Raw genomic sequence first — 57281 nt, 5'->3', positions numbered from 1 at the left:
AGAGGATAAGTGGATACTGAGTAGGGTTAATAGCTTGATAAGGGAAGTAGAGAACGGAATAGAGACGTTCTACCTAACGAAAGCCACTAGGGCATTGTATAACTTTGTGGTTGAGGACTTGAGCAGGTGGTACGTGAGGTTGATAAGGAAGAGACTTTGGGTCGAGGGTGATGATCCAGATAAGTTGGCTGCATATTACACCCTCTGGAAGGTCTTCGATGTTCTGCTAAGACTCATGGCCCCCTTCACTCCCTATATAACCGAGGAGATCTACCAGAATCTAATGAGACCATTCATCGGCATTGAGAGCGTCCACATGCTCGACTGGCCAAAGGTAGATGAGAGTGCAGTAGATGAAGACCTCGAAAAAGAGATGGAATTCATAAGGAGAATCGTTGAGGCAGGTTCAGCTGCAAGGCAGAAGGCTAGGATAAAGCTTAGATATCCCGTTAGGAAGATAATAATTGAAACCCAGGATGAAACAGTAAAGAAAGCCGTGGAGAGGTTGAACTACATACTTAGGGATCAGCTCAACGCTAAGGAAGTTGTCATTGGAAAGGTTGAGAGAGAACTTACCGTTAAGCCGAACTTTGCCAAGGTTGGTCCAGAATTCAAGGGAGATTCAAGGCTAGTGGCCAAGTGGATCAACGAACACGGGCTCGAGCTCTACGAGAAGGGAGAGGTTGATGTTGAGATCGAGGGTAAGAAGTTCCACTTAACGAGGGAGCATATAATAGTGGAAGAGAAGTTACCAGACTTCCTCGTTGCAGAGGACTTCGAGGGAGGAAGGGTCTACGTCGACAAGACCCTTACAAGGGAACTGCTAGCTGAAGGGTTAGCTAGAGAGTTCGTCAGGAGAATTCAAGAGATGAGAAAGAGGCTTGACCTCGACGTCAATGATAGAATTGTTGTCACAATAGAGACAACCGATGACAACCGCGAGCTCTTGCAAGAGAACCTAGATTATATAATGCGCGAGACTAGAGCTATCGAGGTTCGCTTTGAAGAAGCCAAGGGCTACGTTGTGGAGTGGCCAGAGGTTCAGGCAAAGATAGGAATTGAGAAGGTTGAGTGATACCTCTTCTCTTTTTCTCTTCCTAAAAGGATTTAACATTTAAACAAGTATACATTTTGGGAAATAATATGAATGCTACCGCAGAGTTTAATAGGAAACTTAAACAACGTTTTGGATTTACCCTTTATAAGTACCAAGAGAAGGTCGCAAGGGATATAATAGAGCTCTTAGAATCAAGGGATAGATTTATTACGGTTTCCATGCCAACCGGAAGCGGAAAGACGATTCTTGAGATGCTAATAGCGGAATATTTGCTTAGCAAGGGATATGAGAGGATACTAGTTTTAGAACCAACTCGATTCTTGTGCGATCAGATGCACCCCAATTGGCGAGAGCTGATGAACGTTGGAAAAGAATATGAAGGGAACTGTTGGAGCTTTTTAGCTGGATATCCAGTTATCATCTCAACTCCACAAACGGCCTTAAAGTGTATTTCTAATCTAAAAAATAAGTTTGATGGTGTAATCATCGATGAAGTTCACCACGCAATCACGGGGACTTATTACAATGAGTTGATTTCTAAACTTAAACCAAAGATTGTAATTGGTTTTACTGCTTTACTACCAAGCGAAAAGGTATACGACGCAAGTTTAAGTAAAATAAGCGAAACCGTCGGAGAGCTAAAACTACTCCATTACGATTTCCGTAAATTGAGTGACCTCGATCCTAAGTTCAATCCACCTAAAGCGTTGGTTGATATCTTCGATTCTGAGCTAAATGAGAAGGAAATCGAAATATACAATCTTCTGTACCTTGGAGCTCTAGAAGCAGATCCTAGTATTATTCACTTCCTTGAAAGGACTTTCTCAAGATATGGGAAGAAAGCACTCTGCGAAAGCTTCTTTAGGGTAGTAGAAAAAGGAGGAATAGGAGAATCTCCCCAAACTTACGAAATCATTGAATTCTGCAGGGATAAAGACTACTCCCATAAAGCCCGCACGTTAGTTGACGTTCTAACAATATATAATCCTGAGCTTAATCCAAAATTAAAGCCGATCATTGTCTTTACTTCTCGAAAGATAGCGGCGTACGAATTCAAAGATGCAGTAGTTAGGAAACTCGGAATTCCCTCATATAAGGTTGAAGTTTTGACTAGTGACCTTTCAAAAGAGGAAAGGAAAAACCTGATCTTAAGGGCTAAAAGAGGAGATATTGATATAATAATCTCAACGCTTGTCGGTGAGGAAGGAGTTGATATTCCCGAGGCAGGTGTTCTTATAATGACCGATGTTCCAAAGAGTGCGCTAAGGTTTTACCAGAGGCTTGGAAGATTAATCCGGATATCGAGTCCTATGGACACAAAGGTATTCGTCATCACGATGACTCCCAAGACCAAGGAGTATGAGGACTTAAGCGAAGCCGTTCGGAACCTTTATTGGGAGGGTGTTGATGTAAGTTACATTCTGATAAATCTAGAGGAGAAGCTAACTACTCAAAGGTTAATTGATCACATAAAAACACTCATGAAGAGGTTGAACTCAAAATGGGTGTCATATATGCTGTTAACTCAAAGAAATGAACTAAAGGATCCAATCGAATATTATATGCAAGTTCTCAAGTCAAATGAGGAATTTAGGAGTGCTTTAACAGAGAGGTTTGGAGAGCTATCAGAGGAAGAATTTGACAAATGGACGTTTATGGTTGTTACAACGTTTTTCTTGAGAGCTTGGGATGACAAAATAAAGAAAGCTATGAGAGAGGTGGAGAAAAAATTAAACAGGGGAAAGGTTGTCAATGATATCGACAGGCTAATACGGGAGGATAAGGTGTTCTACTTCTATGAGCCCGGAGCACTTTCTGGGATGGTACTTAAAGAACTCGAGAGGCTTAGAGAATATTGCATTGAAAATCAGGAGCATTTTTGTGAAAATGTGTTTTTCAGATTTGACAGGAAGGGCTTCTTAAGGCTGTTCATGAATATCCTTCCAATAGAAAACCTCGAGGATATAATTGAACATTTAAAGGAACGTATTAAAGAGAAAGAGGAAATTTTTGGTGATATTTATGTGAGGACCAGATATAACCCAAGGAGTAAAGTAATAATAGCTAAGACCTCCGTTTCTGTCTCTCATGAAGGTCTTTACATAAGGGTTAAACCACAGTTCCACTACTATAATTTCAGCGATAATAGCAGATTTAAAGAGAAAAAGCTTGAATTAATTGAGTTGAACGTCAAGGATATTTGTTACAGAGCAATAGAGGAATTCTATGTGAGACAAGAGTAGTAAGAGAGCACTAAAGAAGGAGATTACTTCTCTGGGATTCCTGAATAAAGTAATAATTCTTCATGTTACTGTCCAAGGATAAGCCCTATGGTCGAGATTATAATTCCGATTATTGATATCTTAATTAGTAACATTGCTTTCTTCTGTTGATCCTTTTTGAGCTTTAACACTAGTTCTTGCTCCAAAGAGTTAGTAACACGCCTAAGACCTTCTGGAAGGTTAGGAGGAATCTTTTTAGCGTCTACTTTATCAGGGTTTAAAATAACAACTCCTACAGTTTTGTGAATCTTTGGCTTTGAGTAATACCTGTACACTCCAGTAGTAAGTAGAGAAAGAAACAAGCCCAGCAAGGAGGCAAATATTGTTGAGAGATCCATCCTCACTACCTCCAATTTTATCTTTCTAAACATAATCTTTAAACCGCTCGAAGTCTTTGTCACATGTGAGCAGATGCATATTATAGGCTATAGCAGTTGCAGCAATTAGTAAGTCTCTAGTCGGAGGCCTTTGGCCTTTTGATGCCAAATCTTTAAATATTTCACTCGCAACTTCCGCACTTACTCTATCAAAATCTACAATAGGTAGTTTTTCCAGGGCAAGCCTTTGTCGAGGCTTAAGATTTCCGCAAAGGAGTTCAAAAAGCACTATTGAAGGAAGAGAATATTCTTCTGTAGGAGAAAGTTGATCTAGAATTTTTCTGTTTCCTTTAAATATTTCAATAACTATACTGGTGTCCAGGAGTTAAGCCATTTCCCTACCTCCTTTATTTTCTCTTCAAGTTCTTTTGCTTCCTCTTCATCCATAGTTCCAAAAGCTATCATTAGTACGTCGAGATTCCCTCTTTTTTCTTCCCAATAAGTTCTCTAAGAACTTCTGAAAAACTTCTCTTTCCCTTCATTTTCACAAGCTCGTAGTATACATCATCCGCTATTGTTATCGTCTTACTCATAGAGGTTACCTCATAAGTGCATGTATGCACGAAATATATTTTAAATGTTGTTTACAAACCTTAAAAGCTTGGAAATTATAAACCCAAGCTCTGAATTGCAGAGTTTAACCTGGGTATAAATACTTCGAGTTCCACATATCTTTTGGTGACCTTTCATGGAAGAGGTTAGGGAACTTAAGGAAGTACTTGACAAGGTTGAGAAGAAGCTTGTAGCAGCCTTTTACATTTACACGGCCTTGATCTATTCGGCCTGGCTAGCAACCATGGGAGGTTATCTCTTGATGATGCTCTTGGCCCCCAAATACATCGGCTTTTACTGGATCATCGGTATAACCTTAATAATTCTGGTAACCGTCAAGGTTTACAAAACCTACTTAAAAGGAGAAGCGGGAGAGGGTAAAGTTGGCTATGCCTGGCTCATTGGCTGGATAATCGGGGGTATCCTATTTGGAATCCTCGGGGATGCAAGGGGATTAGCCTCCATGATAGTTGTCGGACACATAGGGATGTACGTATCCTTCAGGGAGATTAGCATGCTAATTCCGGTACTAGCAATAGTAACGTTCGCTAACCCTTCCTGGGAGTTTGCCACGGCCTTGATAATCTTAACGTACTCGCTCGTAGCATTGATAAACCTCTACAAAGCATTTAGGGTGATCTAATGGAGGAACTCAAAGAGATAATGAAATCTCACATCCTGGGAAATCCAGTTAGATTGGGGATTATGATATTTCTTCTACCCAGGAGGAAAGCTCCTTTTTCTCAAATTCAAAAAGTCCTCGATCTTACCCCAGGAAACTTGGACTCGCACATTAGAGTTCTCGAGAGGAACGGCCTCGTTAAGACTTACAAGGTTATAGCCGACAGGCCAAGGACGGTTGTTGAGATAACTGATTTTGGAATGGAGGAAGCAAAAAGATTCCTTAGCTCTTTGAAAGCAGTAATTGACGGTTTGGATCTTTAGGCAATACATTTTTAACAGTTCTCGGGAATGTAGGATAAGGTGAGAGAGATGGCCGAGGACATTGAGGAGATTAGGAGAAGGAAGCTCATGGAGTTACAAAGAAAGTATCTAGAGCAACAGAAAGCCCAGGAGGAAGCGGAGAGGCAACAAGCTTTGATTGAGGCCCAGATCCAGGCAATATTGAGGAAAATCTTAACTCCTGAAGCCAGGGAGAGGTTAGCAAGGGTTAAGCTTGTGAGGCCCGAGTTAGCTAGACAGGTCGAGCTAATACTAGTTCAGCTCTACCAGGCGGGGCAGATAACAGAGAGGATAGATGATGCAAAGCTAAAGAGGATACTCGCCCAAATAGAGGCAAAAACCAGGAGAGAGTTCAGGATAAAGTGGTAATCTTTCCTCTCTTCTGGTGGTTTTATATATTACCCAAACTTTACTTCAAAATATGAAACGGTATTACCTTCCATTGACTAATTGGCTTTCCCAGGAAGGCTCATTTTCCAAAAGTTGAAATTAAGCCAACATCGGCGTATTCACTCGATGAGATAGGGGGTATAAGTTTAGCTTCATTTACGTTTCTTCCTCCTGGAGAGTACTACTTTGTAATGGCTCAATTCTTAAGTCGTTGCCAAGGGTTCAAGAGATTATCTACTTACACTTGAAACTATGCATAACTTACGTTGAATCTGCTCCATAGAGTAGCAATGTTCATCTACAGAGAGAGGGTAATCTGCCTTTAAAGAAAGTGGTTGGAAGAGGGTACAACTCCTTTAAATCAAATCCTGATGGTAGAGTCGTTTCTTTAACTTTACTTACAAACGGGAGGGAGAAGGTCTACCTAGAATTAGCCCGTTTTCCTGGGGATATAGAAATATCCATAGTTTGGTGAAGGGACAATAAAGATGCTCTGGTAACAAAGTTTTAATTGTTCCCCTATAGTGTAGTAATGATGATCAAGGAAGTTATAAGGTGTAAAGGGCATAGAAACGTTAAAGCCACTCATCGCTCTACTTTTGAGATAACTAAAGAGGATTACCTAACGGAGAGAGGGGACTGTATAATCTGCGTTTCGGCGGATAAAGCTCTCCAAGACCTTTCCCAGGAAGTTAAGAGGGCTATAAGAGCTGGAAAGAGGATTAGGATTTTAATCAGAGTTGGTGATCTTGTTGACGAGGTTATAGCATATGGAGATCCTAGGTTAAGCCTGGAAAGTGAAACTTCGATGGTTATTAGGAAAAGCGATTGGGTTGATGGGAGAACCTTAGCAATCAAAGCTAACAAGGCCGCTAAGGACATAGACAGGAAAATCGTTGAAAGGCTTAGGGATCCAAATACTACTGCAATTATAGAGATTATTGTGGATGATGAGTAGTCGGAAGGCTGAGCTGATGATGAAGGACGCCCATGTCTGATCCTTATCTTTATTTTTGAAGATTAAGACCCAAAATAAGTTCTTTCCTTATCTTCTAGCGATAAGGATCATGTTTGCAATCAAAATCTGGTTGTAGAATGTCTCTTCTGAACTTTATTTGAACTCACTTTGTTAGACGCCTTCCTAGGGATACAAAAAGGCTTGAGATTGTTGTATAGTTTATGCTATTATAACCAAGGCACGACTTCTAGACTCAACCGCAGAAGTAGAAATAACTACTATGGACGGTTTTTCTACTCTCTTATAACTGTCTGACTATATGAGCCGTTAAGTACGTGAGATAAGGGAAGGAAGCAGAGAGTCAAAAATTCTGAAAGTTGGAATGTTACCCCCGATAGAATACCTAACATTATGAAGGAAAGTTAAGTTTAATGAAGCATGGAGAGAAGCACCCCAAGCCAAAAACCAGCCAATGCTCCTTCAATTGCTCTAAATCTGGGATCTTGGAGTATATATTCATCAGACACCTTTATTCGAAGAATTGCAAAGACAACGGAAAAAGCAAGGGTTACAATACTCAAGGTCTCCGAGATCGCACTCTTAACTATGTAAATTGTCAATCCAATGGAAATCGCTAAGCAGAGCCAGAGGAGAATATTTATGTCTCTTACATCCACGGTACTGAATCCATGATAGTGGATCTTTATATTTTTCCAAATAATCCAAGCAACGCCAAGGGCCATGCTTAACCCAAGAAGCGCTAAAAGCGCAAGCTTTGCTTCAGATAGATGATATTCCTTCGAAACCCAGCGAAGACCCATTGCGTATCCAAAGAATAGAAGTAAACCGGTTATCCCCGCCACTATTCCTGATAGTAGTTGCTTTGCCTCTAAGTAGCTTATATAGATGAAGGCGATTAAAAATAGTACAGCCGCTAGACTTGGATGGGTATTGATCGAGTGGAAGGTAAATGGCGATATTCCATGTTCTAGCATGATCATGTACAAGGGTATCCCAGTCACAAATAAGCTTGGTGCAACTGGAAAGCCCCCTACCGCCTCTGAGTAGTAGAGTACCTCTCCCACCGCGTACAAAACTGAATATGGAATCAGGGCAAAGGGACCTAATACCATAAAGTATATGGGGATTATGTATATGTCTCCAATAGCCATATCCTCTATTATCACGTGGTGATTATAGGCTAACATTAGCCCAATGAAGGCCCAGGTAACGGGGGAGGCATCGGGAATAAGGTAACTATAAACAATGGCTATAGGTATTGAAACCATTGAAAGGTAAAATGCTTTTCTTTCCTTATCAATTGAAAGGAGATAGGCGTAAACTAAGAAGATCATGAAGAAGGGGATTGCATAGAATAAGCTCTCGAAAACGTACCCGAAGAATGCAAGAAAAGTTGCGACACCGAAGCTCGTACGTATTATAAATTTAGAATAGTCTGTCCATGCAAATCCCAAGAGAATTAGAAAGACCAGAATACCTACTGTCTCACTATTGACCTCTTCAAGTTTTAGAAAGTAAACAAGAGTTGCAATAGAGAGAATTATAAAACCAAAGAAGCGATTTACAATAAACCAAGCTCTGTATCCTCCTCTCATTTAATCACCTCCTTCCTTGGGCTTAGCAAGTTTGAGCCAAGATTTGACTATCTCTATACCGTTTTTGACATTTTTCAGATGTTATGTTTGTTTTGGAGATGTTAAATCACTTATAACCCCGGGTAGCCTTGCCCCTAACGGTATGTCATTGGAGAGCTGTTAAGTAGATAGATTATTATTAGACTAAATCATAAATCTTTAATCTCGATAAGTCTAAAAACTATATACTTAGCTGATAACTATATACTTAGCTGATAAGACCCTCGAGTTAATCGATGCATGCCACATTCAAAAGTTCTACGAGCTCTGGTACATTGGAAAGCTTAAGGAGTCTAAAGATGAAGAATGTTGATAAGACCTTTAAAGGGTTGTGGGAGAGTGGAGCAAGTTATATTGAAATATAGGACTTATTACCACTCTTCCAGAGGAAAATCCTCCTAGCGGGGAGAATATTCTGTCAAATTCTTAAATAAAACTATGGCTTGCTCAAGGAGAAGGATCAATAAAAATTAAAATTAGTAACCCCTGCTCCTTTGTCATTGCCTTCTCCTGTTGATGAGATAAAAAGACGAGCTATTTAAATTTGAGAGTCTAGACAAAGCCGAGTTAGCAAGCTTTCAAGCTATGCCTCTGAAAATGGAATGCTACTCTTGTGGTACGAGTATATAACCAGGTACCTGGAGAGATACAAGCAAAGTCTAACGATCAGCTTATGAATGACATAAACATAACTTTATGGGGTGTTAAAAATGAAGGTTGTCGATGCCTTAGCTTTAGCACTTGAAGTGGAAAAGACGGAGCTTAAGTTTTACCTAGAGATGGCCAGGATCGCTAAGGAAGAGAAAGCCAGGAAGATGTTCCTTTTCCTGGCAAGTGAGGAAGCAGAACACTGGAGGATTTTTGAAGAGAAGCTCATAAATGAGCTCCTCAAATCCTGCGAACGCCCCAGGATAGATGAGGAGATCGTCAAGAAACTTACCCCCAAGGTTGAAGGAGAGCTGAGTGAAATAAAGGCCGTGGAGATTGGAATGGAGCAAGAAAAAGCAACTTGGGAGTTCTACGAGAAGCTTGCAGAAGAGATTAGAGATGAGGACGTTAGAAAAACCTTAAGAGAACTTGCAAAGGTTGAAGAATCCCATTACGAGCTTTTAAAGGCTCAATATGATTCTGTTGCAAAAACTGGAATATGGATGGACTATCAAGATTTCAGTCTGGAAGTCGACTGATAATTCTCCTTTGGGCAGTCATAGCGCTCAGGAAATATCTTTATGTCGGAAACTGGCGTTCCATCCTCAGCATCTATCCAGTCTATGTATATCCTGTTACCTTCAATTTTATGCACCTTCACAGTATAAGGATTTGGCCTAAAGGGAGATCTGGTAGCAAAGACTCCAGTTAAGGGGTTCTCTGGATTCCCATGGGGATGAACCTTAAGGATTCTCCTAAGCTCTGGAGTGTCACTTTTGTGGAACCATAATATGAGCTTTATCCAGTCTCCCTCTCTTAGTCCCTCCATACCCTCTCTGAACTCTGGAAGGATCTCGATGAAAACATTTTTCTCCTTTCTTATATAACCGACCGGAACGATCTTGAAGGCTTCGAACTTCATGGATAAGGAGTAAGTTTCAGGCTTTAATTAACTAATCCTCAAGTGCATCCCAAAATGGTACCTCAAGCCCTTTTAGGCTCTTTGCGCCCAGGAGGACTTTATACTCTTGAACGCACTTTTGCCCTATTATCAGCTCTTGAATGTTCCTTTTTAGTTCAGATACATCTTCACCAAATACACCTATAAGAACGTTATAATCCCCAAGAACTTCATAAATCTCGAAGGTGTGCTCGTTTTCCATGAGCGCTTTCTTAAACTTTAAAATTTCATTCCTAGGAGTGTCGGGCTTTATCTTCACGAGAACGAACGCATAGGTATAACCAAGCTTATCGAACCTTAAGTATGCTGAAATTAGAAGATATCCTCTTTTTTGCAGATTTATCCTCCTCCATCTAACGGCAGATTTGGAAAGACCTATTCTTCTCCCTATCTCTGCATCGCTCATTCTTGCGTCTTTTTTGAGTAGTTTTATAATTTCCCAATCCTTTTTTGATAGTTTCCTTTTCTTCATTTTCAACACCTAAATTTGTCATGATCGTGAGATTACCCACTTAATTTTTAGTTCATTGAGCAATTATACTTTTAAATTATTAGTCTAATTCGCACTTATTAAGCTATCGATACAGTTCAATAATGGATATATACTGGACTTTACTCCCAAATTTTTAGGTGTATCGTATGGATAAATACACTATTGGACTAATAAGAGTAATAACATTGGAGGATAAAGAGATCCTTAACTTACATGGTAGAATAATTGAAAGTGCATTTCCCGAGTTAAAGGTTGTTAGCAGGTGCATTGAAGATCAACCTAAGGGGATATACAATGAAGAAACCGAGAGAGAGGCCGAGCCCAAAATAATAAGGCTCGCTAAGGAGTTTGAAAGGGAGGGTGTCGATGCTATTATAATAAGTTGTGCTGCAGATCCAGCCGTTGAAAAAGTTAGAAAATTACTCTCGATTCCCGTAATTGGCGCTGGATCTTCTGTTTCAGCGTTAGCACTAGCTTACGGAAGAAGAGTAGGAGTCTTAAACTTAACAGAGGAGACTCCTAAAGTTATCAGGAGTATTCTAGGGAATAATTTAATAGCCGAAGATCATCCGAGTGGAGTTTCAAATACCCTAGATTTGTTAACGGATTGGGGGAGAAGAGAAGTTATAAACGCTGCAAAAAGGCTTAAAGAAAAGGGAGTAGAGGTTATAGCTCTAGGTTGTACCGGGATGTCTACAATAGGAATTGCTCCAGTTCTTGAAGAGGAAGTTGGAATTCCTGTTATCGATCCAGTTATCGCTTCTGGGGCCGTTGCCCTTCATGCGCTCAAGAGAAGAGAGGTGAAAAGATTTGAGGGTAGATGAAAAGATCGCTGAAGCTGCGGTCCTTGGAGGAGCATTCCTAGGTGGTGGAGGAGGAGGTGATATAAAGCTTGGACTGAAGCATGCAAAGCTTGCGGTAGAGATCGGTGAAGTTGAGATAGTGGGTGTGGATAAAATTAGGGAAGGGTTCATAGCAACTGTTTCCATGGTTGGAGCTCCAGCGGCTAAAGAAAAGTACCTCCTCCCATCCCATGCAATAAAGTCTATGGAACTCTTCATGGATGTTGCAAAAGTCCCCCTAAGTGGCATCATATCTTCAGAAAATGGAGGCTACTCAACGGTAAATGGTTGGATTCAATCTGCAATCCTTGGAATTCCCGTTGTAGATGCACCTGCTGATGGAAGGGCCCACCCTACCGGAGTCATGGGAGCTCTAGGGCTTCACAAGCTCCCCAAGTATGTCTCGATCCAGACAGCCGTTGGTGGTAGCAGGGAAAGGTATGTTGAAGTGATAGTCAAGGGATCCCTGGAAAGAGCGGCTAAGCTTGTGAGAGAAGCTGCAGTTCAAGCTGGAGGATTAGTGGCCGTTACTAGAAACCCCGTAACTCCAGATTATGTAAAGGAGAATGCAGCAGTCGGTGCTATCTCCCAAGCAATCGAGATTGGAAAGGTAATCTTAGATCACAAGAACGAAGTTGATGCTATGCTAGAGAAGATATTTAAGGTAATTGGGGGAGGAAGAGTCGTTGATAATGGAGTTATAGAAAAGGTCAAGCTTGAAACCAAGGGAGGATTTGACATAGGAAGGGTAATAATTAAGGGAAAGGAAACTTATGAAATCACGTTTTGGAATGAGTTCATGACGCTGGAAGATTCAAGTGGAAAGAGATATGCAACGTTTCCTGACCTTATAGTTCTAATCAATCAGAATACGGGCTTACCAATGACTTCCGCGGAAGTAAAAGAGGGTGATAAGGTAGTAATAGCGACGGTTCCCAAAGATCTTTTACTTCTCGGTTCAGGGGTTAAAGATCCTGAAGTTTTGAAACAGGTTGAGGAGGTAGTTGGAAAGAAGATTTTATGAGGTGGTAAAAATGTTAAAACAGGTTATTGAAGCTTATGAACTCCTAGACAGTGCTTACGTTACTGGAGAAAAGGTAGCTAAATTCCTCAGGGATAGGGGAATTGAAAATGTTGAAGTAAAAACTATAACTGGAGAAAAGGGCTCTACGGACTTCATAAAGATAATTATCCCAGGAAAGAACGGTAAGCTCTCAGGAGGAGATGCTCCAACTTTAGGAATAATAGGAAGGCTTGGAGGTATTGGGGCAAGGCCAGAAATGATTGGGCTAGTATCAGATGCAGATGGAGCGATAACGGCAATAGCTGTGGCCTTAAAGCTTGCAGACATGAGGAGAAATGGAGATATCTTGGATGGAGATGTGATAATAGCAACCCACATCTGTCCAAATGCTCCAACCCAGCCCCATGATCCCGTGCCCTTCATGGGTTCTCCAGTAGACATGGCCACTATGAATAGGTATGAAGTTGATCCCAGCATGGATGCTATCCTCTCAGTAGATACTACCAAGGGGAACAGGATAATAAACATCAGAGGCTTCGCTATAACTCCCACGGTGAAGGAAGGATGGATCCTCAGAGTTAGCGAGGATCTTCTCGACATAATGCAGTACGTAACTGGCAGGATGCCTGCAGTTGTTCCGATAACGATGCAGGACATAACCCCGTATGGAAATGGCATTTATCACCTCAACAGCATCATGCAACCTGCTACAACTACAAATGCACCAGTTGTAGGAGTTGCCATAACGGCCGAGGTCCCTGTTCCTGGATGTGCAACTGGGGCAAGCCATATCGTGGATATTGAAGAGGCCGCGAGGTTCTGCATTGAGGTAGCAAAGGGATTTGGTAGAGGAAAAGTGAAGTTCTACGATGAAGAGGAGTTTAAACGCTTAATTGAGCTTTATGGCCCAATGAACCACCTTCAAACGCTTGGGAGGCAGAGAAAATGAAAGTTGGCCTTATAACGATAGGTCAATCCCCAAGGATGGATGTCGTTCCGGAGATGAAACCTTATATGGAGAGGGTTGGAATTGTTGAGTGCGGAGCTTTGGATGAATTAACCAGAGATGAAATTGAGGAACTAGCTCCAAAAGAGGATGAGGAAGTTCTAGTCAGCAGGCTTAGGGATGGAAGTCAAGTTAAGTTAAGTAGGGATAAAATAGTGAAGAAGCTCCAGGAGTGCATTGATAAACTCGAGAAGGAAGTTGATGCAATAGGACTTCTATGCACGGGAGAATTCCCAGAACTAAAGGCAAAGAAACTACTCATTGAACCTTCAATCCTTCTTTTAAAAACCGTTGAAGCCCTGAACGTGTCTAAGCTAGGAGTTCTAGTACCGGATCCAAAACAGAAAGAAATGGCCAAGAGAAAGTGGAAGAAGGTTGTAAAGGAAGTCCAAGTGAGGAGCGTTTCTCCATACGTTGGAACCGAAGAAGAGCTAAGGAAACAAGCTCAAGATCTAGCGAGTTCTGAGCTTATAGTTCTTGACTGCATAGGTTATTCAACTAGGTCAAAAGAGATAGTTAAAGAGGTTACAGGAAAACCCGTTCTTCTTCCTAGAACTTTGATGGCTAGGGTAATTGGGGAATTGGGGGAATGAATTATGGGGATAGATAAAGAACTATATAAAGCGTGTGAAACTGCCTTAAAACAGTGTATGGGCGTGAAACCTGGAGAAACGGTTTTAGTAATAGCCGATGAGCCCGAACGAGAGATAGGATATCATCTATGGATGAAGGCTAAGGAGCTTGGAGCTGAGGCGATATACGTTGAGATACTGCCAAGAAAGATGCATGGGGAAGAGCCTCCAAAGCCTGTAGCTGAGGCTATGAAAGTAGCTGATGTTGTTATAGCCCCAACTTCGAAATCTATAACTCATACGCTAGCAAAGAAGGAAGCCTGCGAGAGAGGAGCTAGGGTTGCGACCCTTCCTGGAATCACCAGAGAAATCTTCGTGCGGACAATGAGTGCTGACTACGAGGGAATGCTAGAGCTTACCAATAAAATAGCTGACGTTCTTGACAAAGGAAAGGAGGTGCATATTTTAACGCCTTTAGGAACCGATTTAAAGTTCTCAATCGAGGGAAGAAAAGCTAGGAGGAGTACTGGAATATACAGGAATCCAGGAGAATGCGGAAATCTTCCTGGGGCCGAAGCTTACATAGCTCCCCTAGAAGGGACGGCAAATGGAAGGGTTGTTATAGATGGCTCGATGGCCGGTATTGGAGTTCTTAAAGAACCTATCGAGATCATAGTCAAGGATGGATTCGCTGAAGATATTAGAGGAGGTGAAGAAGCGGAAAAGCTAAGAGAAATATTGTCTAGATATGGGAAAGAAGCTAGGAACATTGCCGAATTTGGAGTGGGGACGAATCCAAAGGCTAGGATAAGTGGTAACATACTAGAAGATGAAAAGGTCTTTGGAACGGTTCATATAGCCCTGGGAAGTAACTACGATTTTGGAGGAAAAGTTAAGGCTCCCGTACACTTAGATGGGATAATTAAGGAGCCAACTGTTCTTATTGATGGAAAATATCTGTTTAAAGATGGGAATCTCGTCATTTGAGGTGGGTTAGATGGAAAAAGTAAGAAAACATCCTTCAGCTTTTGAGCCTGGTGTATTTGTTTTGAACGTGATAATGGCAATATTAGGTTCCATTATCGGTCTGGAGCTAATTACAAGGTTGGGAATTACAACGAACACCTCGATAATAGGTGCATTAATTGCTATCTTACTTGCCAGATTACCTGCGAAAGCATTAAAGTCATTCCTAGATCTCAATAGGCAGAATTTAGTTCAGACGGCTATTTCAGGAGCTACATTTGGTGCGGCAAATGCAATCTTTCTTCCTGTTGGTGTTACCTGGCTCTTAGGTAGACAAGATCTTTTAATTCCCATGTGGATCGGTGCTACTTTAGCAGCGATAATCGATATGACAATGATATACTGGCTTTTCGATACAAGAATATTCCCAGCAAAGAATCCCTGGCCTCCAGGAATTGCTACCGCAGAAACCTTAATAGCTGCCGCTAAAAAAGGAAAAAGAGCACTTCTCTTACTTTATGGAATGATAGCTGGAGGTATAGTTAGATATTTAGGAATACCAGCAGATATAGCAGGTGTTGCATGGATCGGAAATATGTGGGCCCTAGCAATGTTCGGTATTGGTTTGATAGTTAGAGGGTACTCCAAGCAACTCTTCGGAACGGATGTCAACAAGTACTATGTTCCCCATGGAATAATGATTGGAGCGGGTTTGGTGGCTTTGATTCAGATAATCCTAATAATATCAAAGAAGAGGAGAGCGTTAAAAGAGGAGGAAGCTACTTATGAATTTACGAGAAGCGAAGAAGATATAAAGTCAGCGTTAACAAAGGGATTTACATTTTATACTGTCGTGGCATTGATTTTAGCATTGTTAGGTGGCCTTTATTCCGGAATGTCCATTGGCATGTTTATTTGGTGGTTCCTCTTCGCTGCGATAGCAGCCTTGGTTTCTGAACTAATCGTTGGACTCTCCGCAATGCACGCTGGGTGGTTCCCGGCATTTGCAACGGCCTTAATATTCCTCATCCTTGGGATCCTAATGAGATTTCCAGCTCCAGCCCTGGGTCTTTTAGTGGGATTCACAGCGGCCACAGGGCCGGCATTTGCTGATATGGGTTACGACCTTAAGACTGGGTGGATAATTAGGGGAGAAGGAAAAGATATAAAATTTGAAATGGAGGGGAGGAGACAGCAGTACTTTGCTGAGATTACAGGTTTAATAGTTGCAACAACCATGGTAGCTCTTTTCGCCAAGACTTACCTTGCTCAAGATCTAGTGCCACCTGTAGATAGAGTCTACGTCGCGACGATAAAAGCTGGGGCAAATCCTGAAATAGCTAAGTACCTCCTATTATGGGCGATCCCAGGAGCTATAGTGCAGGCTATAGGAGGCCCTGACAGGCAACTTGGAATATTGTTCGCTACAGGGTTGCTCATAAACTACCCGATAGCGGGAATCACTGTACTGGTAGCCCTTGCTATAAGGTGGGCCGTAGTGCAGAAGTATAAGGAGGAAGGTCAGAATATTCTCTATGTCCTCGGTGCAGGTTTGATAGCAGGTTCAACGTTGGTTAGCTTCTTCACTTCAACCCTCAAGTTGGGTAAGAAGTGATCCCTTCCTCTTACTCTTTTTTTGGAGGTGAAGAATTATGAGGAGCTATGAGTTTGAACTCGGTTATGCGGCCAAGAGGTTGGTGAGTGAAATCCTAAACGTTCAGTCTAATGAGGTTGTCGCCATAACGGCTGATACTCTTTCTAGCGAGGAAGTCGTTAATGCCACAGCGAGGGCTGTGTTTGAGGTAGGAGCAAAACCCCTCGTCATGTGGATAGCAACCCCTGAAGGAGTTGGAAAAGCCGCAGACCCTATGTTACCTCAAAGAGCACTAATAGGAGCATTAAAAAATGTTGATGTTTGGATAGAGTTCAATTATCAATGGTTGCTTTATTCTACGGTCTTTGATACCGTTATCAAGGAAAACAAAAATATTCGGTACATTTGCTTAGTGGGAATGAATCCCGATATGATGGTAAGAACGATAGGTAAGGTTGACATGAAAAAGCTCTCCAAGTTTTTAGAGATGATCGCTGAGATAACTCAAAGGGGAAAACACGTAAGGATTACAACACCAGCAGGGACTGATGTTGAATTTGAAAATCATCCAGAGAGACCATTGATAGTTCATTCCGGTTACGTTCCTAAAGGAACCTATGAAATGCTCCCAGGACAGATAAGCTGGACTCCTAAGTTAGAGAGCATCAATGGTGTTATAGTATTTGACGGTTCAGTTTATCCCCCGATAGGGCTCTTAAGGGAACCGATAAAACTTGAGGTTGAAAGGGGAAAAATAGTTAACATTGAAGGAGGGAGGGAAGCAAGGGAGTTCTCCAGTTGGCTTGAAGGCTTTAACGATCCCAATATGTATCAGTTAGCTCACATCTCATATGGTTTCAATCCTGGAGCAAAGCTTACTGGGAATATAGTTGAGGATGAAAGGGTATGGGGAGCTACAGAGTGGGGAATTGGAAACATAGGACCAAGGTTAGTTCCAGACATTCCTGGAGGAATTCCAGCGGCTTCTCATACTGATGGGATATGCCTCAATTCTTCGGTATGGATAGATGGTGTGCAAATAATGGATGAGGGGAATATCGTATATCCTCCTGAGCTCGCAAAACTTGCTAAAGAGCTTAAGAAAGGGTGAGAGTATGAATGATGATCCAGAGACCGCGGTTCTTAAGAAGGTGTTTAAGGGAAAATTAGACGATCTGGACATAATGATATATAAAATGCTTAGGGAAGACGGCAGGATAAGCGATAGCAGGATTGCCGAAAGGCTGGGAGTTTCGGTAACAACCGTCAGGCGTCATCGCTTAAAGCTTCAAAGGGAAGGTATCTTACAGGTGATAGGATTGCTCCTTCTAAGAGCTGCTGACGTGGCTTATGCAGATGTTCTAGTCAAATTTTCGAAGGATGCCACACCCGAGGAGATCAGAAAGTTCGTGAATGAAGCAGTTGAGAATCCCAGGATATACGAGGTTACTGAATATATAGGAAATGGATATGATTTGATGCTAAGATTCTTTGAATCCAACTTAGAAAGCTTGAAATATCACATAGATAGGTTTCTAAGGAGTAAGACCATTGTGGAGAAATACGAGGTCTTTACCGCTATAGGGAGTCCAAAGGCTTGGTACAAGTCCTTGAAACTTAAATTTTAATTCGTTATAGTAATACTAACTTCTACTCCTTCACCTTTATTTCCCATGATGTACTTGCTAAACTTTAACCATAATGTAAGAAAAATTTCTAAACAAAAGGAATAAAATCGTTAAATACCAACTTTCTTTTTGAAAATTTTCAAGGGAGGTGTCGAACTTTATGGAGAAAAGTAAAGTATATTCAATGGCTATGCTACTAGGAATTATACCCTGGATAGCCTACGTTATAGTATCACCATTTCTAAACAAGCCAGGCCCACTAATCCTCGGAATGCCTCCTTTAATGTTCTGGAATACTATCTGGCTAATCTTCACTTCCCTTTGCCTCTATGGAGCATATAAGCTGGAACTTGGAGGTGGGCTCCTTGAGTAGTGCCTTAATAATCGTTCTGGGTTGGGTTTTCCTCAGCTTGATCGTAGGTGTTATGGCTGGGATAAAGAGGAAATTCACGCTCGAAGGATACTTGGTATCGGGGAGAACCCTTGGTCTAATATTCCTTTACGTCCTAATGGCAGGAGAAATTTACAGCGCATACGCCTTCCTCGGGACTGGAGGATGGGCATATTCCTATGGAATGCCTATAATGTATGCCATCGGATATGGGGCCCTAGCATACTCATTCGGTTACTTCTACGCTAGGTACGTTTGGAAAGCGGGAAAGGCCTTTGGATGCGTTACTCAGGCAGACTATTTCCAGGTCAGGTACAATAGCAAGGCCTTAGCAGTTTTAGTGGCGCTGATAGGGATAATCTTTAACATCCCATATCTGCAACTTCAACTTCAGGGACTTGGTTACATAGTTCACGTTGGTTCCCTTGGGAGTATTACCCCCAAGGCCGGGATAGTCATTGGAATGATTATAATGATGATATACGTTTACACCAGTGGATTAAGAGGAATTTCCTGGACTAATTTACTTCAGGCCACGTTGATGTTCATAGTGGCTTGGGTAGTCCTCTTTACAATTCCCTTTAAGCAGTTCGGTGGAATTGGAGAATTATTTAAAACCCTTGCCCAGACAAAGCCAGATCACCTAATCTTGCATCCGCCACTCGGGATAAGCTGGTACGTTTCAACCCTAATCCTCAGCGGTTTGGGCTTCTTCATGTATCCGCAACTTTATCCATCGATATACGGTGCAAGGGATCTAAAGACCCTAAAGAGGAATTATGTACTACTCCCCTTATATTCGATATTTATGATTCCCGTTATACTGGCTGGATTCACGGTTGCGGCCTTAGGAATAAAGCTAAGTGCTCCAGACGAAGCCGTACTTAAAGCCGTGGAGATAACTTATCCCTCCTGGGTTTTGGGAGTAGTTGGCGCAGCAGGATTTGCTGCGGCCGCTTCAACTGCAAGTGCAATCCTCCTCTCACTTGCAGGTCTGCTCTCAAAGAACTTATATGCAATAGCAAAGCCAACTGCAAGTGACAAGGAACTAGTCCTAGTTAGCAGGATTTCTGTAATACTATTAGGACTCCTTGCGATGGGACTTGCACTCTACAGCCCAGGAAGGCTTGTTTCCCTGCTTCTCCTGGCATACGCAGGGATGACACAAATGTTTCCAGGAGCGGTCTTTGGATTGTTCTGGAAGAGGATGAACAAGTACGCCACTGGAACTGGGATAATAGCGGGTCTAATTACGGTGGCATATCTAAGGCTCGTTCTAAAGAAGAACCCTCTCGGAATTCACTTTGGTTTGTGGGGCCTACTCGTTAACATAATAGTAACTTTGATAGTAGCATACTTAACGAAGCCCGAGGAGGAGCTCTTCACTAGGTTTAAAGAAGCAGTCTCCGTGTAGGGGGCGATGGAAAATGGATGAGTTTATAATTAAAAGAGCAAAAGAGTTGCAGGGGTATATAGTTGAGAAGAGGAGAGATTTCCACATGTACCCAGAGCTGAAGTATGAGGAAGAGAGGACTTCTAAAATAGTGGAGGAAGAATTAAAAAAGCTCGGATATGAAGTTGTCAGAACTGCAAAAACAGGGGTTATAGGTATCCTTAAAGGAAAAGAAGACGGAAAAACCGTGGCTTTAAGGGCTGATATGGATGCTTTGCCTATTCAGGAGGAGAATGATGTTCCTTATAAGTCTAGGGTTCCTGGGAAGATGCATGCTTGTGGTCACGACGCCCACACAGCAATGCTACTAGGAGCAGCAAAGATATTAGCGGAGATGAAAGATGAGTTGCAGGGAACCGTTAAATTAATATTCCAACCTGCTGAGGAAGGAGGACTTGGAGCAAAGAAGATAGTTGAAGAAGGGCACTTGGATGATGTAGATGCTATCTTTGGGATCCACGTATGGGCCGAGCTACCTTCGGGAATCATAGGAATCAAGAGCGGGCCACTACTAGCGTCTGCAGATGCATTTAGGGTTTTGATAAAGGGGAAGGGAGGTCACGGAGCAGCACCGCACCTCTCGATAGACCCAATAGCTTTAGCTGTAGATTTAGTGAATGCCTATCAGAAGATAATATCGAGGGAAGTAGATCCACTACAACCAGCGGTTCTTAGCGTTACCTCGATAAAAGCTGGAACGACATTTAATGTAATTCCAGAATCCGCGGAGATACTTGGAACCATAAGGACATTCGATGAGGAAGTTAGGGATTATATAGTAAGGAGAATGAAGGAGATTACTGAAAACTTTGCCAATGGGATGAGGTGCGAGGGGAAGTTTGAACTAACGATAGAGCATATACCCCCAACTATAAATAATGAAAAGCTGGCGAATTTTGCGAGGGATGTGCTAAAGGTTCTGGGCGAAATTAGGGAGCCTAAACCAACGATGGGAGCTGAAGATTTTGCCTTTTATACAACCAAAGCCCCAGGACTGTTCATATTCCTGGGAATAAGAAACGAAGAAAAGGGAATAATTTACCCACACCACCATCCAAAGTTTAATGTGGATGAGGACATCTTGTGGATGGGAGCAGCGATCCATTCTCTTCTGACTTATCACTACCTCTCCCTTTGATTTTTTCACTTAATCTAAAATGGAAGGTTATAGTGCTTAACTACTAGCTCGTATATCCCAAGCTTCTCAAGGATCCTTAGTGGAACTTGCATGGAAACTTGGACTATTCCGGGCAATCTTCCAATCTCTACAGCTCCGGTAATGGTGACCCTATTCTTAACCTCCTCAACGCTCATTCCAAAGAGCTTTGCCGCTCTCTTAAACCCGTTGAGTGCAGCATCGTTAATCGTTGGTCCAGAACCAATTATTTGGAGTGGAGCAACAGGCTCAACTTCAATTCCAAACTTCTTTGCTAACCTCTCAACCTTTTCCCATTCATCTTTCCTCCAGGGTTTGGCCAGGGGTGGTAGATCTTCCTCTGGAGGTAAAAGAATAGGCCCTTCTAGGTTTAAGCCCTTTATAACCTCAACTGTAACAGTTGTCTCGGCCGTTACATCCGTTGTATGGCCAGCGACTTCCCCATCTCCTTCCATTGCGTGAGCATCTCCAGCGTAAACTCCTCCCCCTTCTACTTTAACTGGCGCTATGACTATAGCTCCTTCCCTTACGGAGTCAACGTCCAAGTGACCATCGGTTAACTTGGTTTCATAATCCTCTTTGGAAATCGCATAGGGGTGGGGAGCGTTGATTAGGAAGTATCCGAAATCTCCAGCATTGTGCGAGTCAGGGATATCAACTGCAGGTATTGTTCCCAACTGGCCTAAGAATGGTCTAATTCTAGATGGAACTCCAACGATATCTGCTTTTGCGAAGATTAATATGGGGACTTGTTTTGAATTTTTAGGTAGTGCATGCCATTCCCAGGCATTTTTCGCTATCATTTCGGCCGTCTTCTTGTCAACAGTGACTCCAACGCCACCTTCATGGTCAAAAACCATGGTATACCCATTTATCATCCTAAATGGTGACACAGGGGCTCCACACTTTTTGCACCTTATAGCGTCTTCTCCAATTCCTACCACTTCAAACTCGGGCCATGGTTCATTACAAACTGGACACTTCTTCGCAACGTAAGGGTCACCAACAAAGCTCCCTTCTCTGGGGGAGTCGACGCCCGATGATGCGGCCTTTGAAAGCACTCTAATCCTCTCTACCCTAATCGCTATGGCGTCACCAACTTTTGCCCCTTCCACCGCTACGAGATAGTTGACCTCATGTCCTCCTCTAATAGTTGGTGTTATCATTGGACCCCAGCACCCAGGAGCTGTTAGAAATGTTATCCTTCCCCATCTGCAACCGGCCCAAGCATCTTAGTGTGAGGTCCTATAATCCCATTCATTTGTACATCATTGTATATTTCCTCTTCAGCTGTCATAAGGCCACCTCAAAGATCTTATTAGTGGATTAGAGTATATAAACGCTCCCGAATGTGTATATACTTAAAGTATACACAAGAGGGCATCATCAACTCGTTACAAGATAAGTATGTATAAGCTTGTTAAATGCTAAATGAAGCGAAAAATTTCCAATTTTTGTTGACATATGAAATCTAAAAATATATATACTTTTAGTACATACATAGTTAATTGAGGTGCGATATGCAATGAACAAGATTCCCGCCCTCCTTTTAGTTGGAGCGTTGATAATAGCCACAGTTGCGAGTGGGTGTATAGGGGGAACCACAACAACAGAGACACCAACGGTTACTAAGACCAAGACCCAGGAGGTAATAACGCTCAAGGTAATCGGGCCTTGGTCGGGGGCTGAACTTGATGCATTCATGGAGGTTCTAAAGGCCTTTGAAAAGCAACATCCTAATATAAAGATCGAGTACAAAACGTATAGAGCAGAAGACCTATCCACGATTCTCCCCCTCCAATTCGAATCCCATGATACTCCAGCTGATGTTATATTCATGTGGGGATGGTTCATCGCAGAGATGGGTAAGAAAGGACACCTAATGGAGCTTAACAACATTATTAACCCTGAAGAATACGTTCCTGGGATTTTAGATAGTGTAACGGTGGATGGGAAGATCTATGGGGCCCCATTTACGGCCGCAGCAAAACCAGGTTTCTGGTACAGGAAGTCCTTCTTTGAGAAGCACAATCTAAAGCCACCAAAGACCTGGGATGATTTCGTTGCATTGCTCGAGGAGATAAAGAAGATACCAGGGATTAAAGCTCCAATAGTCAGCGGAGATAGCGTGGGATGGCCCCTATCAGATGTAACGGAACACTTCATACTAACCTTTGGAGGGAAGGATCTCCAGCTCAAGCTAATAAAAGGAGAAGTTAAGTGGGAAGATCCTCAGGTTAGAAAAATCTTCGAGGAGAAACTCGTTCCTTTGCTAAAAGCTGGATACTTTAGTGATCCCATAGAGTGGACATCCGCTGTTGATCTATGGTGGAAAGGAGAATACGCACTCTACTTCATGGGAACTTGGATAACAGGAATGGTCGATGATCCGAACGACCTCGGCCTAATTCCACTTCCTGGGGTAAAAGCCATGGTTATAGCCCCGGACTATTTAATGGTTCCAAAGTACACTAGTCATCCTAAGGAAGCCCTAGAACTTGCTAAGTTCCTTGCGACGGAGGGACAAAGGATCCACGTTGGAACGAAGTCAGGAAAGCTAGCTACCTGGAAGAAGGTTTCGATAGACGATTACTGGGCCCCGATGAGGGATGTTGCAAAGATCGTTGCGAACGTTGAATCAGCTCCAGATCTGGATGACAGCGTTGGAGGGGAGTGGCAGAAGGTCTTCTGGGATCAGCTTAAGCTACTTTGGGTGCAACCCGATAGGCTTGACGAGGTTTTAAAGACCCTAGACGAGAAGTTCCCGAAGAAGTGAGGGATTCACTGTGAGGAGGAACTTAACTCCCTTCTTCTTTCTTTTACCGGCCTTAACCCTGATGGTACCCTTCGTTATATATCCCGTCTTCAAGACGATATACCTAAGCTTCTTTCTGGGCGATAAATTCGTTGGGCTTGAAAATTATAAGAACGTCCTTCTAAGTCCGGACATAGTTAACCTTGAGAGGTTCCCGACGAAATCCCCTCCTTGGGGAGCATTAATTCATAACATAGTTTGGATAGCGATTCACCTTCCAACGACGATATTCCTTGGTTTGGGATTTGCCCTCCTCCTTAGAAAGAAGGAGGTTAAGGGGAGCTCTATAATAAAGTCGATAATATTCCTGGGAATGGTAATCCCGATGGTGGTAGGAGGGTTAATAATAAGGTTCCTCTTCGAGGAGGGGGCCGGAGTAATCCCAGCATTCTTTAAGCTAATTGGTATTGAAAAACTCGCAATTACTTGGACGGCCTATCCTCAGACGGCCTTATTTTCAGTCATCCTTGGTTCCATCTGGATATGGACGGGGTTCAGCATGTTAATGTACTCCGCAGGGCTAGCTTCCATCCCAAAGGATTACTACGAAGCAGCCCTGATCGATGGGGCTAATAAGTTTCAAATCTTCAGATTCGTAATATGGCCCCTCCTCAGGCCAATAACCGTCGTGATAGTTGCAATGACCTTGCTCTGGGATCTCAAGATATTCGACATAGTATATGTAGCTACTGGAGGGGGCCCAGGAGGAGCTTCAATGGTTCTAGCCCTCCAGATGTGGGACTACTTCGCTAGATCCCTTAATTACAACTACGCTGCCGTTGTTGCCGTTTTACTTACGGCTTTAACCTTCATCCCAGCACTGTGGCTGATAAAAAGGAGGGGATAATGGGATGAAAATTAGGAGGTATCTAGTTCCTAACTTAATTGCCTGGTCAATTGGAATAGCCTGGCTAATCCCGTTCATGGGAGTATTGATGGCATCGGTAAGGCCCTATGAAGAGATCGTGAGCGGCTGGTGGCATCTTCACCCATTCACCATTACCTTGAAAAATTACATAAACGCACTAAATCATCCAATGTTCCCTATTGGAGAAGGACTCAAGAACTCCCTAATAGTGGCCATCCCATCAACGATAGTTCCCGTTATAGTCGCATCATTAGCGGCCTATGCATTTGCCAGGTACAGCTTCCCCATAAAGCATTACCTATTTGCATTTATAGTTCTCCTAATGGCCCTTCCCCAGCAGATGACGGTTGTCCCCCTCTACTTCCTACTGAGGAATGCTCACCTGCTCAACACTTTCAGGGGATTGATAATAGTTCACTCCGCATGGGGCCTTGCATGGATAATATTCTTCATGAGGAACTACTTCTCAATGCTTCCAACGGATGTCGAGGAAGCGGCCAAAATAGATGGAGCTACCGACTTCCAAATATTCTATAAGATAGTCCTTCCCATGGCATTACCTGGGCTGATCTCAGCATCTATACTTCAATTTACATGGGTTTGGAGTGACTTCTTCCTGGCATTGGTGTTCCTTCAGAATCCAGAAAAATACGTTGCAACTCAGCGTTTACCCCTGCTTAGAGGTCAGTACTTCGTTGATTGGGGGCTCTTAACTGCGGCATCGATAATGGTAATGCTCGTCCCCCTCCTCGTGTACGCATTGTTCCAGAAGTATTACATTAGTGGTATGATTGGATGGTCAGTTGAGAAGTGAGGGATGAAGATGTACGAGGTTAAGGAATTTAGTTCGGGGAAAAGAAAGCTTGAAGACTATAAAAGCATAATAGGGGAGGAAGAAGTTAGCAAAATCCAGGAAAAGGCCGAGAAATTGAAAGGAAGAAGTTTCGTCCATGTGAACTCAACTTCCTTCGGAGGAGGTGTCGCCGAGATACTCCACAGCTTGGTACCCCTACTGAGGAGCATTGGAATTGAAGCAAGGTGGTTCGTAATCGAGGGGCCCACGGAATTCTTCAACGTCACGAAGACCTTTCACAACGCACTTCAAGGTAACGAATCCCTCAAGCTAACGGAGGAGATGAAAGAACTTTACCTCAATGTGAACAGGGAAAATTCTAAATTCATTGACCTTTCAAGCTTTGACTACGTTCTAGTCCACGACCCCCAGCCGGCCGCCCTTATAGAGTTCTACGAGAAGAAGAGCCCATGGCTCTGGAGGTGCCACATAGATCTCAGCTCACCAAACAGAGAATTCTGGGAGTTCCTGAGGAGGTTCGTGGAGAAGTACGACAGATATATCTTCCACCTTCCTGAGTACGTTCAGCCTGAGTTAGATAGGAATAAGGCCGTTATAATGCCTCCATCGATAGATCCCCTGAGCGAAAAGAACGTTGAGCTTAAGCAGACGGAAATCCTAAGAATCCTTGAGAGATTCGACGTTGATCCGGAGAAACCTATAATAACCCAGGTCTCAAGGTTCGATCCATGGAAAGGGATATTCGACGTTATCGAGATTTACAGAAAGGTTAAGGAAAAGATCCCAGGAGTTCAGCTACTCCTAGTTGGGGTCATGGCCCACGACGACCCAGAGGGATGGATCTACTTCGAAAAGACCCTAAGGAAGATAGGAGAAGACTACGATGTGAAAGTCCTGACGAATTTAATAGGGGTTCACGCGAGGGAGGTTAACGCCTTCCAAAGGGCTAGCGATGTTATATTACAAATGTCGATAAGGGAAGGGTTCGGGTTAACAGTTACCGAGGCTATGTGGAAGGGAAAACCTGTAATTGGTAGAGCAGTTGGCGGTATTAAGTTCCAGATAGTAGATGGGGAGACTGGATTCTTGGTAAGGGATGCAAATGAAGCCGTTGAGAAGGTGCTCTATCTCCTTAAACATCCAGAGGTATCGAAGGAGATGGGAGCTAAGGCCAAGGAAAGGGTGAGGAAAAACTTCATAATAACTAAACATATGGAAAGGTACTTGGATATCTTGAACTCCCTCGGAGGATGAGACAATGGAAATTCCTCCCGAAATCCTTCAATCTTTGATAGAACTTGGCTTCACCAAGTACGAGGTGCTAACCTATTGGACTCTACTCGTTTACGGTCCAAGTACCGCTAAGGAGATCTCAATTCGAAGCGGAATCCCCTATAACAGGGTTTACGACACGATATCTTCCCTAAAAGTTAGGGGATTTGTCACAGAAATCGAAGGAAATCCCAAGGTTTATGCAGCTTATTCTCCCAGGATAGCTTTCCTTAGATTTAAAAAAGAACTAGATGAAATTTCAGAGAAGCTAGAGAAAGCGATTTCTGAAGTTAAAAGGGAGGAGAGATGTAGGCCCTCGATATGGAGGAGTCACGATTTTGAGGAAGCCATAGAAATGTTCAAGGAAACCCTGGAATCATCAGAAAATGAGGTTATAGTTGTAACCCCAAGTGAATTCTTTAAGAGCATTAGAGAAACCCTTATTGGTATTCTAGACAGGGGGGTAACCCTTTCACTTTATATAGATAAAGTTCCAGATATCTCGGATTTTGAGGGGAGGGGAAACTTTTTCTTAAGAAGGTTTACGAAGTTTAACCATTTAATAGGGCTAGCGGATGGAAAGGTCGTTGCAACAATTCAGAACGTCAGCTTCATGCCTCCCTCCCCTCCAAGCTTTAAGTCGACGTTTAAGGAGATAATATTCTCCCAGTATAGCCTAACCCTTGAGATATTTAAGGAGTCATCACTTGAAGTTGAGCAGATAATGAATCCCCAGGATATAAGATTCTTCGCGGTCTTTCATGCTGCAGACTTCGTGAAAAGACACCTTCCCTCTTCAACGATCTTCAGCGAGATCGTCGGTAGGAACGTAAAGACTGGAGAAGTGGAAAAGCTCTACGGGAAGGTTGTGGGTTACACCCTTTCCTTCAGGGAGGGAGTGAACAACATTCAAATAGAAACGGAAAAAGGGATCGTAAAGGTCGGGGGAATGTTCGCGGTAATTGAGGATTACGAGAGCACTAACGTGAGGCTCATGCTAGAATCATAATAATAGTTTCTCAATCAGCTTATAGTCCTCCTCAGGTAGCTCCCTCATGGCCTTCCCAAAAAAGTGCATTGACCATCTCTTCTTGTTCTTAATGAACTTTAAGTCGTTGATTAGCGGCTTAAAATTGATTTCCCCTATTTTAATAGGTTTTATCTTCACCCTGTATGGGTAAGTTTCCTTACCTCCCCTGTGGGGCTTAAAGATACGGCTAAAGTCGACGTAAGGTTCACTTGTAACCTCATAAATTCCTACGATCTTTGGTTCAAGCAAATTTCCTTCTTTATCTTTTTCTTGCCTCACGTATATCACGAGCTTATCCCCTGGTTTAACCCTTGAAAGAGTATTCTTATGTTTCTTTGGAACCCCCCATACATTATGCCTCTTTATGACTTCCCAATTCTCCCTGTTCGTAATGCAGATCCAATAGGTCATTATCCGATCACCTCCCTCTTATCTTAATTGCTCCGGGCATATAAAGTTATTTAAAAAGCTGAGAAAAAAGGTGCCTAATAGTGACATAAATGCCTCGTAAAATATTATCAGACGGAACAATTCTCTGGAAGGAACCGGGTAAAAAAGGGGATAGGGATTTTATTGTTAAAGTGAAATTTCCAGGAAAAAGAGAATATACCCAAAGCACGCGCATTTCCTAATTGATTTTTATGTTACAGCAAAGAAATTGGACAGATACTTTTTGATTTAATAACTAAAAAGGATGCTTCTATGGAGGAAATATTGCAGTCAATAGATGAGGATACAAAAAGAAAATTTAGCAAAGCTCCTGGATATACCTTGGAATATATCCTGCATGCTCTTGAGTGGATATTCGAACAGGAATACCGCCTGAAAAGGGATACAAAGGTCGAAAACTGGCATATCAGATGTTCGTTGATGTAATGAAAGGAGAACACCCTGTTAATGCTATGAAAAAAGCAGGACTAAGGATTTAATTAATCCACTCAAGTATTGATCTCTCTCTATTGTGTCCTTGTTCCTGTTTTTCATAGCTCTCTTGTCTTGTTAACTTAATAGCCTTCTCTAGTCCAACTCTTTCTTCCCTTGGAACATTAGTCACAAGAATTTCATCAACAGGGCCCCTACGATCCGCTTTGGAGTTAATAACCCTCTTTGCTTTCACAATTATTATGTCGAATTCAGGGATATCTTTATAGAGCTTAACTATCTCTGGAGCTGAAGAATTGCTCAAGATGAAATATACTCCTCTCCTATGGAGTTCTAAGCACACATCTCTAAGCCTTATTTGATCCTTGTATGTGAATCCTTCCTTAGAGTAATCTGTAAAGCTAGCCGTTTGGGAAATGGGCTGGTATGGAGGATCAAAGTAAACTAGATCTCCCTCCTTAGCCTTATCGAGGACATATGAGAAGTCAGTATTATAAATTTCGAGGTTTCTTAAAACTCTGCTCGCTTCCCTTAATCTCTTCTCATCAACGATCCTAGGATTTTTGTACCTCCCAAAGGGAACGTTAAACTCGCCCTTCCTGTTCTCCCTGTACAGCCCATTATATGCAGTCTTATTCAGGTAAAGCAGGAGGCTTGCAAGACGAATTGCATTTCTCCTATCCTGCTCACTCTCTACCTTAAATCCCCTCCTTACAAAGTCCCTAAACCAACTACTGAGGGCAAGTTTATTGTATTCTCTTCGCATTCTATAGTAGTACTCCCTTTCATTCTTATGCATCTTTGCATCTTCAATTAACTCTTCAGGGTAATCACGTAGGATGATGTAGAAGTTAATCAGCTTTGGATTAATGTCGTTGATCGTTCCCTCTTTTGGCTCCAGCCAAAATGTGACGGCCCCACCACCAAAGAATGGTTCATGGAAACGCCTATCCTTATAATCGGAAGGCATTAGAGAGACTATATAATGGAGGATTTGCCTCTTTCCGCCGGCCCACTTTAAAACGGGTTCTGCCATTTTACCACTTCACCATTATGTTATACCCCTTAAAAATACTTAGTGAGATTTTTCAGAGAAAAGTCTCATAAAGAGGACAAATTGATACAGCTTAAGAAGGCTTAAGTGTTGACCTCCTATGAGTTCCTCTAAAGCCTTTGTGAAGTTTTGGCGAGATTGAACCTCGGTGAAGAAATCAAAGAGATCATCTCATGGAGTACCGGATTACTTGAAGTCTCAGGATGAAAACTGGTAAACCAAGTTAAAGTTCACAAACTAAGTACCTAAACTGGAAGAGTTAAAATCAAGCCCATAAATCTTGAAGAGGAAGACTACACATCTGCCCAATCTTAGGCTGGGACTTCTTCCGTCTAAGAAATGCTCTAGTTCCCTTAATGCTTCGTTCACGCCCTGCAACCTCTAAGAGAGATGGATAAAGCTCTAAACCTTAAAGTTGCCCAATCGAGCAAGGCTGGAGGAGTATCTCAAGTGATAGAGACTGTCCTTGGGAGTAACTTTAAACAGTTTTTTGAGGATACCAGCATGGGATCACCAATAAATTTCATTAAATGCCATGGCTAGGACTTTGTTCATACCCTGTTTCAGATTTTGAATCTTAGGGGGGCTATAAGTAATATCCCTAACAAAAATCCTTGCGACATGTCTACTTCAGTCAGCAAAAAGGTACACTAGACTTGTCTTTCCAGCCTCCCCATTGATCTAAGAATTGCCACCCAGCTTTGGCATGAAGAGCGTTTATTAATTCGCTTTAACTCCTCAGAACATCCAAATGGACTCTCTCACATATATTCCTGAACTAGTTCAAGGTATCCTTTACTTGTGCAATTCAGCGTTAACCCTGTAAAAGAAAGTACAACCAGGGATAGCTGGCAAAGTTCACTATATTAACCTGTTCAAGAAACACAAAAGATTATAAGTCCCTTTTGTGGATTCCTTCATAGGTCTTACAAGGTACCTGATGATTATGTCTCAAAAAAGCCATTTAGTTCGAGAACTAGGGTTACAAAAGGGAAATTTAAATTGTAAACCGATGATGTGTGTCATCCCTGCTGAAAGGGGTCGATGATGATGTTTTGATCCCCATCTGAGGTGCTGGAAATGTTCGGGTTCCTCAAAAGAAAGAGGAAAAAATTTGGGCCCCTCATTTATCTAAGTGAGCCAACTATCCTATACCATACTAAAACAGAAAAAATAATCCTTGAGATAATAGAGGAGAACCTAAATTCGAACAATGTAATACTTCCCTCCGATTATGGACTGAGAGATATAAGCGATAAGATAGCAGAAGTTGATTACCTAGTGGCCGTGGCAATATATGGAAAGTTCTCCTCCCTAGTTTGCAGGGAAGTTGAGAAGGCCAAAAAGCTGAACAAGAAGATCTATACGCTGGACATAGGAAAAACTCCACAGTCTTTAGTTTATATGCTGGCCGAAGGGATACCTGAACATATAAAGTGGATGAATGAGAAGGAAACTGAGGAATTTTTCGGACAGTTTATAGCTAAAGACTTCCTGGGTTCGGGACTTAGGGGACTCTTCTTAGGCTACAGAGATCATGAATGGTAAATTTTTCATTTGTTTTTGTTTTCGTGTTACGGGTTTTTGTTTTCTCTTTTTGTTTTCTCTTGTTTTTGGTTTAATACCCTGCTCGGGTCTAGATTCCATAATTAAGGGTTCTTAATGTCTTGTTTTTAGTTTAATTCTCTCATTGGGATTTTTGTTTTCTGTTTACCATCATAGTGGTAATTTCTTGTCAATTGTATTCATTTGGAATTCGAGTTATCTTAACGCTTTATTTTAACTTTGAAGTGTTTTAACCCCTTAATTGGATAGTCTAGGAGTCTTGTTAAGGGCTTATTTTTGAAGGATTTTAGTGTTAGTGAGTTAAATTAATTTAACTTAGTTTCGATCTCTCTTTTCCAGTTGAATTGAGAGGATTTTTGGTTGATGGTTTATTCGAGGGTTCTCGTGACTTCTAGATTTTTGTGTCAGGTTTATAAATGAAGTCCAGTATTACCGGTTCCCACAGTGAGTAAATTATATAAACTTTGAGGAGACTTTATTAAACGAATAAAGCAAAAAACCCAAAAGTTTCCGTAGAACTAAATAGTGTGGAAAGTACAGGCTCCTGGGGATTGCTGAGAAGGGCAGTCCTGGGGTTTCCGTAGAACTAAATAGTGTGGAAAGAAAGGAGGTGGAATTGCATGGAGCAGAAACTTAATTTGTTTCCGTAGAACTAAATAGTGTGGAAAGCGTCGTGTCGGCTCCCTCAACGTCTAAGAAAGCAACGGTTTCCGTAGAACTAAATAGTGTGGAAAGCGGTTTCTTGCATACCAGATGAAATCCGACTCGAAATACGTTTCCGTAGAACTAAATAGTGTGGAAAGGTTGATACTGACGCTTGACTTCAAAAACACTGTCTACAAGTTTCCGTAGAACTAAATAGTGTGGAAAGGTAAACCTCCACAACAAGTTTCCCCTGTCCTTTTACAGCGTTTCCGTAGAACTAAATAGTGTGGAAAGTTTAACGTCCAGACGAGGTGATAAAAATGGAGTTGTTGTTTCCGTAGAACTAAATAGTGTGGAAAGTTCTTTCCAACTTATCATCATCAGGAACAATGTCTTGTTTCCGTAGAACTAAATAGTGTGGAAAGCAATTCCCCCAGGAGGCAAGGTAGTTGCGGAAATCGCGTTTCCGTAGAACTAAATAGTGTGGAAAGATTCTGATTACTACAGCCCTGTAGGTTCCCCTTTCTGGGTTTCCGTAGAACTAAATAGTGTGGAAAGCTGGTAATTTCCAGTACTCTGACCATTCTATCACTTCGGTTTCCGTAGAACTAAATAGTGTGGAAAGTCATAAGGGGGGCCAATGTTACTTAGTGACCCTATCCGGTTTCCGTAGAACTAAATAGTGTGGAAAGATACTGGGCGTGTGAGTGTGTTAGCGCGTCAACATAACAGTGTTTCCGTAGAACTAAATAGTGTGGAAAGAAGACTGTTAAGGTACTCCACGCCATCGAAGCATTTTGTTTCCGTAGAACTAAATAGTGTGGAAAGCCGGTTGCCTCATCCCTTACTGGGATTACCCAAACGTGTTTCCGTAGAACTAAATAGTGTGGAAAGTCCCCAGGCCTTACAATGTATAAGCCATCACCCCTTCGTTTCCGTAGAACTAAATAGTGTGGAAAGGGGAACTCCTCCCAGAGCAGGCAAGGGAGGAGGCTGGGTTTCCGTAGAACTAAATAGTGTGGAAAGAAAGCTATGCCTATTTGCCTATTAGATGTCTTTGAGGTTTCCGTAGAACTAAATAGTGTGGAAAGTCTTCCTGGTGCCGAAAGACGGTAGGACGCTGGATAATATGTTTCCGTAGAACTAAATAGTGTGGAAAGAAAAGCCTTATCCAGTTCCCCAGCCGTACCCAGTTCCCAAGGTTTCCGTAGAACTAAATAGTGTGGAAAGGAACTACTCTTGGCTTGCCTGAGCTTCTGCACAGTGTCCGGTTTCCGTAGAACTAAATAGTGTGGAAAGTAAGCAGTCTCCACACCCTCCTCCTCTATGATTCTCTGTTTCCGTAGAACTAAATAGTGTGGAAAGCTCGTCATCGCTGATGTACTGCTCCTCTTTTACTATGTTTCCGTAGAACTAAATAGTGTGGAAAGAACTCCCAATAGATGACTTTCCTGTCAATGTATTTCTTGTTTCCGTAGAACTAAATAGTGTGGAAAGTTTTGCAAGGAGCTTCCCCATCCTCCCCATCAATGAGGTTTCCGTAGAACTAAATAGTGTGGAAAGGCACTATCCATCCTGTCCGCAGTATCAAGCCCCAGCTTGTTTCCGTAGAACTAAATAGTGTGGAAAGTTTTTAGAACAATCTTCATCCCCTTCACCTCCTCCTTGTTTCCGTAGAACTAAATAGTGTGGAAAGAAGGCAACCTTTGCGATAACCCTGTACTTAGTCACGTGTTTCCGTAGAACTAAATAGTGTGGAAAGTATTATCCCTAGAAGAGCCGGCAGAAGTAGCTAGAGGTTTCCGTAGAACTAAATAGTGTGGAAAGTTATGTGGCTTGCTCCTGATAGTGTCAATGTAACATGTTTCCGTAGAACTAAATAGTGTGGAAAGACGGAAACGTTTATTATCCAACATTATTTGTAGAGGTGTTCCAGTTTCCGTAGAACTAAATAGTGTGGAAAGAGTAATCGTAGAATGCCTTTGCGTCTTTGAGGCCGATAGGGTTTCCGTAGAACTAAATAGTGTGGAAAGAGGAGATAAAGCATAGTTGCAGGTTCGGCATTGAATGCAGCGTTTCCGTAGAACTAAATAGTGTGGAAAGAGACACGGAAGCTACCCTTCTGTGCTACGGTAACACGTTTCCGTAGAACTAAATAGTGTGGAAAGATCGTGTATCCCATTCCTCTTAATTTCTGGACTATTCTCTCGTCAAGGTTTCCGTAGAACTAAATAGTGTGGAAAGTGGAAAGACGCCTGCTGGACTGGTGCAAGGCTCGGCGAAGTCCTAGTTTCCGTAGAACTAAATAGTGTGGAAAGGGCGGTGATAAGAGAAAGAGGGAGACGGAATGAAGTAGGTTTCCGTAGAACTAAATAGTGTGGAAAGGACTTTATGCCGACCTCCTTAACCATGCCGTTCGCTAATGTTTCCGTAGAACTAAATAGTGTGGAAAGTACTTTAATTGCCGTGGTGAGGAAGGGCGACAGCTTGTTTCCGTAGAACTAAATAGTGTGGAAAGAAGTAGAACCAAGCCACAAGCACTCCACCGAACCAGGTTTCCGTAGAACTAAATAGTGTGGAAAGAGTAATCTTAACCGCCAGAACTTATAACCCTTTTCAGTTTCCGTAGAACTAAATAGTGTGGAAAGATTGTATATACTTCACGAGCTCGGAAGGTAAAACTTCTCTGTTTCCGTAGAACTAAATAGTGTGGAAAGAGTTTAAAGAAGAACTGTAAGGAACTTTAATGTAATCATCAACCCCGTGTTTCCGTAGAACTAAATAGTGTGGAAAGACGGGAAGAGTTTACGAGTGAGGTAATAACGTACTTGTTTCCGTAGAACTAAATAGTGTGGAAAGAACTCCTTCCTAACAGTCCCAGGACTAATCCCGAGCTCCGTGTTTCCGTAGAACTAAATAGTGTGGAAAGAACTTTCTGGCAAGCACATACACCTCATAGGAGGGATCTACGGTTTCCGTAGAACTAAATAGTGTGGAAAGATTATCTTTTCCCACTCCGACTTTTCAGGCTTCTTGGCGTTTCCGTAGAACTAAATAGTGTGGAAAGTTGAAGAGTTGCCCAGACTACCCCTCACCGGAGAATTCCCGATTGTCAAGTTTCCGTAGAACTAAATAGTGTGGAAAGCAATTACTACCCTCATCCTTCACCACCCCCAACAAAAGTTTCCGTAGAACTAAATAGTGTGGAAAGCACTTTCCGTTCCCTCTCTTATTCCTATTTTATATTATGTTTCCGTAGAACTAAATAGTGTGGAAACTACAAAACAAGAGCTGTTGCTGGCTCCGTATTGTGGGTTTCCGTAGAACTTAGTAGTGTGGAAACGGGAGAGTAAGGTCATCAACCAATGCCCAATATACAACTAGTTTCCGTAGAACTTAGGAGTGTGGAAACTGTACCCTACTGCTGTGTACATTGCCAGCCTTGCTAGTAGGTTTCCGTAGAACTTAGTAGTGTGGAAACGTACAAGGAAGGGTGGGAATGGGCTCCTGGAGACGGCTCCTTGTTTCCGTAGAACTTAGTAGTGTGGAAACCTGTTCAAGTCCACTATTGACATTTCTGAAACAATTTCTGTTTCCGTAGAACTTAGTAGTGTGGAAACTACTCGTTCTCATCCGCTCTGCATATCACAACTTTCCCTCTAGTTTCCGTAGAACTTAGTAGTGTGGAAACAAAACACTACCAACTTTCCTGCAGTCTCCAGCCATTCTTCTGCAAGGGTTTCCGTAGAACTTAGTAGTGTGGAAACATGTGAATAATAGAAAGGTGATCCACATGCCCTGCAGACCGTTTCCGTAGAACTAAATAGTGTGGAAACCATGGCTGGGTAGATTTATACTAGACAAGGCAATTGAGGTTTCCGTAGAACTTAGTAGTGTGGAAACGGAAACTCTCCAATCTCTTGGATTTCCCTAGCATTTTGTTTCCGTAGAACTAAATAGTGTGGAAACCTACTCTGCCACTCCTCGTCCGCCATAACCACCCCATTCGCTGACCTATAATAACAAAGTTTCCGTAGAACTAAATAGTGTGGAAACAGCTCCCTAAGTAACTCTTTTGCCTGTTCTAAAAGTTCCCAAAGAGGTTTCCGTAGAACTAAATAGTGTGGAAACGGAATGCTCACCCGCTCGGGCGTGGCTCCATAATTCGTCGCGTTTCCGTAGAACTAAATAGTGTGGAAACTAGTAGGGGAAGGTTTTTATGGTCTCTACTCCTATATGTTTCCGTAGAACTAAATAGTGTGGAAAGAGGAAAGACTATGGAAGTTGCTCCCAACTGCTCGGCAAACTGTGTTTCCGTAGAACTAAATAGTGTGGAAAGCCGTTGAACCTGTAGACGCCATTCTCGTAGTAGAGGACTTCGTTTCCGTAGGACTAAATAGTATGAAAAGCAACAGTCTTATAGTAGTGGGATTTCTTGAGAATAAAGCCCTCTAACCCGCGCATTTCATTCTAGACTGGGCTTTAATGCAAATACTCCCAGGGCCTCTTGAACCCTCCTCACTTTCATGAATCCTACCCTCCTCAACCTTTCCATCACTCCCTTCTGAAGGTCTAACCCCCTGTACCTCTTCCCAGGGTTACCAACGTAATGGAACAATCTACCCCCTGGCTTTAAGACCCGAAACATTTCCATATAGAATTCTTCACTGTAGAGTTCGCCGGCTAGTGAGAACCTGGGTGGGTCGTGAATTATAACGTCAAAAGACTCATCTTCAAACTTCTTAATTAAATCAAAAGAATCTCCTTGTAAAATCTTTATTTTTGGAGATTCAAAGAGTTCCCTACTCCACGGATTTATCTTAGCTAGTTCAATTACGTTGGGATCTTTCTCTATCGTTATTACTCTCGCTCCCCTTTTAGCCGATTCTATAGCTGTATACCCTAGACCCATGCACGTATCTAGGACTACTTCCCCTTCCCTCGGCTTCACGGTGTTTACTTTAGCTATGGTATCCTTCAACGGATCCGTACCCTTAGTCCTGTGCATCCTTATCCCATTAATCTCAATTGTGGGGGGAATCGTTGGAACTAGCTTGTAGAAATGTTCACCGGCTATGGCCGCTTTGAAAACTTCCCCATCCCTTACGAAATAAACGTTCCCCTCATCTTCTGCTATCCTTTTTATAATCTCCTTCTTAACTCTGGAGCCGTCCGGGAATTCAACGTAATCTTTGCTGACTCTAACCCTAATCTTTTTTCCTGTTTTCATTAAGTCCACATTAATAAGGGCTAAATCTCTTGACTTTAGCAGTACCCTTGCTTCTCTAAAAGTTATAAAGTAGAGCATCACCCAACTACCCTCTCGAATACCCTCTTGAAGTTTTCAAATGTTATACCTTTTACCTCCTTCTCACTGAAATTCTCCTCTAGGGCCTTTATTAGATCCGGTATCTTAGATTCATCCTCAAGTCCTTCAACGCTCTTTCCACTCCATCCTGGGAGGTAGTAGACGAAGTCGAAGCCTATTCCCACGTGCTTGTAACCGACAAGATCCACCATGTACTCTATATGCTTAACGTACTTTTCAAGGGTTGGATTATCTTTGTCGACGAAGGCTGGAATAGCCACAGCCCCTATCACCCCATCTCTCTCAGCAATAGCTTTTATCTGCTCATCTGTTAAATTCCTGGGGTTATCGCAAAGGGATTTAGCATTCGAATGGGAAGCTATCACGGGGAAGCCCGTAATGTCTAGAACATCCCAGAACCCCTGCTCATTTATGTGGCTTAGATCTATGATTATCCCAAGCTCTTCGCACTTTCCAACGACTTCAGCTCCAAAGTTGGTTAACCCTCCTCTAGTTCTTTCAAAGACACCATCCCCTATTTGATTCCTTAAGCTCCAAGTTAAGGTTAAGACTCTCAATCCAATCGAGTGGAATATCTCCAGTATGTCTAGACTCTCTATGGGTTCCCCTCCTTCCATCCCAAGCCAAAGGGCTACTTTACCGTCTTTTATTGCATCTTCCATCTCTTTAACGGTACCAACTATCACGAGTTTTTCGCTTTCACTAACATCCTTGAACAGCCTGTTATATGCCTCCAAGGCGTACCTAAGTATTATCGGTTTCTTCTCCGGCCTGCTCCAGACGCTCATAACCCTAGCCGAGATCCCAGTAAAGAACTTTTCGAAATTGCTTTCGAGGACTCTAGTCCTTCCCTTCTCCCTTTCCTCATATACGTAAGTTGGCAAGTCTGAGTGAGCATCGAATATCATTTTTTCACCCCACTCCTTACTTAGTGATTTCACTTTTTAATGTTGTTCGATCTTCAATACTTTTATTTAGTTGTTGCACTATAAATAACACTTGTGAGTGAGGGGTGATTGTAAATGCAGACACAACAGGAAAGGATATCCACGGGGGTTAAGGGACTTGATGAGTTAATTGAGGGTGGATTAATTCCCGGAAGGGTGTATTTGATTACGGGGCCCCCAGGGAGTGGTAAGACAACCTTCGGAATGCAGTTCCTCTTGGAGGGTGCAAGGAGAGGGGAGAAGGTTGCTTACATCTCCCTAATCCACAAGCCTGAGGAAGTAGTCAGGGATATGGTAAGGTTTGATCCTTCCGTATATGTTTACGTAAATAATTGGAGGCTGATACTTTACGACCTGGGGCCAATCCTATGGAGGGAATCAACCAAAGTTCCGACGTGGAGGAGCGTTTTGTCCAGGATAAGGGAGATTACTGAAAATGAGAAAATCACTAGGCTAGTTATAGATCCGCTGACGGCAATAGATTTTCCGTTGCAGGATCCCGTGGAGAAGAGGGTTGAGTTAGCGAAGTTCGTTAGAAGCCTCGAAAATCTTGGGGTTACAACGTACCTAATAGCTGAGATGGTGGAGTTAGATAAGTACTCTGAAGAGCACTATTTGGTGAGCGGAATAATAATGCTACACTACTTCATGCATGAGGGTAGGATGATCAGGGCGATACAGATCTTTAAGATGAGGGGAACGAAACACGATCCAAACCTTAAATTACTTAAGTTCACGGATCAGGGTTTGGTTGTTTATAATAAATCGCCGTTTGAGGTAGTTTGAAATGATAAAGATACAAGATATCCTGAACGAAAAGAATGTGGTTAAAAAAGCTTATCTCTTCGGGATTTACGTTGGCCTTTATGGGCACGTGGAATGGTCTGGGTGGGTTAGAGATATTCTAGAATCGATATACAGGGAGGCGGAGTCTCTAGGGATCTACGATGAAGTAAAGGAAGCATATAACGAGGGAAAGGAAGTTGGAAGAAGGGAAAGAATCAGGAGGATACACGCTGGGCTTATGAAAGATAAGGAGAAAGAAGAGATAAGCAGGGAAAAGATCATTGTTAGCTATAGCGGGAACGAGTTGAGGAGGATAGCATTCCCGAGAAATGAGGATATGCCCAGGTTTCTAAGGGGGTTCAAGATGCTAAAGTTTCCAAAGTTTCTAAGGGGGGGCTAGCATGTTCATGAAGTTCGGCTATCACTTCCACGCCTACCAGCCGGGCGATATAATCTACGTTCATGACGGTTCCGGATGGGATCCAATAAAGTACTCGGAAAGGCTTAGCCCAGTAGCTTTAACGATCAGGGAGGAGGAGGTTAAGGGGAGGAACTGGACAAGAACCATGATAAAGGCCTATGAATACGTTGATGACACGCTTAGAATGCTGAATGAAGGTTCCGTAAGTGTTGACTTTGAACCCTTCACGCTTTATATGATATTAAAGTACAAGCCGAAGATATATGGGGAGATAGTTGAAACCCTTGGAACCCACGTGGAACCTGCAGTTACGGTGCCTTTTCATCCCATAATGCCCCATTTGAGTATTTTTGAGCAAGAAATCTTGGCAAAAATCGCCTTTGACTTTTATAGACCTTTCATAGCTAGAAAAGATGTCGTTCCCTTCTGGCTTCCAGAAAATTTAATAACAAAGCAGACGGCCAGGATCGTTGCGGAATCCACGGATAAGGATGTGATATTTCTCCTCGACGAGAGGCAATTTGTGGGAGTTAACATCCCTCAGGCGAGATTCTCATGCAACAAATACCTTTGCGATGGTAAGAGCGCCTTCGTCTTTGGGAGGGTGCATACAATAAGTGACGCCTTTGCCTTTAATACGTTAGATGTAGAGGGATTAACGAGGGCCGTTGCCGAAGGATGCATAGATGTATTCAAGGAAAATCAGGGAATAGAGTACCTTGTATTCCTATCTAGTGACCTGGAAAGCTTGGTTGCGAATCCTGAGCAACTTGACAGATTCCTCGAATGGGTAGATAGGTTGAGGAAAAGGGGAGTCGAAATAGTTAACGTTGCCGAGTTCGTGAGGAGGAAAAGGAGAGGAGAGTACAAAAGCCTTCCAGGGGAATGTAGCGAGAGCTTCAGAATAAACGTTAAGGATTATTCAAGCTGGAGTGACTACTTCGACTTAAGCCTTGATGGAAGGACTAGCGATACGAGGTGGACGGGGATTAGAAGGGAGGATAACTTGGTGATTAACAGAATGTATAAGGGGAAAAAGGTTTCTCAGCTGTGGAAGTATGCGTTCATGAAGCTCTTCAGGGAGTTAAACAGGACTATAAGGTTTGGAGTCATTGACATACTTAAAGGCCAGGGAGTTAAGGATGTTGAAGCTGTTAAGGAGTTCCTGGTTAGGTACGCTAGGATCTTCTTCAAGGAGCATTATGAATACTTTGAACTTGATACGAGCGTTGATTACGTAATGGAACCTATAAGTGAAGTTGATCCTTCAATAGCCCTAAAACTTGGTAGGATTTATTATCTAATGCTCCTAGCAAATCATTCCTGTCCAAGATTTTGGGAGAACATAGATACCAGGGTTACCTTTGGAAACGTTGCAACGATAAGTAAAGCCCTAATTGAGTTGATGGAACTTTATATGGAGGAAAATAGGGATAGGGCAAACTATATATTCCTGGAATACATGAAGCTTCTGGCGTTCCCACAGCTTTATTATGACTACGATCTCTTCAGGCTAAAGGGGTTAGAGGGCTGGGAAACGAGTGAAGAAGCTTGGTTCGACTCCCTTAAAAGTGAGGTTCCAAACAGTAGGTATAATGTAATAACGAGGGCATCACTGTACGTGGGAAAGAGGGATCTTCCAGATGAGATGAAAGAGGTAATAGAAATCCTATATGACCTAAAAGAGGCCGTGCCAGATACGGGACATATCCCAGGAGAGATGCATGGAAAATGGGAAAATCCGAATTGGTGCGAGCATAAAGGGAAGGACTACTGAACCTTAATCCACTTATCTAGTGTAATAGGGTTTTTCCTTAGGTTTTTGAGGGTTAAAACGTACAGCCTCCTTCCATTTTTCGACCTCCTTATCTTAATTTCCCCGATACTTTCCAAGAATAAAAGAACTTCTTTGGCTTCATACTCTTTTATCTTCAACTCACCCTCGACCCTCTCCCAGTAGGGTTCTTCCCCTGAAAACTTGATTAACTCCTTTAAAATGGACTTTGCAATTGACGCCTTTACACTTCCGGTGCTGGTCTTAAATCTCCTGTACTCCTCCCTAAGTGACATAAGTTATCCTTCTCATTATCCTTATTTAACTTCTTCTCTAACGGATTGAAAACCTTATAAAGGGGAACGGTTTAAGGATAACATCAGGTGAATAAGATGAAGGCTGTAATTCTTGCTGGGGGATTTGGGACTAGATTAAGGCCAATTTCTTCAACGAGGCCAAAGCCAATGGTTCCCGTGTTAGGAAAGCCGAACCTACAGTATATTTTAGAGGCCCTGGAAAAGGTTAAGGAAATTGATGAAATAATACTTTCAGTTCACTACATGAGGGGCGAGATTAGGGAATTTATTCAGGAAAAAATGAGAGACTATCCTAAGGATATAAGGTTCGTAAATGATCCAATGCCGCTCGAAACTGGTGGGGCACTGAAAAACGTCGAGGAATACGTTTCAGATGATTTCCTGGTGATCTATGGAGACGTCTTCACGAACTTTGATTATTCTGAACTAATAGAGGCCCACAAGAAGAACGATGGTTTGATAACTGTAGCCCTCACGAAGGTTTATGATCCTGAGAGGTTCGGAGTCGTAATTACCGATGAGGAAGGAAAGATCGTGGAGTTCGAAGAGAAACCCAGGAAACCAAAGACAAATTTGGTAGATGCTGGAATTTACATGGTTAACAAGGATGTCCTAAAAGAGATACCAAAGAACAAAGAGATCTACTTTGAGAGGGAAATTCTTCCAAAGTTCGTAAATCAAGGATTGGTTTATGGGTACAAGATGCCAAAGCAGTATTACTGGGTTGACTTGGGAACCCCAGAGGACTTCTTCTATGCCCATCAAATAGCACTTGATGAGCTATCCAAGGAAAATGGATACATGATCCTAGGGGAAAACGTTGAAATTCCAGATGATGTCGAGGTTCAAGGACCCGTGTACATAGATGACAACGCAAAGATAGGGCATGGGGTTAAGATAAAGGCCTACACTTACATAGGGCCTAATACAATAATTGAGGATAAAGCCTACTTTAAGCGCTCAATACTCCTGGGGAACGACATAATAAAGGAGAGGGCCGAGCTAAAGGATGCGATATTAGGCGAAGGAGTCGTCGTAGGAAAGGATGTCATAATAAAGGAGAACGCCGTAATAGGGGATTACGCTAAGATATATGACAATCTGGTTATCTATGGGGCCAAGGTTCTTCCATGGAAGAAAGTTGAGGAGTACGAGGCATACATAAAGATAAAGCTCGATCCAACGAAAGTTAGACCAGGACAATATCCCGATCACTGTCCTCTCGGCCTTCCAGAGTGTATATACAAAAAGTTTAAGGCCATTGCAGGAGAGAAGCCACCTTGCGATGAGTGTATAGAGAACCAGTGGCTCTTCTGATTCCTTAACAATTTTGTCCGGTAAACTTAATAATACCTTTCTAATTTTTCAAGTGGGGATTTAGGATGCTGAGGACTCATTATTCTAACGAAATTACGGAGGAACTCAACGGAAAGAGGGTCAAGGTTGCAGGATGGGTGCAGGAGGTTAAGGATTTAGGAGGTATAAAGTTCATCTGGATTAGGGATAGGGAGGGAATAGTCCAGGTAACCGCTCCAAAAAAGAAGGTTTCCCAGGAGATATTCAAGCTAATTCCCAAGCTGAACAGCGAAGATGTCATAGTCGTTGAGGGTATTGTAAACTTCACTCCCAAAGCAAAGCTTGGATTTGAGGTAATTCCCGAAAAGCTTGAAGTTATAAGCAGAGCTAAAACCCCATTACCCCTAGATCCTACCGGGAAGGTAAAGGCCGAGCTTGACACCAGGCTCGATAATAGGTTCATGGACTTGAGGAACCCTAAGGTGATGGCAATATTCAAGATACGTTCCTCAGTTTTCAGGGCCGTTAGGGAATTCTTTTATAGCGAGGGATTTATAGAGATACACACACCAAAGATCATAGCCACTGCAACGGAAGGAGGAACTGAACTATTCCCCCTGAAGTACTTTGAGAGGGATGCCTTCCTTGCCCAATCTCCCCAGCTTTACAAGCAGATGATGATGGCCACTGGACTGGATAAGGTCTTTGAGATAGCTCCAATATTTAGGGCCGAAGAGCACAACACGACTAGACACCTTAACGAAGCGTGGAGCATAGATGCCGAGATGGCATTTATAGAGAATGAAGGGGAGGTTATGGATCTCCTTGAGAGGTTGATCTCATACGTCATTAATTACGTCAGGGAGCACAATGAGAAGGAACTGAAAACGCTGGAATTTGAGCTTAACGAGCCTAAAAGACCCTTCCCCAGGATAACTTATGACAAAGCCCTGGAGATCCTCAGCGATTTAGGAAAAGAAATTCCCTGGGGAGAGGATATAGATACAGAGGGAGAGAAATTGCTTGGTAAATACATGGCGGAGAATGAAGGGGCAGATCTTTACTTTATCTACAGGTACCCAAGTGAGGCGAAGCCGTTCTACATTATGAAGTACGATGAAAAGCCCGAAGTCTGCAGGGCCTTTGACCTTGAATACAGAGGAGTAGAGATAAGTTCTGGAGGGCAGAGGGAACATAGACACGATGTCCTGTTGGAGCAAATAAAAGAGAAAGGGTTAAATCCTAAAAGCTTTGAATTTTATCTAAAGGCTTTTGAATATGGAATGCCTCCTCATGGAGGCTTTGGTTTGGGAGCTGAAAGGCTTATAATGAGAATGCTAGACATAGGAAACATAAGGGAGGTAATTCTATTCCCAAGGGATAGAAGAAGGCTCGTTCCATGATCCCCTCTTCTCTTAAATAATTTCAGATAAATGTCAAATTAACAGATTCGTTTAACCTTCCTATTTACCGAGAACGATTTTATTTTCGAAAAATTTTATATGGACAAATGTAAAGACAAAATTTTGGTGTTATTTTATGTTTGGCTACTGGGGGAAGATACTGAGGGTAAACCTGAGTGATGGCACCATTAAGGAAGAAACCTTCAACGAGGAGTTCGCCAAGAAGTGGCTCGGAACTAGAGGATTTGGAATATACTTCCTACTTAAGGAGATGGATCCCAAGATTGACCCCTTCTCTCCAGAGAACAAACTTATCTTCGCTACGGGACCCTTAACTGGAACCTCCGCTCCCACGGGTGGAAGGTACATGGTCATAACGAAGAGCCCCCTAACAGGTTACATCGCTATGGCTAATTCAGGAGGCTACTTTGGAGCTGAACTTAAATTTGCCGGTTGGGATGCGATAATAGTTGAAGGAAAAGCAGACCACCCAGTTTACATCTACATAAACGATGAGAATGTTGAGATAAGAGATGCAAGTAAGGTTTGGGGTAAGCTCGTTAGCGAGACTGAGAGGATGCTTAAGGAGGAAGTTGGAGACAAACATGTACAGATAGCCTCCATAGGACCTGCAGGAGAAAACAAAGTTAGATTTGCCGCAGTAATGAACAATGGTCATAGGGCGGCCGGAAGAGGTGGAGTTGGAGCGGTGATGGGAAGTAAGAACCTAAAGGCCATAGTTGTAAGAGGGCATAAGAGGGTTGAAGTTGCCGATAAAGGCAAGTTCATGGAAGTCATCAGAGAGAAGATAGAGAAGCTCAGGAAGGATCCAGTGGCCGGAGGAGGGCTTCCTAAGTATGGAACTGCCGTTTTAGTAAACATAATAAATGAGCATGGTCTTTACCCAACAAGGAACTTCCAGACAGGAGTCTTTAAGTATGCATACGAACAGAGCGGAGAGGCAATGGCCGCTAAGTACCTCGTAAGGAATAAACCGTGCTTTGCCTGCCCAATTGGATGTGGTAGGGTTAACTATCTACCTTCAATAGGAGAGACCGAAGGTCCTGAATATGAGAGCACCTGGGCCCTAGGTGCTAACCTCGGAATCAATGACCTAGCTTCTATAATTGAAGCAAACCACTTTGCAGATGAATACGGTATGGATACGATAAGCCTTGGCGGAACTTTAGCCACAGCGATGGAGCTTTACGAGAGGGGATTGATAAAGCAGGAGGATATAGGAGGGGAGAATGAGCCACCGTTCAGGTTCGGAAATACCGAGGTTCTCCACTATTGGATACACAAGATAGCCAAGAGAGAGGGATTTGGAGATATACTAGCCGAGGGAGGTTATAGACTCGCCGAGAAGTTCAACGGATTGGAGTACTTTATGGGCGTTAAGAAGCAGGAGTTACCAGCTTACGACCCGAGGGGAGCTGAAGGTCATGGACTTGGGTACGCAACTAACAATAGAGGAGGATGTCACATAAAGCAATATATGATTAGTCCAGAGATCCTGGGGTATCCATATAAGATGGATCCACACGACATAAGCGATGAGAAAGTTAAGATGGTAATCCTCTTCCAGGATCTTACGGCCGTGATAGACGCCGCTGGTCTCTGTATCTTCACGACGTTCGGCCTTGGTGCGGATGACTACACTGACATGCTTAACGCAGCATTGGGCTGGGACTTCTCGACGGATGACTATCTCAAGATAGGAGAAAGGATATGGAACGCTGAGAGGCTGTTCAACCTTAAAGCTGGTCTAGATCCACTTAAGGAGGATACACTACCCAAGAGATTCCTGGAGGAGCCAATGCCCGAAGGTCCAAATAAGGGTCACGTGGTTAGGCTTAAGGAGATGCTTCCAAGATATTACAAGCTAAGAGGATGGACAGAAGACGGAAGGATCCCAGAGGAGAAGCTTAAGGAGCTTGGACTCGAAGAGTTTATGTAACCTTTTCATCTTTTTTATTTTGAGGGATCCTAATGGCTAAGGTTAAAGTGAAGGTTTTCGCAACTTTAATAGAGATCATTGGAAGAAGAATTTTTGACGAGGAGGCCGAAGATGTTGAAGATTTACTTCAGAAGATATATTCCAAGTATCCGAAGGTTAAAGAAGAGCTCGAAAAAGGGTATATAATCCTTGTGAATGGTCATAACATAGAACACCTTGAAGGAGTTAAAACAAAGCTAAAGGATGGGGATGTAGTAAGCATCTTTCCGCCGGCTGGAGGGGGTTGAATGGAGTTCCAATTGTGGGGGGCAAAGATAGTAATCGAGCCAAAGCCGGATTTAAGGTATCTATATCTGGAAATAACGAATAGATGCAATTTGAAATGTGAAATGTGCTTTAAACAGTACTGGGAGGATAAAGAGGGAGACATGGATTGGGATCTCTTCTTAAAGATCCTTGATGATGCCAAAGAGTTTCCGGAATTAAAGATGATATACTTTGGAGGCATAGGGGAACCCTCAGTTCATCCAAGGTTTATGGACATGGTTAGGGAAGTAAAGAGGAGAGGCTTTAGACTGGGAATGAGCACCAATGGCGTTTTATTAGAGGATAAGATTTTAGAAGAATTTGTCAAACTCGGAGTTGACGTAGTGTATTTTTCCATGGATGCAATTCCCACGCCCTCCAACATTGTAACGCTAGGCCATATAACTTCTAAGGTCGTTGAGAGCAGGATAAAGAAGCTCGTTGAGCTCAAAAAGCGGTATAAGACTGAAAAACCCACTATTGGTGTTGAGGTTGTTGCCACAAAGGAGAATTACAAGCAATTACCTGAAATGGCCATATACCTTAGGAACCTTGGAGTGGATTCCATGCTAATCTCGAATTTAATTCCAATGACAAAGGAACATTCTAAGGCTATAGTATACGATGGGAGCGTGGATATGACTCCAATAGTTAACGAGTTGCATCAGATAGCGGAAGGAGGTCCTTTCATGAGAATAGCAGAGTTTAAGCTTAGAACTAACAGGTACTGTGACTTCATCGAAAATAACGTTACCGTTGTTAGATGGGACGGAGAAGTTTTTCCATGCTATAGATTCCTGCACACCTATCCGGAGGTTATATTTGGTAGAGAGAAAAAGGTTATAGCTCACTCTTTCGGAAATGTTAAGGAGAAGAGCCTAAAGGATATATGGATGAGCGAGGAGTATGTAAGGTTTAGGTTCCTGGTTAAAGCTTCAGCGTATCCATCGTGCATAGATTGTCCTTTAAACACCTCATGCTCATTTGCGCTTGATACCACTCAAGACTGTTGGGGAACCTCGCCAAGTTGTGGGGATTGCCTCTGGAGCAGGGGAATAGTTTTATGCCCAATACCCTTCGAGTATATGGGCAAGTTCCTATGAAGGAAGAGATAACTATAATAGTTCCCAGGGATAAATTTAAAGAGCTAAAAAGGAGCGATATTAAAAAGCTTATCACTGATAACCTAGATAACGTTAGGGAGACTTTGATAGCTGAGTACGAGGAATACCTACTCGAGAAAAGAGAGAAGCTTATAGAGAAGTTGAATGAAATGGAGAGTAAAATTGCGGAATTAAGGAAGTACTATGAGAAGGCCCTCAAGGATAATGAGATCCTTAAAACCGAGAGGGAAAGACTGAAGAGGGAGAATGAAGAACTTAAGAAAATGCTAAAGGGATCTAAACGATAACCTTGGGTTGTGCTCAAAGACTATCTGACCATCTTTAAATATTCTCACAGTCCCACTTTCAGAGAGCGTCACGGCTATTGCTTTTGTTATTTTAGTTATAGCTGCAGAGGCCAGGTGCCTACTCCCAAGTCCCTGGGGTAGTGTAACATCCAAACTTTTGGGATCAACATCTAAGTACCTTCCAGCTGCGATGATCCTACCCTTAGAGGATATTATGAAAGCCCCATCAAGAAAAGAGAACTCCTTTATTATGTTCTTCACCTTTGGATCGAGAATATTGAGATGATGACCCTTGAATGGATTGGGAATCAGCTGATGGGAGTGCTTCATGACTTCCTTCGTATCCCCTATAACGAATATCGTCCCTACTGGAACCCCTTCCCTCCCTTCAATGCTAAGCTCTATCGCTATCTCTAGCACCCTATTTATTATCCCCTCATACCTCTCAAAGAACTCGTTGGCTATCATGGTTTTCTCTTCAACCTTCCGTATTCCAATACTATCCTTAGTCACATAAACAAAGAACTCTCCTTCCTTAATAATTCCCCTACTTTTTAAGAATGCAGAAACTAGACTAAGTAGATTTGGTAAGCCTATTGAAACTGGGAATGGAAGCTTCTTAATGTTCTCCCTTGAAACATCAAACTCCCTTCCAACGATAACGATTTCTCCACTAAATTCTAGGTTAACATCCTCCCTCGAAGGATACACCAAAACTATAACCCTGGCATTTATCTCCTCAGCTATTTCTTTAGCTTTTATGAGTAGGATCTCAAATATCTCCAACTTTAACACCACATGACTACTTAAATTGCAACTTTATAAACATTGAGAAGGTTTACTGAAATTGGTGGGAGAATGAAGATAATCGTTGCCATAACGGGAGCTAGTGGGAGTATATATGGGATAAAACTGTATGAAATCTTAAAGAAATTGGGACATGATGTTATACTTCTGGCATCTAAAACCGGAATAAAGGTGGCTAAGTATGAAACTGGGATGGAAATAACTCCCGATTTTGATGAAGATGATCTATTTGCCCCAATAGCATCTGGATCATACCCTTTTGATGCGATGGTTATAGCCCCGTGCTCAATGAAGACACTTGGTGCAATAGCGAATGGATTTTCTTATAATTTAATCACGAGGGCCGCGGATGTAACTCTAAAAGAGAGGAGAAAATTGATACTACTTATAAGGGAGACTCCACTTAATTTGGTGCATGTCCAAAACATGTTGAAAATTATCCAAGCTGGTGGGATAATCATGCCAGCATCTCCAGCATTCTATACAAAACCTAAGACAATAGACGACATGGTAAACTTTATAATTGGGAAAATCCTTGACCTATTGGGAATTACCCATAATCTATATAGAAGGTGGGGGATGAGAGAAGATGATTAGCACTCCTCTTGATGACCTCGACAGGGCTATATTGAAACTACTTAAAAAAGATGCGAGACTAACTATAGCTGAAATTAGTAATCAATTGAAAAAACCTGAATCAACCGTTCACTTCAGAATAAAGAAACTTCAAGAGAGGGGTGTTATTGAAAAATACACGATAATTCTTGGGGAGCCTATAAGGCCAAGGGAATTGGCCCTTGTAGTTCTTGAAGTGGATAAGCCAATAATTGAAGATTTTCTTGACAGGTACATGGAATACGTGACAAAGACACTTTCAGGATTCCCGGAAGTGCTCTTTGTGGCGAAGAGTGGGAAAGAAAAGATAGTAGCCCTCGTGGGCGGTGAAGATAGGGATAAGTTATTAAAGTTTATAGAAGAGAACATAGAGTCAATACCGACACTAAGGAGTGTCCAAGTGCTTCCAATTTCTGAGATCAAGAAAGGTGATGAAATCTCAGGTTTCTTAGCGGAGGTATAAGGTAATGGAGATTGAGGTTAAGTTCAGGGTAAACTTTGAGGATATAAAAAGGAAAATAGAGGGATTAGGTGCAAAGTTTTTTGGAATCGAAGAGCAAGAAGATGTCTACTTTGAACTTCCTTCCCCAAAACTATTGAGGGTCAGAAAGATCAATAACACCGGAAAATCTTACATAACGTACAAGGAAATTCTAGACAAAAGGAATGAGGAATTCTATGAATTGGAATTTGAGGTTCAAGATCCCGAGGGAGCCATAGAGCTATTTAAAAGGCTTGGATTCAAAGTTCAAGGAGTAGTTAAGAAGAGAAGGTGGATATACAAGCTCAATAACGTGACATTTGAACTAAACAGGGTTGAAAAAGCTGGGGATTTCCTAGATATTGAAGTTATAACCTCGAACCCAGAGGAAGGGAAAAAGATAATATGGGATGTTGCCAGAAGATTAGGATTAAAAGAGGAAGATGTAGAGCCTAAGCTTTACATTGAGCTCATTAACGGGTAATCTTAACGCTTCTCATGAGCTCAAGGGGTTCCGGATGCTTTTCAAAGTACCTTCTAATAGGTTCTAGAAGGTTTATCAGGTACTCTGCAACGGCGTTCTTTAAGTCAAGTGGATGAAGCTTACCTTCAGCAAAGTCCCTCTTCAGCTCTTCGAATGTTGTATAAGTTACATCTCCTCCAAACTTTGCGGGCCTGTGAACTGTAAACTCGGTAGGTTCTTCCCTAAAGATTATGTATTCTACCCAGTCAAGAACCGGATTGTAACGAACCTCTCTAGCTGGGCAGAAGGCTTTTCTAAGCTTTTGCCTTATTTCCTCTGGGGAATCATGGATAAACACCGCTGAATATGGTTTGCTCTTGCTCATCTTCATCTGAGCTTTTATTTCCTTAAATTCCTCCTCACTTTCTATAGGCCACTTGGGGGGCTCTTGAAGTCCTAAGAGGAGATGGTGATGAACTGCTACGGGCTTAAGCTTTTCACCCTCATGAACAATTGGATGATATCTTAACTTTTGTGCAACCTCTATAGCTATAACATGGGCTTTCCTCTGATCCATACCAGCGTGAGCTATTGTAACTCCCTGATAGAATATATCCGCAACTTGCATCATCGGGTATATGAGTTTGGCAAAGTCTATAGCTTCCCCCATTTGCCTACCCATAATCGTTATCGACCTCATAACCCTGCTTAAGGTGACGTTCTTTGATATGTCAATTACCGTCTGCCAGTAGTCCCCTTTCTCGAGAATTTCACTAGCCAAAACAAATTCGACCTTTTTTGGATCGCCACCCATTACCTCGATGCTCTTTTCCATTCCGACTTTAAAGTACTTCAACGCAACCTCCTGGATTACCTCGAGATCCCCACCAAGCTTATCGTTTATCCAGCTATGCCAATCAGCCAGAAAAACCCTAGTCTTTATTCCGGCCTTTTGAAAATCAGCTATCTTTGCCCCAGCCATTAGCCCAGTTCCTAAGTGTATATAACCACTTATCTCAAAGCCTATGTAATGTTGCAGAGGGGCCCCTATCTCGAATAGGTGCCTTAGGTTTTCAACAGTCAGTACTTCTTCGGTAGGCTTCTTCAACACTAGGTTTATCCTTTCCTCGATATCCATGTCACCACCTATCCAATAGCGGATCAGCTATATTTAAGGAATTTTCGAACTACTCCCAGGTTCCCAGGTAATGGTATGAATCTAAATTTAACAACCAAACGTTTTTAATGTATATCCAATTCTCCCTATGATGACCATGTTTGAGGAAGTGGAAGTTGAGGCCTACGTATACCCCACTGAAGACATCAGAAAGGTAAAGAAAGCGATGCTGAATTTAATTCCTGGTCTACAATTTGAAGCGTTTGATAAAGGGGAATACGTGATTCTAGTAGGTAGAACCAAGGATAAGAGGGCCCTTCAGCGTTTGTATGAGCTCTTCAGAGGACAGCAAATTCTCGACACTGCAAGAATGATGCTTGAGGAGGGATACTTTGGGGAAGAAATTATAATAAAAGTTCACAAGCAAGTCGCTTACGTTGGGAAGGTGAACTTCAACGAAGATTCTCCCCTGGGGCCAATAACGATTACAATTAGAACAAAGGAACCTCAAAAACTCATGAAATGGTTGGCCCCAAGGACTAAAGATGGGGTTCCAATAGAATAAAAAACTAGAGCTCCTCCTCTTCTTCCTCTATTAGGCCATATTTCTCAAGCTCTCTTAACAACTTCCTAACTGCTTCCCAAGCGTCAGCTTCGCTTTTAGCTCCAGAGCAAACTATCTTACCAGAAGAGAACAGTAGTATTACAGCCCTTGGTTCCTTAACTCTGTATATAACTCCAGGGAACTGTTCAGGTTCATATTCACAGTTGGGAAGGGTCAATGCAACGTTATCGAGATTGAACTCCCTTCCTATATCCCCACTAAAGACCATGTTTTGTACATCTATTAGGGGAGCCCTCTTGAACTTTACTCCAATTCCCTTAAGCTTTTGGATCAGCTTTGCAACTGCTCTTTCTATGTCCTGGATACTCTTTGCCCCCGTAACGACGAGTTTACCGGAGCTAAATATCAGCAAAGCAACTTTCGGATCATCAAAACGACAGATGATACCGGGAAACTCTTCTGGATTATATTTAGAATTTGGGCATATATCCAGAACCTTCTCGAGATCGAGCTGAGCAAAAAGATCTACGGAAGCCACTATATTCTCGATCCTTAGCTTGACATTGCTTGTATCCACCATCTTAACACCTCCTTAAAAATCCTTTATAAATACCCCTACCACTATTTTTAAACCTTATCTCCCTGCTAAAAGAAAAGGGATTCAGGGCCAATTGCTCAGTATCTTAGAGACAACTTTTTCGATCTTCCTTTGGAATTCATTGAATGTACAATTGTTCAATATCACATAATCCGCTAAAGACATAACCTCTCCTATCCCAAATCCAAGCTCCTTTTTATCCCTATCTAAAAACTCATTCCAGGTCTTTGGATCGTCACTCCTTCCCCTTCTCCTTAGCCTCTCAAACCTTACCTTAGGTGGAGAGTGAATTGCCAGAATTATTACCCTCTCATTTTTGAACTCCCTTCTAAATTCTTGGACTTCAGCAGGACTCCTGACACCCTCTATGACCACTATCCCCTTCCTTTTTATGATCCCTCTAACCTTTGGAATCGTTAATATAGCAACGGCTCCAGGGCCAAGCTCTTCTCTAACCTTTAAGCTTACGTATTTTAATCCTTCCGGAGTTTTTGGAATTCCCCTTTTTTCTGCTTCTTCCCTAATTGCATCACCCATAGAAATTACTGGGATTCCTCTTCTCCTAAATGCTTTTGCTACTTCTCCTTTTCCAGAGCCTGGCATTCCAACTAAAAGAATTATCATGAGGAAACACCTAATAGGTTCTAGCGAATCTAGCTATAAACTTCGCTTCCCTTCCACAAACCGGGCACTTGGATCCTTCAGGGGCTTTCGCTTTTTCTTCAGGATAGGGGATTCCAAGCATCTTAGCTTCAAGCTCTTCCTCCATCTTCAAGCCACAGCTCTCCTCTCCACACCATGGAATTTCGACTATGCCCCTCCTGTCTTCAAAGACGGCTTTAGCTTCTTCTAAAGTATCAACCCTCTTTATATGGGATTCAAGCCATTCATTAGCCCTCTCGTATAAGAATTCCATTATATCCTCAAAGAGCTCCCTCACCTTATCCACGAGCTCTTCCCTCTTAACCGTGATCTTTTCAAGCTTATCCCTCCTAGCTAGAACTACCGTTGAGTTTTGAACGTCTATGGGTCCTACTTCAACCCTAACTGGAACTCCCTTGAGTTCCCAATCGTAGAATTTCCATCCTGGCCTCTTATCCCTTAGATCAAGGTAAACCCTTATTCCAGCATCCCTAAGTTCCTCCTCTATTCCCTTAGCGTAACTGTAAACTTCTTCCTCACTTCCCTTCTTTGGAATTGGAACTATCACTACCTGAATCGGAGCAATCGTTGGGGGTAAAACCATTCCTCTATCGTCTCCATGAATTGCTATAACTGCGGCTAGCAATCTTTCGCTCATCCCAAATGTCGTTTGGTGAACGTAGTCATGGGTTCCATCTTCCTTTTCGTATAATATGTTGTAAGCCTTAGAGAAGTTCTGCTTATAGTTGTGCATCGTCCCTATCTGCAAAGTCCTTCCATCGGGCATAACTACTTCAGCTCCCAGGGAATAGAAAGCCCCAGGGAACTTATCCCACTCCGGCCTCTTGGAAATTATGTAAGCCAATGCAAGCTTCCTCATTAAATTATCGAATATCTCGAGATCCTCTTTTATCTGCCTCTCGGCATCTTCAAAATCTGCATGGGCCGTGTGAGCTTCAAAGAATCTGCTTATCTCCCTAACCCTTATTAAGGGCCTCGTGTGCTTTGTTTCATATCTATAGACATTCACTATCTGATAAACCTTAAACGGTAAGTCAGCGTGAGATCTAATCCATAGGGCAAACATTGAATACATGGCCGTCTCGCTTGTCGGCCTTAATACTAACCTTACATCTAAAGGTTCATGGCCCGCGTGGGTAACCCAAAATACCTCTCCCTCAAAACCAGCTATATGCTCGGCCTCTTTCTTAAACTCGGTTTCAGGGATTAGAGCTGGGAATAAAACTTCCTGGTGACCAGTCCTCTCCATCTCCTCGTGGATGAACTTCTCAATATTCCTCATTATTTTAAGCCCATATGGAAGCCACACATTCATTCCCTTGACGGGATACCTCTTATCTAAAATTCCGGCTTCCTCTATTACCTCATTGAACCACTCACTAAATTCCTCACTCCACCTCTTCCTCTCCACCATGTAACCACCTAGATTGTAGGCTGATTCTTTTAATTTTAATCTTTCGTTACCGTTTTAATCTTAGGTTCAAACATATGAGCATGAATAGAAAAAGGGTAATAGTTAGGCATTCCATCGCAAGTGTAATTGCTCTGGCCCTCTTTGGGGGTAGCAGATTTCTTTACAATGTTATCATAAGTAGGAAGTTTGGGGTTGAAGTTCTCGGTGAAATCAACTCTTTAATATCGCAGGCCTTTTTCTTGGCCGGATTTCTTGCATTCTTTTCTATAGGAGTGGGGAAGTACACGGCCGAGTTCCTGGGAAGAGGAGAAAAAAATAGGATAAAATCTATTGCAGGCATTTCCTTCCTTTCTCCTTTGCTTGGCTTAGTTCTTATGCCGATAAATTTTAGTCTGGCTTTATTATCGATCTTAAGGGCTATTCAGTTGACTTTCAGGTCATTTATATACGGTCTCCATAGGGGAGAAGTTTATGCGTATTCTATAATGCTTGGCTTCACGCTCTTCCTCCTGGGATTCCTGGGTGATCCGTTGCTTCCTTACTATCTGTTCCTGGCTACGATATCGGTATTTGGCGTAGTATATTTAAGCAGGGAAAAGCTAATCGGAAAACCAAGGATAAATGACTTCATATTGCTTGCTAAGTATTCAGTATGGGCTTTCCTTGGATCCGCCTCTGGAATATTCCTAATCCAAGGGCCCTACTTTTTGACCGATATTCTTTCCGGAAGTGAAAGCGCTGGCATAGTTTCTGCAATCCTCTCAACAGCATTCCTCTTATCTTATCTTCCCCAAGTAGTGCAATCCGCCATAGTCCCGATTTTTGCCTACGATTATGGAAAGGGGAGCATGGAAACCTCCAAGAGATTAGCGGAGGTCTCCGTGGAGATGCTATCCATAGCAACAGCGATCATCGTATTTGCGATTTTAGCTTTCCAGCCAATTATCGAAAGGATCTTCAGGCTAAAATTGGGAACGCTCCTTCTACCAGCACTTATAGGTGTTGAAATATATGTATCATACAATCCCCTAATAAATCTGCTAAGCGCAACGAAGTTCATAAGGAGCTCGTCAATCTACGCTATTTCAGGCTCTATAGTTTCCCTCATATCTTGGTTACTTTTAATTCCAAAGCACGGAGCTCTCGGCACATTGATCGGTTTAATAATGGGTTATTCAACGATCTTCGCTTTAACCCTTGCAAAGACTGTAAAAGAATTCGGTGTGAAACCTAGAATAACGGTTCCACTCTTTCTTGCAATCATCCTTCAGTTACTCAGCAAATTTATAAGTCCCATTATTTTAGTCATAGCGTACCTAATAATAGAATGGAGAAAGATCAGGCTTTTCCTCCATGATATAAGATCTTTATAACTTCTTCCGGAAGCTTCTCCAGCTTTATCCTGTCTTCTATTATCTTCTTGTCATACTCAACTTCAATGAACTTTACCTTCAAAGTTTCAGCATCTACCAATGCGAATGTCGCCTTGTGCTCTCTAGCTGGGGGAAATCCAATGCTTCCTGGGCAAACTACCCTTCCATACATTGTCATTGCGTCAAGGGGATACCTAGGACTAGCCACCAGGAGCATTTCATATTCCTTAACGGGCCTCATTATAGCTTCGTAATAGCTAGTTGGTTGATCTGGAAGAATTTCCCCATCGAATGGGTTTACGGGACTACCGTAAACGCCAAATATCTCATTCTTCCCTATTTTATCAACTAGGTATATTGGAAGATCTCTTAGGTACTCCCTCCCTTCGTGCCCCAGCTTTTCCCAAGTGTACTTTAGCGTGGCCTTTAAGTGATCCGGGATCTCGAGCTTGTCTATGTACTTTGGATCTCCAGCATGGGGATCGCTCATCGCTATTAACTGGTCATACTTTCCCCTTATTACCTTGACATTACTTGTTTTCGCTAAGTTCTTTATTGCCTCGATAACTTCCCTCGGATAAGGGAATAGTCCCACTATGTTCCCCAGGATGTAGTACTTTTCAATTTCATAACCTTCCTCTTTTAACTCCTCTATCTTCTCCAAAGCTGCAGTAAGCGCTGGGAAGTTTCCAGCTATGTTCGCGAGAACCGCTACATACACCATCCTTCACCACCTCCTTTTTCTTACCAAAATTAACTAAAAATGTTGAAGTATTTAAGCTTTATGATCGAGAACCTTCTCCCAGATCTTTATCGCCATCCACTTGTCAAGAAACTCATTAAACGTTCCACACTTCGGAGAGTATATACACGCGGGACAACCATCCTTACATGGACACTTAGCTATGTGCTCCCTACTCCTTACCATTAACTTCTCAATGTTCTCATATATCGATTTAACGATTCCGGAACCACCCTCGTTTCCATCGTATATGAAGATAACAGGAAATCCATTGAAGTTATCGTAACTGTAACCTCCAAGTTCCCTTGAGTCTACGTAGGTTACGACAGGGGCTATCTTGATGAGGTTGTGCTCTATCGCATGAAGGCCTGAACCTATCCCATCTTTACTATCTATCATCTTTTTAACGGCAAAAATGAAATCTTCTCCAAGACCTTCATCCTTAGCGTATTTTTCGATGATCCTCCTTATATAGTGAGATGTAGCCCCTAGAAGACTCGGAAAGAGCATCTTCCTGCTTAGCTTATTAAACAGGAACATCGCCAAGTCATAATTATAATCCGAGGCTATTGAGAAGAA

At 42.4% G+C, this 57281-nt stretch carries 57 protein-coding genes, 1 pseudogene and 1 CRISPR repeat array (2 of these 59 only partly in view); of the genes and pseudogenes, 39 read left to right on the top strand and 19 right to left on the bottom strand.

The features are described 5' to 3' along the window. Both ileS and PH_RS05005 read left to right on the top strand, forming a co-directional pair. Positions 1-1075, top strand: the end of a protein-coding gene (ileS, locus tag PH_RS05010; protein WP_010885154.1) for an isoleucine--tRNA ligase. Its footprint begins 2126 nt before the window's first position; only the last 1075 of its 3201 coding nucleotides appear in the window; its start codon lies beyond the left edge, outside the window; the stop codon is at positions 1073-1075. Between the two features lie 68 nt (positions 1076-1143). After that, positions 1144-3300, top strand: coding sequence for a DEAD/DEAH box helicase (locus tag PH_RS05005; protein WP_010885153.1), 2157 nt, complete (start codon positions 1144-1146; stop codon positions 3298-3300). A 65-nt stretch (positions 3301-3365) separates the two neighbouring features. On the opposite strand, the gene PH_RS05000 is transcribed toward PH_RS05005, so the two are convergent. The 3 genes and pseudogenes from PH_RS05000 to PH_RS04990 all read right to left on the bottom strand — a co-directional run bounded on the left by PH_RS05000 (position 3366) and on the right by PH_RS04990 (position 4249). Next, positions 3366-3683, bottom strand: a complete 318-nt coding sequence (locus tag PH_RS05000) for a hypothetical protein (protein ID WP_231833732.1) — start codon at positions 3681-3683, stop codon at positions 3366-3368. A 19-nt stretch (positions 3684-3702) separates the two neighbouring features. Next, a complete protein-coding gene (locus tag PH_RS04995) occupies positions 3703-3993 on the bottom strand; it encodes a type II toxin-antitoxin system VapC family toxin (RefSeq protein WP_231833731.1) in 291 nt (96 codons plus the stop codon). A gap of 29 nt (positions 3994-4022) precedes the next feature. Further along, a pseudogene (locus PH_RS04990) lies at positions 4023-4249 on the bottom strand (antitoxin VapB family protein). 155 nt (positions 4250-4404) lie between these two features. Here PH_RS04990 and PH_RS04985 point away from each other — a divergent pair. The 4 genes from PH_RS04985 to PH_RS04970 all read left to right on the top strand — a co-directional run bounded on the left by PH_RS04985 (position 4405) and on the right by PH_RS04970 (position 6579). Then, complete coding sequence (locus PH_RS04985) at positions 4405-4911, top strand: hypothetical protein (RefSeq protein WP_010885149.1); 507 nt, start codon at positions 4405-4407, stop codon at positions 4909-4911. Further along, a complete protein-coding gene (locus tag PH_RS04980) occupies positions 4911-5213 on the top strand; it encodes a transcriptional regulator (RefSeq protein ID WP_010885148.1) in 303 nt (100 codons plus the stop codon). The genes PH_RS04985 and PH_RS04980 overlap by 1 nt, the downstream gene beginning before the upstream one ends. Before the next feature lie 48 nt (positions 5214-5261). Beyond that, a complete protein-coding gene (locus tag PH_RS04975; RefSeq protein WP_048053293.1) occupies positions 5262-5600 on the top strand; it encodes a DNA-binding protein in 339 nt (112 codons plus the stop codon). Between the two features lie 556 nt (positions 5601-6156). Beyond that, positions 6157-6579 carry a DUF371 domain-containing protein gene (locus PH_RS04970; RefSeq protein WP_048053578.1) on the top strand — a complete coding sequence of 141 codons (423 nt, stop codon included), beginning with the start codon at positions 6157-6159 and terminating at the stop codon, positions 6577-6579. 428 nt (positions 6580-7007) lie between these two features. Here PH_RS04970 and PH_RS04965 read toward each other — a convergent pair whose 3' ends face one another. After that, entirely contained in the window at positions 7008-8195 is a 1188-nt protein-coding gene (locus tag PH_RS04965; RefSeq protein WP_010885145.1) for a hypothetical protein, read from the bottom strand. A 749-nt stretch (positions 8196-8944) separates the two neighbouring features. Here PH_RS04965 and PH_RS04960 point away from each other — a divergent pair. Further along, the gene (locus PH_RS04960; RefSeq protein WP_048053292.1) at positions 8945-9421 is read left to right on the top strand and encodes a ferritin-like domain-containing protein; all 477 of its coding nucleotides are present in this window, start codon (positions 8945-8947) and stop codon (positions 9419-9421) included. On the opposite strand, the gene tsaA is transcribed toward PH_RS04960, so the two are convergent. Further along, positions 9394-9804, bottom strand: coding sequence for a tRNA (N6-threonylcarbamoyladenosine(37)-N6)-methyltransferase TrmO (tsaA, locus tag PH_RS04955; protein ID WP_010885143.1), 411 nt, complete (start codon positions 9802-9804; stop codon positions 9394-9396). The two genes, PH_RS04960 and tsaA, sit on opposite strands and share 28 nt — an antisense overlap. 31 nt (positions 9805-9835) lie before the next feature. After that, positions 9836-10315 carry an Lrp/AsnC family transcriptional regulator gene (locus PH_RS04950; RefSeq protein WP_048053291.1) on the bottom strand — a complete coding sequence of 160 codons (480 nt, stop codon included), beginning with the start codon at positions 10313-10315 and terminating at the stop codon, positions 9836-9838. A 167-nt stretch (positions 10316-10482) separates the two neighbouring features. Between PH_RS04950 and PH_RS04945 the strand changes: the two genes are divergently transcribed. The 11 genes from PH_RS04945 (at position 10483) to cpsA (ending at position 20950) form a co-directional block, all read left to right on the top strand. Next, a complete protein-coding gene (locus PH_RS04945; RefSeq protein ID WP_048053290.1) occupies positions 10483-11160 on the top strand; it encodes an aspartate/glutamate racemase family protein in 678 nt (225 codons plus the stop codon). After that, positions 11147-12202: a DUF917 domain-containing protein gene (locus tag PH_RS04940; RefSeq protein WP_048053289.1), complete on the top strand. Its 1056-nt coding sequence runs from the start codon at positions 11147-11149 to the stop codon at positions 12200-12202. The genes PH_RS04945 and PH_RS04940 overlap by 14 nt, the downstream gene beginning before the upstream one ends. Before the next feature lie 10 nt (positions 12203-12212). Then, positions 12213-13151 carry a DUF1177 domain-containing protein gene (locus PH_RS04935; protein WP_048053288.1) on the top strand — a complete coding sequence of 313 codons (939 nt, stop codon included), beginning with the start codon at positions 12213-12215 and terminating at the stop codon, positions 13149-13151. Beyond that, the gene (locus PH_RS04930) at positions 13148-13801 is read left to right on the top strand and encodes an AroM family protein (RefSeq protein WP_010885136.1); all 654 of its coding nucleotides are present in this window, start codon (positions 13148-13150) and stop codon (positions 13799-13801) included. Before PH_RS04935 ends, PH_RS04930 begins: the two co-directional genes overlap by 4 nt. Positions 13802-13804: 3 nt before the next feature. Further along, a complete protein-coding gene (locus PH_RS04925; protein WP_010885135.1) occupies positions 13805-14767 on the top strand; it encodes an aminopeptidase in 963 nt (320 codons plus the stop codon). 10 nt (positions 14768-14777) lie between these two features. Further along, positions 14778-16361 (top strand): OPT/YSL family transporter, encoded by a 1584-nt coding sequence (locus PH_RS04920; RefSeq protein ID WP_010885134.1) that lies wholly within the window; start codon positions 14778-14780, stop codon positions 16359-16361. Positions 16362-16398: 37 nt separating this feature from the next. After that, complete coding sequence (locus tag PH_RS04915) at positions 16399-17451, top strand: aminopeptidase (RefSeq protein ID WP_010885133.1); 1053 nt, start codon at positions 16399-16401, stop codon at positions 17449-17451. A gap of 4 nt (positions 17452-17455) precedes the next feature. Next, positions 17456-17968, top strand: a complete 513-nt coding sequence (locus PH_RS04910) for an Lrp/AsnC family transcriptional regulator (protein ID WP_048053286.1) — start codon at positions 17456-17458, stop codon at positions 17966-17968. Between the two features lie 160 nt (positions 17969-18128). After that, positions 18129-18341 (top strand): DUF3311 domain-containing protein, encoded by a 213-nt coding sequence (locus tag PH_RS04905; RefSeq protein ID WP_048053285.1) that lies wholly within the window; start codon positions 18129-18131, stop codon positions 18339-18341. Continuing rightward, entirely contained in the window at positions 18325-19773 is a 1449-nt protein-coding gene (locus PH_RS04900) for a sodium:solute symporter family protein (RefSeq protein ID WP_394295098.1), read from the top strand. Before PH_RS04905 ends, PH_RS04900 begins: the two co-directional genes overlap by 17 nt. A gap of 13 nt (positions 19774-19786) precedes the next feature. After that, a complete protein-coding gene (gene cpsA, locus PH_RS04895; protein ID WP_010885129.1) occupies positions 19787-20950 on the top strand; it encodes a carboxypeptidase CpsA in 1164 nt (387 codons plus the stop codon). 14 nt (positions 20951-20964) lie between these two features. Here cpsA and PH_RS04890 read toward each other — a convergent pair whose 3' ends face one another. Beyond that, positions 20965-22134 (bottom strand): acetamidase/formamidase family protein, encoded by a 1170-nt coding sequence (locus PH_RS04890; RefSeq protein ID WP_010885128.1) that lies wholly within the window; start codon positions 22132-22134, stop codon positions 20965-20967. Positions 22135-22493: 359 nt separating this feature from the next. Between PH_RS04890 and PH_RS04885 the strand changes: the two genes are divergently transcribed. Genes PH_RS04885 through trmB form a run of 5 tightly spaced genes read left to right on the top strand, consistent with a single transcriptional unit; the run spans position 22494 to position 27746 of the window. Further along, complete coding sequence (locus tag PH_RS04885) at positions 22494-23744, top strand: ABC transporter substrate-binding protein (RefSeq protein ID WP_048053284.1); 1251 nt, start codon at positions 22494-22496, stop codon at positions 23742-23744. 10 nt (positions 23745-23754) lie between these two features. Next, complete coding sequence (locus PH_RS04880; RefSeq protein ID WP_010885125.1) at positions 23755-24630, top strand: carbohydrate ABC transporter permease; 876 nt, start codon at positions 23755-23757, stop codon at positions 24628-24630. A 4-nt stretch (positions 24631-24634) separates the two neighbouring features. Beyond that, entirely contained in the window at positions 24635-25465 is an 831-nt protein-coding gene (locus PH_RS04875) for a carbohydrate ABC transporter permease (protein WP_010885124.1), read from the top strand. 9 nt (positions 25466-25474) lie between these two features. Further along, positions 25475-26719, top strand: a complete 1245-nt coding sequence (treT, locus tag PH_RS04870; protein ID WP_048053283.1) for a trehalose synthase — start codon at positions 25475-25477, stop codon at positions 26717-26719. A 4-nt stretch (positions 26720-26723) separates the two neighbouring features. After that, on the top strand, positions 26724-27746 hold the full coding sequence (trmB, locus tag PH_RS04865; RefSeq protein WP_010885122.1) for an HTH-type sugar-sensing transcriptional regulator TrmB: 1023 nt from the start codon (positions 26724-26726) through the stop codon (positions 27744-27746). Here the strand turns inward: trmB and PH_RS04860 are convergent. Next, positions 27741-28178: an EVE domain-containing protein gene (locus PH_RS04860; protein ID WP_010885121.1), complete on the bottom strand. Its 438-nt coding sequence runs from the start codon at positions 28176-28178 to the stop codon at positions 27741-27743. The two genes, trmB and PH_RS04860, sit on opposite strands and share 6 nt — an antisense overlap. Positions 28179-28469: 291 nt before the next feature. Here PH_RS04860 and PH_RS10005 point away from each other — a divergent pair, with 291 nt between their 5' ends. Then, positions 28470-28643 (top strand): hypothetical protein, encoded by a 174-nt coding sequence (locus PH_RS10005; RefSeq protein ID WP_010885120.1) that lies wholly within the window; start codon positions 28470-28472, stop codon positions 28641-28643. Between the two features lie 49 nt (positions 28644-28692). Here PH_RS10005 and PH_RS04855 read toward each other — a convergent pair whose 3' ends face one another. Then, positions 28693-29685, bottom strand: a complete 993-nt coding sequence (locus PH_RS04855) for a DNA adenine methylase (protein ID WP_010885119.1) — start codon at positions 29683-29685, stop codon at positions 28693-28695. A 1098-nt stretch (positions 29686-30783) separates the two neighbouring features. Here PH_RS04855 and PH_RS04850 point away from each other — a divergent pair. Continuing rightward, positions 30784-31251 (top strand): hypothetical protein, encoded by a 468-nt coding sequence (locus tag PH_RS04850; protein ID WP_048053282.1) that lies wholly within the window; start codon positions 30784-30786, stop codon positions 31249-31251. Between the two features lie 524 nt (positions 31252-31775). Further along, a CRISPR array of direct repeats spans positions 31776-36323; the repeat unit is 29 nt; unit sequence GTTTCCGTAGAACTAAATAGTGTGGAAAG. 56 nt (positions 36324-36379) lie between these two features. On the opposite strand, the gene PH_RS04845 is transcribed toward PH_RS04850, so the two are convergent. Continuing rightward, positions 36380-37222 (bottom strand): class I SAM-dependent methyltransferase, encoded by an 843-nt coding sequence (locus tag PH_RS04845; RefSeq protein WP_048053281.1) that lies wholly within the window; start codon positions 37220-37222, stop codon positions 36380-36382. Then, complete coding sequence (locus PH_RS04840; RefSeq protein WP_048053280.1) at positions 37222-38151, bottom strand: dipeptidase; 930 nt, start codon at positions 38149-38151, stop codon at positions 37222-37224. Before PH_RS04840 ends, PH_RS04845 begins: the two co-directional genes overlap by 1 nt. A gap of 114 nt (positions 38152-38265) precedes the next feature. Here PH_RS04840 and PH_RS04835 point away from each other — a divergent pair, with 114 nt between their 5' ends. From PH_RS04835 to PH_RS04825, 3 genes are read left to right on the top strand one after another with little or no spacing between them, the layout of a single operon-like run. Continuing rightward, positions 38266-38976 carry an RAD55 family ATPase gene (locus PH_RS04835; protein WP_010885112.1) on the top strand — a complete coding sequence of 237 codons (711 nt, stop codon included), beginning with the start codon at positions 38266-38268 and terminating at the stop codon, positions 38974-38976. Between the two features lies 1 nt (position 38977). Then, entirely contained in the window at positions 38978-39376 is a 399-nt protein-coding gene (locus tag PH_RS04830; protein ID WP_010885111.1) for a hypothetical protein, read from the top strand. Position 39377: 1 nt separating this feature from the next. Beyond that, complete coding sequence (locus PH_RS04825; protein WP_010885110.1) at positions 39378-41174, top strand: glycoside hydrolase; 1797 nt, start codon at positions 39378-39380, stop codon at positions 41172-41174. Here PH_RS04825 and PH_RS04820 read toward each other — a convergent pair. Further along, positions 41168-41467: a hypothetical protein gene (locus PH_RS04820; RefSeq protein WP_048053279.1), complete on the bottom strand. Its 300-nt coding sequence runs from the start codon at positions 41465-41467 to the stop codon at positions 41168-41170. The genes PH_RS04825 and PH_RS04820 overlap by 7 nt on opposite strands. Before the next feature lie 96 nt (positions 41468-41563). On the opposite strand from PH_RS04820, the gene PH_RS04815 reads away from it, so the two are divergent. The 6 genes from PH_RS04815 (at position 41564) to PH_RS04790 (ending at position 47864) form a co-directional block, all read left to right on the top strand. Further along, complete coding sequence (locus PH_RS04815) at positions 41564-42805, top strand: sugar phosphate nucleotidyltransferase (protein ID WP_048053278.1); 1242 nt, start codon at positions 41564-41566, stop codon at positions 42803-42805. A 65-nt stretch (positions 42806-42870) separates the two neighbouring features. Further along, entirely contained in the window at positions 42871-44187 is a 1317-nt protein-coding gene (gene aspS / locus PH_RS04810) for an aspartate--tRNA(Asn) ligase (RefSeq protein ID WP_010885107.1), read from the top strand. A 136-nt stretch (positions 44188-44323) separates the two neighbouring features. Next, positions 44324-46147, top strand: coding sequence for an aldehyde ferredoxin oxidoreductase (aor, locus tag PH_RS04805; RefSeq protein WP_010885106.1), 1824 nt, complete (start codon positions 44324-44326; stop codon positions 46145-46147). Between the two features lie 32 nt (positions 46148-46179). After that, a complete protein-coding gene (locus tag PH_RS04800; RefSeq protein WP_010885105.1) occupies positions 46180-46434 on the top strand; it encodes a MoaD family protein in 255 nt (84 codons plus the stop codon). After that, entirely contained in the window at positions 46435-47556 is a 1122-nt protein-coding gene (locus PH_RS04795) for a tungsten cofactor oxidoreductase radical SAM maturase (RefSeq protein ID WP_010885103.1), read from the top strand. After that, positions 47553-47864 carry a hypothetical protein gene (locus PH_RS04790; protein ID WP_143522654.1) on the top strand — a complete coding sequence of 104 codons (312 nt, stop codon included), beginning with the start codon at positions 47553-47555 and terminating at the stop codon, positions 47862-47864. The genes PH_RS04795 and PH_RS04790 overlap by 4 nt, the downstream gene beginning before the upstream one ends. On the opposite strand, the gene PH_RS04785 is transcribed toward PH_RS04790, so the two are convergent. Next, positions 47844-48662, bottom strand: a complete 819-nt coding sequence (locus tag PH_RS04785) for a DNA integrity scanning protein DisA nucleotide-binding domain protein (RefSeq protein WP_010885101.1) — start codon at positions 48660-48662, stop codon at positions 47844-47846. The genes PH_RS04790 and PH_RS04785 overlap by 21 nt on opposite strands. 60 nt (positions 48663-48722) lie before the next feature. Between PH_RS04785 and PH_RS04780 the strand changes: the two genes are divergently transcribed. The 3 genes from PH_RS04780 to cyaB are packed head-to-tail and all read left to right on the top strand — an operon-like array spanning position 48723 to position 50251. Then, a complete protein-coding gene (locus PH_RS04780; RefSeq protein WP_010885100.1) occupies positions 48723-49268 on the top strand; it encodes a UbiX family flavin prenyltransferase in 546 nt (181 codons plus the stop codon). Continuing rightward, the gene (locus tag PH_RS04775; protein WP_010885099.1) at positions 49261-49749 is read left to right on the top strand and encodes an Lrp/AsnC family transcriptional regulator; all 489 of its coding nucleotides are present in this window, start codon (positions 49261-49263) and stop codon (positions 49747-49749) included. Before PH_RS04780 ends, PH_RS04775 begins: the two co-directional genes overlap by 8 nt. Positions 49750-49753: 4 nt before the next feature. Continuing rightward, the gene (gene cyaB, locus PH_RS04770; RefSeq protein ID WP_010885098.1) at positions 49754-50251 is read left to right on the top strand and encodes a class IV adenylate cyclase; all 498 of its coding nucleotides are present in this window, start codon (positions 49754-49756) and stop codon (positions 50249-50251) included. Here the strand turns inward: cyaB and PH_RS04765 are convergent. Continuing rightward, positions 50241-51368, bottom strand: a complete 1128-nt coding sequence (locus PH_RS04765) for a tyrosine--tRNA ligase (RefSeq protein ID WP_010885097.1) — start codon at positions 51366-51368, stop codon at positions 50241-50243. The genes cyaB and PH_RS04765 overlap by 11 nt on opposite strands. A 127-nt stretch (positions 51369-51495) precedes the next feature. Here PH_RS04765 and PH_RS04760 point away from each other — a divergent pair, with 127 nt between their 5' ends. Continuing rightward, the gene (locus tag PH_RS04760) at positions 51496-51912 is read left to right on the top strand and encodes an RNA-binding domain-containing protein (protein ID WP_010885096.1); all 417 of its coding nucleotides are present in this window, start codon (positions 51496-51498) and stop codon (positions 51910-51912) included. A gap of 4 nt (positions 51913-51916) precedes the next feature. On the opposite strand, the gene PH_RS04755 is transcribed toward PH_RS04760, so the two are convergent. The 3 genes from PH_RS04755 to proS form a co-directional block, all read right to left on the bottom strand. Further along, entirely contained in the window at positions 51917-52492 is a 576-nt protein-coding gene (locus tag PH_RS04755; protein ID WP_010885095.1) for a TATA-box-binding protein, read from the bottom strand. Between the two features lie 81 nt (positions 52493-52573). Then, the gene (locus PH_RS04750; RefSeq protein WP_010885094.1) at positions 52574-53134 is read right to left on the bottom strand and encodes a dephospho-CoA kinase; all 561 of its coding nucleotides are present in this window, start codon (positions 53132-53134) and stop codon (positions 52574-52576) included. 10 nt (positions 53135-53144) lie between these two features. Continuing rightward, positions 53145-54587 (bottom strand): proline--tRNA ligase, encoded by a 1443-nt coding sequence (gene proS, locus PH_RS04745; protein ID WP_010885093.1) that lies wholly within the window; start codon positions 54585-54587, stop codon positions 53145-53147. 80 nt (positions 54588-54667) lie between these two features. Here proS and PH_RS04740 point away from each other — a divergent pair, with 80 nt between their 5' ends. Continuing rightward, positions 54668-55960 carry a lipopolysaccharide biosynthesis protein gene (locus tag PH_RS04740; protein WP_048053575.1) on the top strand — a complete coding sequence of 431 codons (1293 nt, stop codon included), beginning with the start codon at positions 54668-54670 and terminating at the stop codon, positions 55958-55960. On the opposite strand, the gene PH_RS04735 is transcribed toward PH_RS04740, so the two are convergent. Further along, positions 55926-56684, bottom strand: coding sequence for a hypothetical protein (locus tag PH_RS04735; protein ID WP_010885091.1), 759 nt, complete (start codon positions 56682-56684; stop codon positions 55926-55928). The genes PH_RS04740 and PH_RS04735 overlap by 35 nt on opposite strands. Before the next feature lie 51 nt (positions 56685-56735). Beyond that, positions 56736-57281 carry the 3' end of a DEAD/DEAH box helicase gene (locus tag PH_RS04730; protein WP_010885090.1) on the bottom strand. Its footprint extends 2076 nt past the window's final position, so 546 of the gene's 2622 nt are visible here — the last part of the coding sequence; the start codon falls outside the window, past its right edge; the stop codon is at positions 56736-56738.

It is taken from the genome of Pyrococcus horikoshii OT3, assembly GCF_000011105.1.
In the GTDB taxonomy this organism is placed as follows: domain Archaea; phylum Methanobacteriota_B; class Thermococci; order Thermococcales; family Thermococcaceae; genus Pyrococcus; species Pyrococcus horikoshii.
This window is presented reverse-complemented; position numbering and strand designations above follow the sequence as displayed.

What these genes read in the sequence shown, in the direction of transcription:
- treT (WP_048053283.1), top strand. Translation starts at nt 25,475, where the DNA reads ATGTACGAGGTTAAGGAATTTAGTTCGGGGAAAAGAAAGCTTGAAGAC.
- PH_RS10005 (WP_010885120.1), top strand. Translation starts at nt 28,470, where the DNA reads ATGGAGGAAATATTGCAGTCAATAGATGAGGATACAAAAAGAAAATTT.
- PH_RS04930 (WP_010885136.1), top strand. Translation starts at nt 13,148, where the DNA reads ATGAAAGTTGGCCTTATAACGATAGGTCAATCCCCAAGGATGGATGTC.
- PH_RS04890 (WP_010885128.1), bottom strand. Translation starts at nt 22,134, where the DNA reads ATGATAACACCAACTATTAGAGGAGGACATGAGGTCAACTATCTCGTA.
- PH_RS04885 (WP_048053284.1), top strand. Translation starts at nt 22,494, where the DNA reads ATGAACAAGATTCCCGCCCTCCTTTTAGTTGGAGCGTTGATAATAGCC.
- aspS (WP_010885107.1), top strand. Translation starts at nt 42,871, where the DNA reads ATGCTGAGGACTCATTATTCTAACGAAATTACGGAGGAACTCAACGGA.
- PH_RS04800 (WP_010885105.1), top strand. Translation starts at nt 46,180, where the DNA reads ATGGCTAAGGTTAAAGTGAAGGTTTTCGCAACTTTAATAGAGATCATT.
- PH_RS04980 (WP_010885148.1), top strand. Translation starts at nt 4,911, where the DNA reads ATGGAGGAACTCAAAGAGATAATGAAATCTCACATCCTGGGAAATCCA.
- PH_RS05005 (WP_010885153.1), top strand. Translation starts at nt 1,144, where the DNA reads ATGAATGCTACCGCAGAGTTTAATAGGAAACTTAAACAACGTTTTGGA.
- cpsA (WP_010885129.1), top strand. Translation starts at nt 19,787, where the DNA reads ATGGATGAGTTTATAATTAAAAGAGCAAAAGAGTTGCAGGGGTATATA.
- PH_RS04855 (WP_010885119.1), bottom strand. Translation starts at nt 29,685, where the DNA reads ATGGCAGAACCCGTTTTAAAGTGGGCCGGCGGAAAGAGGCAAATCCTC.
- PH_RS04915 (WP_010885133.1), top strand. Translation starts at nt 16,399, where the DNA reads ATGAGGAGCTATGAGTTTGAACTCGGTTATGCGGCCAAGAGGTTGGTG.
- PH_RS04830 (WP_010885111.1), top strand. Translation starts at nt 38,978, where the DNA reads ATGATAAAGATACAAGATATCCTGAACGAAAAGAATGTGGTTAAAAAA.
- PH_RS04765 (WP_010885097.1), bottom strand. Translation starts at nt 51,368, where the DNA reads ATGGATATCGAGGAAAGGATAAACCTAGTGTTGAAGAAGCCTACCGAA.
- PH_RS04945 (WP_048053290.1), top strand. Translation starts at nt 10,483, where the DNA reads ATGGATAAATACACTATTGGACTAATAAGAGTAATAACATTGGAGGAT.
- PH_RS04760 (WP_010885096.1), top strand. Translation starts at nt 51,496, where the DNA reads ATGATGACCATGTTTGAGGAAGTGGAAGTTGAGGCCTACGTATACCCC.
- PH_RS04755 (WP_010885095.1), bottom strand. Translation starts at nt 52,492, where the DNA reads ATGGTGGATACAAGCAATGTCAAGCTAAGGATCGAGAATATAGTGGCT.
- PH_RS04920 (WP_010885134.1), top strand. Translation starts at nt 14,778, where the DNA reads ATGGAAAAAGTAAGAAAACATCCTTCAGCTTTTGAGCCTGGTGTATTT.
- PH_RS04960 (WP_048053292.1), top strand. Translation starts at nt 8,945, where the DNA reads ATGAAGGTTGTCGATGCCTTAGCTTTAGCACTTGAAGTGGAAAAGACG.
- PH_RS04910 (WP_048053286.1), top strand. Translation starts at nt 17,456, where the DNA reads ATGAATGATGATCCAGAGACCGCGGTTCTTAAGAAGGTGTTTAAGGGA.
- PH_RS04985 (WP_010885149.1), top strand. Translation starts at nt 4,405, where the DNA reads ATGGAAGAGGTTAGGGAACTTAAGGAAGTACTTGACAAGGTTGAGAAG.
- PH_RS04790 (WP_143522654.1), top strand. Translation starts at nt 47,553, where the DNA reads ATGAAGGAAGAGATAACTATAATAGTTCCCAGGGATAAATTTAAAGAG.
- PH_RS04735 (WP_010885091.1), bottom strand. Translation starts at nt 56,684, where the DNA reads ATGGTGTATGTAGCGGTTCTCGCGAACATAGCTGGAAACTTCCCAGCG.
- PH_RS04840 (WP_048053280.1), bottom strand. Translation starts at nt 38,151, where the DNA reads ATGATATTCGATGCTCACTCAGACTTGCCAACTTACGTATATGAGGAA.
- PH_RS04970 (WP_048053578.1), top strand. Translation starts at nt 6,157, where the DNA reads ATGATCAAGGAAGTTATAAGGTGTAAAGGGCATAGAAACGTTAAAGCC.
- PH_RS04875 (WP_010885124.1), top strand. Translation starts at nt 24,635, where the DNA reads ATGAAAATTAGGAGGTATCTAGTTCCTAACTTAATTGCCTGGTCAATT.
- PH_RS04750 (WP_010885094.1), bottom strand. Translation starts at nt 53,134, where the DNA reads ATGATAATTCTTTTAGTTGGAATGCCAGGCTCTGGAAAAGGAGAAGTA.
- cyaB (WP_010885098.1), top strand. Translation starts at nt 49,754, where the DNA reads ATGGAGATTGAGGTTAAGTTCAGGGTAAACTTTGAGGATATAAAAAGG.
- PH_RS04935 (WP_048053288.1), top strand. Translation starts at nt 12,213, where the DNA reads ATGTTAAAACAGGTTATTGAAGCTTATGAACTCCTAGACAGTGCTTAC.
- PH_RS04740 (WP_048053575.1), top strand. Translation starts at nt 54,668, where the DNA reads ATGAATAGAAAAAGGGTAATAGTTAGGCATTCCATCGCAAGTGTAATT.
- PH_RS04975 (WP_048053293.1), top strand. Translation starts at nt 5,262, where the DNA reads ATGGCCGAGGACATTGAGGAGATTAGGAGAAGGAAGCTCATGGAGTTA.
- PH_RS04965 (WP_010885145.1), bottom strand. Translation starts at nt 8,195, where the DNA reads ATGAGAGGAGGATACAGAGCTTGGTTTATTGTAAATCGCTTCTTTGGT.
- PH_RS04835 (WP_010885112.1), top strand. Translation starts at nt 38,266, where the DNA reads ATGCAGACACAACAGGAAAGGATATCCACGGGGGTTAAGGGACTTGAT.
- PH_RS04845 (WP_048053281.1), bottom strand. Translation starts at nt 37,222, where the DNA reads ATGCTCTACTTTATAACTTTTAGAGAAGCAAGGGTACTGCTAAAGTCA.
- PH_RS04775 (WP_010885099.1), top strand. Translation starts at nt 49,261, where the DNA reads ATGATTAGCACTCCTCTTGATGACCTCGACAGGGCTATATTGAAACTA.
- PH_RS04860 (WP_010885121.1), bottom strand. Translation starts at nt 28,178, where the DNA reads ATGACCTATTGGATCTGCATTACGAACAGGGAGAATTGGGAAGTCATA.
- PH_RS04850 (WP_048053282.1), top strand. Translation starts at nt 30,784, where the DNA reads ATGTTCGGGTTCCTCAAAAGAAAGAGGAAAAAATTTGGGCCCCTCATT.
- trmB (WP_010885122.1), top strand. Translation starts at nt 26,724, where the DNA reads ATGGAAATTCCTCCCGAAATCCTTCAATCTTTGATAGAACTTGGCTTC.
- tsaA (WP_010885143.1), bottom strand. Translation starts at nt 9,804, where the DNA reads ATGAAGTTCGAAGCCTTCAAGATCGTTCCGGTCGGTTATATAAGAAAG.
- PH_RS04925 (WP_010885135.1), top strand. Translation starts at nt 13,805, where the DNA reads ATGGGGATAGATAAAGAACTATATAAAGCGTGTGAAACTGCCTTAAAA.
- PH_RS04820 (WP_048053279.1), bottom strand. Translation starts at nt 41,467, where the DNA reads ATGTCACTTAGGGAGGAGTACAGGAGATTTAAGACCAGCACCGGAAGT.
- PH_RS04950 (WP_048053291.1), bottom strand. Translation starts at nt 10,315, where the DNA reads ATGAAGAAAAGGAAACTATCAAAAAAGGATTGGGAAATTATAAAACTA.
- PH_RS04905 (WP_048053285.1), top strand. Translation starts at nt 18,129, where the DNA reads ATGGAGAAAAGTAAAGTATATTCAATGGCTATGCTACTAGGAATTATA.
- aor (WP_010885106.1), top strand. Translation starts at nt 44,324, where the DNA reads ATGTTTGGCTACTGGGGGAAGATACTGAGGGTAAACCTGAGTGATGGC.
- PH_RS04780 (WP_010885100.1), top strand. Translation starts at nt 48,723, where the DNA reads ATGAAGATAATCGTTGCCATAACGGGAGCTAGTGGGAGTATATATGGG.
- proS (WP_010885093.1), bottom strand. Translation starts at nt 54,587, where the DNA reads ATGGTGGAGAGGAAGAGGTGGAGTGAGGAATTTAGTGAGTGGTTCAAT.
- PH_RS04815 (WP_048053278.1), top strand. Translation starts at nt 41,564, where the DNA reads ATGAAGGCTGTAATTCTTGCTGGGGGATTTGGGACTAGATTAAGGCCA.
- PH_RS04795 (WP_010885103.1), top strand. Translation starts at nt 46,435, where the DNA reads ATGGAGTTCCAATTGTGGGGGGCAAAGATAGTAATCGAGCCAAAGCCG.
- PH_RS04825 (WP_010885110.1), top strand. Translation starts at nt 39,378, where the DNA reads ATGTTCATGAAGTTCGGCTATCACTTCCACGCCTACCAGCCGGGCGAT.